A 57671-nucleotide genomic window follows, 5' to 3' on the forward strand; every position below is an offset into this window, starting at 1 on the left:
ATTCGCTGCCGCCCGACAATTGCGAGAGCGCATCACGCAGATACTGCGCCGCGTGCCCCGTCGAGTCGCGCACCTCGTGCGTGCCGCCTTGCTGCACCCACAAAAGTCCCGGCACGCCCGCGTTCTCGGCCTTCAGCGGCCCGCGTGCGGCGCGCGAAAAACCGAGCAGGGCCGCGAGCTTGTCCTCGGCTTCGTCTTCGCCGAAGACAGTCTGGCCGATTCGCAACTCGCAGCGCTGCCGTGTGACGAACTGCTTCGACAACCTGCATTGAACGCCGTCCAGCTCGAAGCTCACCTCGACCGACGGCTGCCCGCTCGCCTTGCCCCAGGGCAGCAGATCCCTCAGATGCGAGGCCTTATAGCGTTCGAGAAACACGGCGCGCACCGCTTCGGCGACGGTGCTCTTGCCCGCCTCGTTCGGCCCGATGAACAGATTGAGCCCAGGCTGCAGATCGTCGATGACGAGCCGTTCGCTGAACTGTTTGAACTCCTGAATCGCAATGCTTTGCAACTTCATGCGGACCTCGCTTCGCGCGGCAATTCACGTTGAAAACGCGCCAGAAGCAGGAGCGCCTCGGCCGCGCGCCTGACTTGCTGCGGGTCGGCTTGCGGGTCTTCCTGCAAGCCGCGCAGCCGCGCCACCACTTTCGCGAGGTAGCCGCTTTGCGCGCCGAGTTCGGCGAGGTCGTCGGCAGTGGGCAGCACCTGCAGGCCGCTCAGATCGATGCGCAGCGCCCGCACGCGCGCGCGGGTTTCCTCGACCGCGACGTGCAGCGCTTCGGCATCGGCCAACGCGGCCGTGCCGCTCGCGCTCACACGCAGCACGTCGCGATGGCTCAGTGCCGCGAGCCGCGCCTTGAGCGCGTCCACGTCGGTCGGCACCGAGATCGTTTCATCCCAGCGATGCCATTGATATTGACCGATCCGCACCGCTTCGACCTGCGGCAACGCGCCCGGCTCACCGAGCGTGACGTCGAGCATGAAACCCGGATCGTTCGCGCGGAAGCGGTCCTGCTCGTGCGTGCCGGCATACCATGTGCGTTCGTCGACACGCAGGTGGCCGTGCCAATCGCCCAGCGCAAGATAGTCGAGCCGCGCGCTGAGCGCACGCGTGGGCGCGATCGGATTCGACGAGTCGATGCCTTCCTGCAGAATTCCGCTGACGCTGCCGTGCGCGAGACCGATGCGGTGATAGCCCGGCGGCGTTTCGGCGCTATCGAAGAAGCCGGTCGTGTCGTCGTAGGTGATGCGTTGCGTGAGCGGCGCGCACAGCAGCGCCGTGCGGCACGCGTCGAGCAGCACGACGCCGGGTTCGAGCACGACCCGCACGTTCGGGCCGATGCAGTTCAGCCGCTGCGCGCGCGTCCACACGCTCTCGACCAGCGCGGCGTCGTGATTGCCCGGCAACATGATCCACGGCCCGGCGAACGCCTGCAACGCGGCGAACAAACGGCGGATTACCGTGTCGGAGACGGTTTGCAGATCGAACACGTCGCCCGCGACCAGCACGGCGTCGACCTTGCGCGCAGCCGCTTCGTCGGCGATGCGGCGCACGGTGTCGAAGCGCGCCTGCGCGAGATGCGCCGCCTCGTCCGGCTCGAACTGGCCGAATTGCGTGCCTATCTGCCAGTCCGCTGTGTGCAGAAACCTGATCACTGCGCCTCCATGGTGGTCATTGCGCTCATTACCATTGTGTTGCGGTTCATTGCCACTGCGCGCGCAAGGCGCGGCTTCGCAGTCTAACCGTAGATGTTACCGCGCGGGCGCGCTAAAGCGAGCCACATCTGCACGGCGCGCCGCCCGGTCAGCGGCGCTACACTCGCGGTTGCTGATCGCGCGCCCAAAGCGCCGTAAGCGCACCGCATCGTTTCAATCGAACCGAACCCATCGCCCGCCCCCGATGAACAAGACCGTCGAACTGAAGAAGGCCAAGCGCACGCCCTTGCTATTGCTGCTCGCGGCCGCCTGCGTTTTTGTGATCACCGCGTTCATGCCGCGCGGCCTCTGGGTCGATGGCATCAAGGCGGTCGCCGAGGCCGCGATGGTCGGCGCGCTCGCCGACTGGTTCGCGGTTGCCGCGCTGTTTCGCCGGGTGCCGATCCCGCTCGTTTCCGCGCACACCGCGATCATTCCGAAGAACAAGCACAAGATCGCCGACAACCTCGCCGTCTTCGTGCAGGACAAGTTCCTCGACGTGCCGTCGCTGGTCGGTCTGATCCAGAAGCACGACCCGGCGCGCAGCATCACCGGCTGGCTGAGCGAGCCGGCCAATACTGCGCGTCTGGGCGACTACGTCGTGAGGCTGACGAGCGGCATTCTCGAACTGACCGACGACGTGCGCGTCCAGGTCTTCATCAAGGACGCGCTGCGCGACGTGCTCGCGAAAGTGGACCTGTCGCAATCGCTCGGCGCCGTTCTCGACACGCTCACGCGTGACGGCCGTCATCAGGAGTTGCTCGACGCGGGCATCCATCAGGTGGTAACGCTGCTGCGCGAACCGCCCGCGCGCGAATTCATCGCCGAGCGCATCGTCGAGTGGGTGAAGGGCGAGTATCCGAAGATGGAGAAGATCCTGCCGTCCGCCTGGCTCGGCGAGAAAGGCGCCGACGCGATCGCCAACGCGGTAAACCGCGTGCTCGAACAGATCAGCGAAAACCCCACACATCAGCTGCGCAACAAGTTCGACGAAGCAGCACAGAAGCTGATCGTCAAACTCAAGAGCGACCCGGCGTTCCTGCAACAGGGCGAGGAGCTCAAACGCTATCTGGTGGAAGGCGACGCGTTCGGCAACTATGTAAAGGACATGTGGGGCGAATTGCGCGCGTGGCTCAAGCATGATCTGCAGAGCGCCGACTCCGCGTTGCATGCGCGCGTCGCCGCCATGGGTCAATGGGTGGGCCGCGAGCTCGCGAACGATCCGGCGCTGCGTCAATCGCTGAACGATCACCTCGAAGAAGCGGCGCGCAGCATGGCGCCGGACTTCGCCCGATTCCTCACACGTCATATCAGCGATACCGTCAAGAACTGGGACTCGCGCGAGATGTCGCGGCAGATCGAGCTGAACATCGGCAAGGACCTGCAGTACATCCGCATCAACGGCACGATCGTCGGCGGCTTCATCGGCCTGCTGCTCTATGCGAGTTCGCGACTGTTCGAGTTGCTGCGGTTGCACGTCGGCTAGAGAATCGGGTCGCAGGCCGCCAAAACGCCTACAATTCGGGCATGTGTCTTGCTGAAGCGCTGTGCGCCGTCGACGCGATCCCACGTCATCCAACACGATTGGCATCATCTCGCGGCCTGCAAAAAAAGACAGCGCTTCTCACCCGGAAAGTCTGTTCATGAAAATATCGTTACCGCCGCCTGCGCGGCCGAACCGCGTCTACCCGCCGGGCGCGCCGACTCTGCATGGTCTCGCCTCGGTGATTACCGGTGTCGTGGTGGTGTGCGCGTTGTACTTCGGCCGCGCGGTGCTGATCCCGATTACGCTCTCGGTGCTGCTGAGTTTCCTGCTCGCCCCGCTCGTCCAGATGCTGCGGCGGCTGCATATGGGGCAACTGCCGTCGATCTTCATCGCCGTGCTGTTCGCGCTCGCTTCGTTGCTGGCGATCGGCGCGCTGATCGGCGCACAACTGGTGCAGCTGGCCGGCGACCTGCCGCAGTATCAGGAGGCGATCGAGCAAAAGATCGAAACCGTCCAGCAAAAGACCATCGGCCGCGCGGACACGCTGATGAGCCGCGCCGCCGCGACGCTGCAGCGGGTTGCGCCGTCCAAGCCGAACCCGCCGCGCCCGACCGGTCGCGCCGCGCGCAACGCGCCCGCCGTGCCGCAACCGGTCGAGGTGCACGAGCCATCACCCACGCCGATGCAACTGGCGCAGCGCGCGCTGTCGCCGGCCATCGCGCCGATCGAGACCACCTTCATCGTGCTGGTGGTGACGATCTTCATTCTTCTGCAGCGCGAGGATTTGCGCGACCGTTTGATCAGCCTGTTCGGCTCGCGCGATCTGCACCGCACGACCACCGCGATCAACGACGCGGCCGTGCGGCTGAGCCGCTATTTCGTCGCGCAACTGGGCGTGAATCTCAGCGCGGGCGGCGTCATCGCGATCGGGCTCGCGATCATCGGCGTGCCGGGCGCACTGCTGTTCGGCGTGATCGCGGCGTTGCTGCGCTTCGTGCCGTACATCGGGATCTGGATCGCCGCGATCCTTGCGGTGTTCCTCGCCGCCGCGATCCAGCCGCAATGGACCATGGCGGTCTATACGCTGATCCTGTTCATCGTCGTCGACGTGGTGGCGGGGCAGATCGCCGAGCCGTTGCTGTACGGTCATCGCTCGGGTCTGTCGCCGCTCGCGGTGGTGGTCGCGGCGATCTTCTGGAGCTGGCTGTGGGGACCGGTCGGCCTCGTGCTGTCGACGCCGCTCACGTTGTGTGTCGTCACGCTCGGCCGCTACGCCGACCGGCTGAACTTCCTGACCGTGCTGCTCGGCGATCAGCCCGCGCTGACACCCGCGCAGACTTTCTATCAGCGCTTGCTCGCGGACGATCCGCATGAGGCCATCGTGCAGGCGGAGCGCCTGCTGCGCGAGATGTCGCTGATCGACTATTACGACAAGGTCGCGCTCGAGGGCCTCAAGCTCGCACGCAACGATGCGACGCGCGGCGTGCTGATGCCGGAGCAGTTGCAGCGGGTCAACGAGGCACTGGTCGATATCGTCGAGAACCTCGAAATCGCGGACGGCCTGCCGGACCGTCTGTCGCGCGCCGAAGCGGCCGACAGCGCCAGCGCGGTGCTCGCGTCGGCGTCGGCGGATCTTTCGGAGCGCCATGACAGCCACGTTTCGACTCGCCAGCGGGAGACGCAGGAGATCGACAGAACGTCTGTGCTGTGCGTGCCCGGGCGCGGCGCGTTCGACGAAGTGACGACCGCAATCGCCGTGCAATTGCTCGGCCGCCACGGCTTCGCCCCGATGATGGCGACGCATTCGGGCTACCGCAGCGCACGCGCCGACGAACCGAGCTTCAAGGACGCGCCGATCATTTGCATCGTCTCGCTCGACGCGCCCGAGTCACCGCCGTACTTGCGCAATATGTTGCGGCGCACGCGCGAATGGCGGCCGCGGGCGACGCTGGTGCTGGGCGTCGGCGGCCTGCCGGAGGGCGGCTCGGAACTCGGTGCGACCGGCGCGTCGCACACGTCGCCGACCTTCCGCGCGATGATCGAGGAATGCCAGGCCGCGTTGAGCACGCAGCATCTGCGTCAGCCGGCGCATGTGGCGCGGGCGGAGTAAGGGGCGAGACATACCACCGCGGGTGAAACAGGTGCGTGAGCGCGTGAGCCAATGAATGAATGAAGCCGTGGGGCGCGTGGGTGCCTCGCGGCTTTTTTTGTTGCGCCGTTTTTGGCGGCGCGGCCGAGGTGGCCAGCCCGCACGGGTTGTACCCAAAATGAGGACAGCCTCACGCGCGCCCTCCTGCATACTTCCCTATCGATTCGCACCGCCTTTGCAGAGCCAACCAGCCGCGGCGGGCAATCTGCCGGCATTGAAGCCCCAGCAGCCAGCTTGCATGGGACCCGAGCAAGGAGACACGCATGACCCGCCCTTTCACCCCCTATCCGTTCTCGCCTCGCCACTACCCAGGCGAAGTGCCTGCGCTCGTCGACGGACGCGACCCTGCAACGAAGGCCGTGGCCATCGTCGGCGGCGGCCCGGTCGGCATGACGCTGGCGCTGGCTCTCGCGCGACAGGGCGTACGCTCGGTGCTGATCGAAGCCGACGACAGCGTGTGCACCGGCAGCCGGGCGATCTGCATTTCGCGACGCAGCCTGGAGATCTTCAAGCGCCTCGGCGTCGTCGAGGGTTTCCTGCAAAAAGGCTTGCCGTGGACCGGCGGCCGCAGCTTCTACCGCGACACCGAAGTATTCCGCTTCACGATGCACCAGGACGACGAGCAGTCCCTGCCGCCGATGATCAACATCGCGCAATATCAGATCGAGCAATTGCTGCTCGACGAGATTGAACGGCACGCCGATCTGATCGAGGTTCGCTGGCAAACCCGCGTGACGGCTATCGAACAGCTGCCGGACGGGGGCGCCCTGCTCGCGCTGCGTACCGGCCAGACCGGCCACACCGGCACGGCCTGGCAAATGCGCACCGACTGGGTCGCCGCCTGCGACGGCGGGCGCAGCACGATTCGCGAGGCGCTCGGCCTTAAGCTCACCGGCACCACGTATGAAGGCCGCTACGTGATCGTCGATATCGAACTGGACAGCGCTCGCGCCACCGAGCGTCTCGCTTATTTCGACCCGCCGTCCAATCCGGGATCGACGGTGCTGGTCCACAAGCAGCCGGACAACGTCTGGCGCATCGACTATCAACTGCGCGACGACGAAGACCCCGACGCCGCCGTGCAGCCCGAGAACGTGTTGCCGCGCGTGCAGAGTGTGCTCGACGCGATGGGGGAAACGGGCGCGTGGTCGCCGATCTGGATCACCGTGTACAAGGCCAACGCACTGACGCTCGAACGCTATCGGCACGGCTCGGTGCTATTCGCGGGCGACGCCGCGCATCTCGTGCCGATCTTCGGCGTGCGCGGCGCCAATTCCGGCATCGACGACGCCGATAATCTGGGCTGGAAACTCGGCTGCGTGGTGAACGGTATGGCGTCACCGGATCTGCTCGACAGCTATAGCGATGAACGCGTATTCGCCGCGCGCGAGAATCTCAGCTATGGGATGAAAAGCACCGAATTCATGGCGCCGCCGTCGTTCGCATTCGATCTGATGCGTACTGCCGTGCTTGGTCTCGCAGATCAGCACGCGGCCGTGCGGCCATTGATCAATCCACGGCAGACGCACGCGATTGCGTATCTGCGCTCACCGCTCAATGACGCCGCAGGCAACGCCGCGTCCGACTCGTTCAGCCGCGGTCCCGCACCCGGTACGGTGTTACCCGAATGCCGCTTGCTCAAGCGCACCGGCGACGGCGCAAGCATGGCGATCCATCTGACCGATCTGCTTGAACCCGGCTTCACCGCGTTGCGCTTTGGCGCGGACCCGGCGCAAGACGACGCGTGGCAGCAGTTGCAACGCACGCTCGCTGAACGGCGTATTCCGTTCGGGACGATCACGCTGGGCAGGAGCGACGCGCCGTGTTCAGCCAAGCCGTGCACGATCGATCCAACCGGCCATCTGCACGACATGCTCGACGCGCGGCCCGGCACCGTCTATCTGATCCGTCCCGACGGCCACGTGCTGGCGCGCTGGCGCGACGGCAGCGCGGCTGACGCGCAGCGCGCGCTGGGTGCGGTGTTGACGATCTAACGAAGCAGGAACGACATCATCATGACCGATAGCGATCTCGACCTCGTCTACACGACGCTCTGCAAAACCCTCACGGCCGAAGGCGAAGCGCAGACGCCGCTTTATCTGGCGCGGCTCGTGCTGCTGTGCATGACCGAACTCGACGGCCCACGGCGCGCGCTGTCGCTGATCGAAGCGGCGCGCCTGCCGGTCTCTTCTACGGTCGCCGCATAACGCGCGGCAAGACGCAAAAAAGCCGCCGTGCGCCAGACGCACGGCGGCCTGATTTTCAAACGCGCCGCATCACTGCCGCGGATACAGCCCCAACGTGCTCGCATGCAGGCGCGCGAGACCGAGCAGTGCATCCGTGTAGGGCGTCGGCACCTGCGTCAGTTGCCCCAGTTCGCGCACGGCCCCCACCAGCGCGTCGAGCTCGACCGCCTTCCCCGCTTGCACGTCCTGCAACATCGACGTTTTCATCGCGCCCAGCTTCAGCGTGACTTCGTGGCGGTCCGCTGGCGCCTGATCGATCGGAATACCAAACCGCGCGCCGATCTCCTTCGCCTCCAGCATGATGCTCGTCACGAAACCGCGCACCAGTTCGTCACTGAGAATCCGGTCGGTCGTCGCGCCGGTGATCGCGCTGACCGGATTCATCGTCATGTTGCCCCACAGCTTGTACCAGACGTCGCGCTGAATCTGAGCCGACATCGACGCGTTGAAGCCCGCCGCGATCAGCGTTTCGGTCAGCGCCGCGACGCGCTCGCTCGCTTCGCCATTCGCCGCGCCGACGATCAAGCCCTTACCCTGGTGATGCCGGATCAAGCCCGGCGCTTCGACGAGGCAGCTCGCATGCACCACGCAACCCACGGTCTGCGCGGTCGGAATCGCGGCGGCGATCGCGCCGTCCGGATCGATCGATTCGAGCCGCCGCCCGGCGAAGTCGCCGCCGAGGCCTGCACAGAACCACCACGGCACGCCGTTCATCGCCGTCAGCACGGTCGTTTGCGGGCCCAGCAGCGGCGCGATCTGCGCGGCGACCGACGCCATCGCCGGTCCTTTCACGGCGACCACCACGAGATCCTGCGCGCCGAGGTCGGCCGGCGTGTCGCTCGCGGCGACCTTCACCGTATGCGTGACGCCCCCTTGGATCAGACGCAAGCCCTGTTCGCGCAATGCAGCGAGCGTCGCGCCTCGCGCCACCACGCCGACGTCGTGGCCGGCCTGCGCGAGCTTGACGCCCATCCACCCGCCGATCGCGCCTGCGCCGTAGATAACAACTTTCATCGCTTCGATTCCTGGTTAGTCGTGCATGAGTTCGTGGGCCGGTCCCGCATCAATCCTTGTAGCTCGCGTCGATGCGATCCACCCGCCGCACCAGCGCGTCGAACACATCCTGCCCCGCGCCGTGCTTCGGATCGAACTGCAACGCATCGCGCGAGCAGCGGATCGCCACCGCTTCCGGCACCGGCCGCGCTCGGCCCATCGCAAACGTCGCCATCTGGATTTCGCACGCGCGATTGAGCGTCCACAGAACCGCGAAAGTTTGCGGCAAGGTGTGGCCCCACGCAAGCAGGCCGTGATTGCGCAGAATCACCGCCTGTTTGTCGCCGATATGTTCGATGAGGCGCGGACCTTCTTGCGCATGCACCGTGATGCCTTCGAAGTCGTGATACGCGACGCGCTCATGCAACTGCGCGCTGTAGAAGTTGGTTTGCTGCAGGCCATCTTCCAGACATGCCACCGCGACGCCCGCCGTGGTGTGCGTGTGCATCACGCAGTGCGCGCCGGGCAAGCCCTCGTGAATCGCCGCATGCACGACGAACCCGGCGGGGTTCACCGGATACGGCGAGCGGTCGAGCACGCGCCCCTGCGCATCGATCTTCACGAGATTGCTGGCCGTCACTTCGCTGTAGTGCAGCCCGAACGGATTGATCAGGAACTGCCGCTCGCCGCCGCTCACGCTCTCGGGTACACGCAACGTGATGTGGTTGTAGATCATCTCGGTCCAGCCGAGCATGTCGAAGATCCGGTAGCACGCGGCGAGTTGCACGCGCGCGTGCCATTCGTCCGGATGCATGACGGGGGTCTTCGACGGACAGGCCGATTGCTGTTCAACGGTCGTCATCAGGGTCTCCATGGTTGTCGTTCTGCCGGTGCGTGCAGTCACACCGTGATGCAATTGGCGTGATGCCGTCGCCGTTATGCGACCGCCACCACCGCCGCGATCGACGACGCCACATAACCGGCGTTGCGTTCATTCAGGCCTGCCACGCACATGCGTCCCGAGCGCAGCACATAGACCGCGAATTCGGCGCGCAGACGTTCGACCTGGCTTTCGCTCAAACCCGTATACGTGAACATGCCGCGCTGCGCGACGTAACGCGCGCGCATCACTTCATCGACACGGCCTGCGAGTCCCGCGTGGATCGTGCCGCGCATCGCGAGAATCCGCTCGCGCATGGTGGCGAGTTCGGCTTCCCACGACGCGCGCAACGACGCATCGGCGAGCACATTGGCCACCAGGCGGGCGCCGTGCGTGGGCGGATTGCTGTAGTTCGCGCGCACCGCCGACATCAGTTGCCCGAGCACGCGCGTCGCCTCGTCCGCGCTTTGGCACACCACGCTCAACGCGCCGCAGCGCTCACCATACAGCGAGAAATTCTTCGAGAACGAATTCGCGGCGATCAACGGCACGCCCGCGTCGGCCAGCAAACGCACGCACGCGGCGTCTTCTTCGAGACCCGCGCCGAAACCCTGGTAGGCCATGTCGACGAACGCGATCAGCTTGCGGCGCTGCAATACCGGCACCAGTTCAGCCCATTGCCCAGGGTTCAGATCGACACCGGTCGGATTGTGGCAGCACGCATGCAGCAGCACGACGCTGCGCTCGGGCAGGCGCCCAAGCGTGTCGATCATGTCGGCGAAACGCAAGCCGCCCGTTTGCGCGTCGTAGTACGGGTAGGTGTTGACGGTCAGCCCCGCGCCCTCGAACACCACGCGATGGTTCTCCCAGCTGGGGTCGCTGATCCAGATCTGCGAGGCGGGGAAATAGCGCCTCAGAAAATCGGCGCCGACCTTCAGTGCGCCCGACCCGCCGATGGTCTGCAACGTCGCGATCCGGCCCGCCGCGCGCGCCTCGCTGCGGGCGCCGAACACCAGCGCCTGCGCCGCCTCGCGATACTGCGGCAGGCCCGCCATCGGCAGATACGAGCGCGGCCCGATCGAGTCGAGCAGCGCGGTTTCGGCGCGGCGCACGGCGTCCATCACCGGCAGCTTGCCGGCGTCGTCGAAATAGATGCCGATGCTCAGGTTGACCTTGTTGGGGCGGGGATCCAGTTGAAAATCTTCGTTCAGGCTGAGAATCGGGTCGCCTGGGTAGGCCGGAATGTGGTCGAACATGGCAAGTCCTTGAATGCGGCTTCGAATGGCGCTTTGAATGCGCTTCGAATGGCCTCGATGTGGCCTGATCCGATGCGGATGATGCGCCGCGTGGCGCACGACAGGGTCAAGCGGAAGTCTAAGCGGCTTTCGATTCGTGCGTCGATCCGGCAAGTGTCGGCCACGAGGCCGCCACGCACAATCAATCGATTTTTCACGATTCGTAAGTTTTTCTTTAGAATCGCCGGATGCCACTCACACGCGTCACTCTCCGGCAATTCGAAGCGTTTCTCGCCATCGTCGATCTGCATAGCATCGGCGCGGCGGCGCAACGGCTCGGGCTCACGTCGTCCGCCGTCAGCCAGTTGCTTGCCGAACTCGAAACGGAACTCGGCTTCCGGCTGTTCGACCGGACCACGCGGCGCGTCAATCTGTCGAGCGCGGGGCAGGATTTTCTGTCGTCGGCCGAATCGGTGCTGCGCCACGTGCGCGCGGCCGCGCAATCTGCCGACGACATCCGCAACCGCGCCGCCGGCATCGTCAGAGTGGGCGCGCCGCTGGTGCTCGCGGCCACCGCGTTGCCCGCGGCCATCGCCGACTATGCGCGCGACAAGCCGAAGGTAGTCGTGCGGATTTGCGACACCGTGGTCGAGCAACTGGTGGAGCGCGTCGAGAGCGGCGACGTGGACCTCGCCATCGGCCCGGACCGGCAAAGCGGCACGCGCGTGCGCTGCGAGCCCGCGTTCGCGAGCCCGTGGGTGATGTGGTGCGCGCCGAGCCATCCACTGAGCTCGCGGCGCCGTGTGCAGTGGCAGCATCTGCGCGACGTGCCGATCGTCGCCACGGGCCGCGACCACGAGCGCGCCGTCGGGCAGATGCTCGCCAAGCTGCCGGTCGAAGCCCGCATCATTCCGGTGGACGTGGTGGACAACGTCACCACCGCGTTCGGCCTCGCGTCGCAAGGGCTCGCCGTCACGCTCGCGCCGGCCTACGTCGCGCCGCTCGCGCGCACGTTCGGGCTGGTGATGAAGCGCATCGTCGATCCGGAAACGATTCGCGAGGTGTGCGTGTACCGTTCGACGGAACGCGCGCTGTCACCGCCCGCCGACGGTTTCGCGGACTTCCTCATGTCCTGGCTCAAACGCTGGGACCGTGAAACTCAGGCCGATGGGCGTGCAAAGCGCGCAGCGCGCTGAGCATGGCCGGGGCTGTGATCGTCGACGTGCGCCGACGCAAGACGAAGCGAGGGCGGCTCAGGCCCGTTCCTGCTGCATGCACAACGCGAACAACTGCCGCTGGCTGGAGATGCCGAGCCGTGCATAAGCGCGCTTCTGATATGTGACGACGCTCGCGGGCTTCACGCCCATCCGCGCCGCGATTTCCACGGCGCTCGCGCCTTCGAGCGTGCCGCGCAGCACGTCGAGTTCGCGCGGGGTGAGTTGCGGACATGCGCGCCGAACGCGCGCGAGCATCGCGGCAGCCGGGCCTTGCTGATGCTGCCCGTTAAGCGCGTAATGGCTTTTCGCCGCATGGGCGAACAGATGCGCGACGCTCTCGACGTACTCCAGCTCGCCCGCCGCAAAACTGCCGTACGCGCTGTCGCGATACAGATTAATCGACAGCCAGACGCTGTCCACCGGCCGCATCAGCAACGACAGGCGGTCGGACACGTTGGGCTGCGCATAGCAGGCCGCGCGGTAGGCTTCGTTTTCGATCTCTTCGCTGCGCTGCTGATGCAGCACCAACGCGTCGCGAGCCTGCGCACGCGGCGCGCGGCCGATAATCGCGCGATTGCCGTCGAGCGCGTAGAAATGCGTCGCGTAGCGCTCGGCCACGTCGCGCAGAAAACGGCCGCCGCGATGATCCGCGGCCGACACGGTGCGCGGACGCGCGTCGAATTCGTACGCAAAGATGGTGCACTGCGAAACCGGTAGCGCATCGCCGACGGTTTTCAGCATGCTCGCCGCGAGCGCATCCGCGTCGGGCTGCGAGATCGACATGACTAGCTCGGTCGCGCGCGCGGTGCTGATCTGTCCGCTTCGGTGAGGTGGAGCGATGCGCCAGGAACGCATGATGAGATTCGGGTCGCGCTGCGTGGATTCGGGTCCGGCAAGCGTAGCACAGCGCGACCGGGAGCCGGCCGTTCGCGCGGCACAGCGATTCACGCGCCGCAGCGCGCCTTTATTTGCGCGTGAACGAGCCGCGCTGCAACGTCACCATCCTCGGCAATTCGATCGTGAACAGGGTCCCGGTCGCTTCGTTCGAATCGACACTGACGTTGCCGCCATGCATCCGCGCGATCTCCTGCACGATATGCAGCCCGAGCCCCAGGCCTTCGCGCGAACGCCCGTTGCCGTTCGACCCGAACGCCTTGAACAGATGCGGAAACACCTCGGCCGGAATCGTGCCGCGATTGGAGACCTTCAGGCGGACCGACTCGACCGCGTCGCCGTCCACCTCGACGCCGATGTCGCCATCCGGCGCGCCGTGATGCAGCGCGTTGCTGACCAGATTCGACACGGCTTGCCAGACCAGGTCCGTATCCCACGCGCCGGCCGTGTTACCACGGCTTTCGAACACGATCCGCTTGCCGCTCTTTTGCGAGGCGAATTCATCGATCACCGAGCGGCACAGCGTCGCCAGTTCGATCGAGCGCGGCTGCAACGGCAGACGGCCACCCTGCAGTCGCGCAAGGTTGAGCAGCTGATCGACCATGCGCGCCATGCGCAGCGAGCTGTTTTTCACCCGAGCCGCCACCGTGACCGACTGTTCGTCGGCCGCCGTGCGCATCAGGTATTCGGCCGACGCCAGCACCGCGCCGAGCGGCGTGCGCAAGTCGTGGCTCAGCACCGCCATCAGCATTTCGTTGGCTTCCAGCATCTGCCGCGTGGTGGCGAGTTGTGCGGCAAGCTGGCGCTTCTGCTGTTCGAGCTGAACGAACACGTCGACCTTCGACTGCAGAATGCGCGGATCGAATGGCTTGTACAGGAAGTCGACCGCGCCGGCTTCGTAGCCGCGGAACGTGCGCGAGGCGTCCTGTGCGGTCGCCGTCAGGAAGATGATCGGCACGTGCGACGTGCGCGGGCTGCCACGCATCAGCGCGGCGAGTTCGAAGCCGTTCATGCCGGGCATGTTGACGTCGAGAATGGCGAGCGCGACTTCGTGCTTGAGCAGCAGGTCGAGCGCCGCGGTTCCCGAATCGGCCACCAGCACGGCAATGTCCGGCCGCGCGAGCAACGCTTTGAGCGCGGTGATGTTGTGGACGATGTCGTCGACGATCAGGATGTTCACAGGTGAGTTCGTCATGGCATCGAATCAGAGAGAGGCCGGCAATGCGGCAAGCCGCCGGGCCATAGTTGCAGGATTGTAGATGGAGTCGGCAGCGCCGCGTTCGATCGCGGCGCGCGGCATTTCGGGCGAGACAGCAGTGTCGGGCGCCTGCACCCAGGCAGTGCCGCCCTGCGCACGCACCTGCGCGAGTCCTTGCGCGCCGTCGTCGTTGGCGCCGGAGAGCAGGATCGCGAGCAAACGCTCGCCATACACCGTGGCCGCCGACTCGAACAGCACGTCGATCGACGGGCGCGAAAAGCGCACGGCGGCATCGGTCGACAAGGCAACGGTGCGGTCCACTTCCACCAGCATGTGATAACCCGGCGGCGCGACATGCACGCGCCCCGGCATGATCCGCTCGCCCGCATCGGGTTCCAGCACCGGCAACGCGCAGCGATGCGCAAACGCGTGCACCAGATAGCTCGGCGAACCGGGTGGCAGATGCGTGACGATCATTACGGCCGGCGCAAAGCCCGCAGGCAGTGCGCTGAGCAGGATGTTCAGCACTTCGATGCCGCCCGCCGAGCCGCCGATCACGACGAGATCGTAGCCGCGCGTGGTGGCGGCATCGGCTTGGGAATCGACGGCTGGCTTGACCGTTGAGCGTGGCATGATGAGCGTGCTAGCGCTTCTGATAAATGCGTTCGCCGGGACGGAATTCGTCGAACGCTTCGTAATGACTGGAAAAACGCAGGCTTTCCTTGCTGCCCAGACCGAGGAACCCGCGCCGCACCAGCGCGTTTTCGAACAGGCCCAGTGCGCGATCCTGCAGGCCGCGGTCGAAATAGATCAGCACGTTGCGGCACGAGACCAGGTGCGCTTCGAGAAAGACCTCGTCGGTGGACAGGCTGTGGTCGGCGAACACCACGCGCTCTTTGAGCGAACCGGCGAAGCGCGCGCCGTTGTACGCAGCATGATAGTAGTCTGACAGCGAACGCTTGCCGCCCGCTGCCAGGTAGTTCTGCGTGAAGCCCCGAATCCGGTCGAGCGCGTAGATGCCGGACTCGGCGCGCGCGAGCGCATCCGGGTTGATGTCGGTCGCGTAGAACAGCGTGCGCTCGGTCAGGCCTTCCTCGTCGAACAGGATTTTCAGCGACCAGAGTTCCTCGCCCGTGCTGCAACCCGCCACCCACACCTTGATCGACGGATATGTGCGCAGCCGCGGCAGCACGTGCTCGCGCAGCGCGAGAAAATAGGCAGGATCGCGAAACATGTCGCTGACCTGCACCGTCAGATACTGGAACAGCCGCGAGAATTCGTCGCCGTTACGCATGATGCGGTCCTGCAACTGCGAGAGCGTCTTCAGGCCGAACTCCTCCAGTGCCTGCGACAGACGGCGCCGCAGCGACGAGATCGCATAGTGCCGGAAGTCATGCTGATACTTCAGATAAATCGCCTCCAGCAGCAGTTTCAACTCGATGTCGAAGTCGCTCATGCGGTGCGGCGCGTCGAATTCCGGCTGGCTGTTCATCGTGATCCTGCTGTCCACTGGCTCTCCTTCGCTACCGTTGCCGCAACCAGACGCGGCATAGCGCGACCAGCTTGTCGACGTCGATGGGCTTGGACACGTAGTCGTCGGCGCCGGCTTCGAGGCAGCGCGTGCGGTCGTTGGCCATCGCCTTTGCGGTCAGCGCGATGATCGGCAGATGCGCGAAACGCGGATTGCGGCGAATCTCGCCCATCGCGGTCAGACCATCCATCTCGGGCATCATGACATCCATCAGGATCAGATGCACTTCGGGGCCGTTTTCAAGCGCGTCGAGCGCTTCGCGTCCGTTGCGCGCGATCTCCAGCTTCGCGCCGAGCGGCTCCAGCACGTGCGACAGCGCGAAGATATTGCGCACGTCGTCTTCGGCCAGCAGGATCGTGCGGCCTTCGAATGCGTTATCGCGCTGACGCACCGTACGCAGCATGCGCTGCTGCTCGGGCGCGAGCGAGGACTCCACGCTGTGCAGGAACAGCGTGACTTCATCGAGCAAACGTTCGGGCGATTTGGCACCCTTGATGATGATCGACTTCGAATAGCGGCGCAGACGGTGCTCTTCGTCGTCGGACAGCATGCGCCCCGTGTAGACGATGACCGGCAGCGCCGCATGCGCGGTGTTCGCGGCGAGCCGTTCGAGCAGGTCGTAGCCGGTGCCGTCGGGCAGCGCGAGATCGGTCACGACGCAATCGAACGTGAACTTCGCCAGATAGTCGAGCGCCTCCGCGAGCGTCGCAACCGCGACGATTTCGGTGTTCTCGCTTTGCAGCAGTGCGCGGATGCTCTCGCGCATCGGCGCGTCGTCTTCGATCACCAATACGCGTTTGAGGCGCTGCTGCAAACGCGCTTCGAGACGGCGGATCGCGGCTTCCATCGTGGTGCGCGCGGTCGGCTTGAGCGTATAGCCGATCGCGCCGAGGTGCAACGCCTTGTCGGCATGGTCGGTGGCCGAGACGATGTGAATTGGAATATGGCGCGTGAGCGGATCGTTCTTGAGCCACTCCAGCACGGTCAGCCCGGAACGGTCCGGCAGGCCGACGTCGAGCAGCACCGCCGCCGGGAGCATGTCGCGCACCACCGTGAGGCCGCTGGCCGCGTCACTTGCGTGGACGAAATCGAAGTCGAGTTCATGCGTGAGATCGCGCAGGATTTCGGCGAACGCAAGATCGTCCTCGACGCCGACGATCAGACGGCCGGGGCGCGTGCGATTGTCGCGATCGTCGGCGATCGTGCCGCCGGCGGCCTCCGGCGGATTGCCTGCGAGGAGGCCGTTGGCTGGCGAGATCACCGCGGTTTGAACGCTGCTCGACGGCGTGCGGACGAGTAGCGGCTCCGCTGCGGTGGCTGCCGTGGCTGCGGTGCTTACCGGTTCGGGCGCACGTGTGGATGCATGTCCATGGGTCTGAGCCGAAGCGAGCGCCGCTGTCCCGTGGCTTTCCGCCAACGCCGCCTGCGCATCGAGCGGCAGCCACAGCGTAAACACACTGCCCTTGCCCACTTCGCTCGCGACGGTGATCCGGCCACCGAGCAACTGCGCAAACTCGCGCGAGATCGACAAGCCCAGGCCGCTGCCGCCATATTGTCGGCTGGTCGATCCGTCGGCCTGCTGGAACGCTTCGAAGATCATCTCGAGCTTGTCGCCCGCAATGCCGATGCCGGAATCGCGCACGTCGATGCGCAACTGATCGCCTTCGGCCGGCGCCACCGACAGCGCCACCTCGCCGCGCTCGGTGAACTTCACCGCGTTCGACAGCAGGTTACGCAGAATCTGCGTGACGCGCTGGCCGTCGGTGATGAACGTGTCCGGCGTGCCCGGCAAGCGGTCGAACACGAGATGCAGATGCTTCGCGCCCGCCAGCGGCTTGAACATCTCTTCGAGCGCCTGCAGCGTCGCGTCGATCGAGACCGTTTCGAGTTCGACCGTCACCTGACCCGCTTCGACCTTGGACAGATCGAGGATGTCATTGATCAGCACCAGCAGATCACTGTTGGACGCATGAATCGTCTCTGCGTAACGCACCTGCTCCTCGGTCAGATTGCCGGTGCGGTTCTGCTGCAGCAGCTTGGCGAGGATCAGCGAACTGTTCAACGGCGTGCGCAGTTCGTGCGACATGTTGGCGAGAAACTCGGACTTGTAGCGGCTCGACTGTTCGAGGCGCTCAGCATTGGCCGCGAGATCGTCCTGCGCGCGCAGCAGGTCCGATTTCTGCCGCTCCAGACGCTGCGCATATTCCTCGAGCTGCACATTGGTCTGCTCGAGTTCGGCCTGCTGCGCTTCGAGGCGTGTTTGCGATTCCATCAACGCGCGGCCGCGCTCTTCGAGTCCTTCGTTGGAGACGCGCAATTCTTCCTGCTGCACCTGCAACTCTTCGTTCAACTGCTGCGTTTCGATGAGTGCATCCTGCAGCCGCTCGCGATACAACGCGGCTTCGATGAAGTCGCCGATGCTGTTGCCGACCAGTTCCATGAAGGTCTCGTCGCGCGGGGTCAGTTCGCGGATGAAGCCCAGTTCGATGACGCCGTTGACCTGGCCGTCGTTGACGACCGGCATGATCAGCAGGTTCTTCGGCGCGCTCTTGCCGGTGGCGGACACCACCTGCACATAATTCGCAGGCACGTCGCGCAGAATGAGCGTGCGGCGTGCGAGCGACGCCTGGCCGACCAGCGTTTCGCCTTCCTCGAAATGACGCGCGGCGCCCTGCTCGCTTTCGCGGCTGAAGCCGTATGCGGCGATGCGGCGCAGCGTGCCGTGCTGTTTGTCGCGCACGTAGAGCGCACCGACGACCGCGTCCAGATACTGCGCGAGGAAGTCGAGCACCGCGCGGCCCACCAGCGGCGGGCTCGCCTGGCCGACCACTTTTTCCGCCAGCAGACGCTGTCCGGAGCGCAGCCACACCTGTTCCTGCAACGCTTCGGTTTGCTCGGCCTGCTGACGCAACGCGCCGTCGTAAGTGGCGGACAGGCCCATCAGTTCGCGTCGGCCCATCCAGGCGAGCAGCGCGCTCACGCTCAGACTGAACAGAAGGAACACGCTCACCAGTGTGGTCGTGACGCGGCGCGTCGCGTCGGCGCGCTCCTGGCGCAGACGCAATTCGACATCGAGAAAATCGCTGAATTCACGGCGCGTTTCGTCGAACTCGATCTTGCCGCGCCCGCTCGCCACGGCGGTTTCATAATCCTGATTGCGCCGGCGCGCATCGATCATCTCTTCGGCGAAGCGCGCCCAGCGCTGCTGGATCGCCTGGATCTGCTTGAGTCTTTCGACTTGCGCAGGATTGTCGGCCACCATTTCCTGCAGCGCTTCGACCTGCGTCTTGAACTTGGGGCCGCCGGTTTCGTAGGGCGAGAGAAAGCTCTCGTCGCCCGTGATCAGGAAGCCGCGCATCGACGATTCGCGACCGACCGCGAGGCGCAACATGTCGTTGGCCTGGCCGATCACACGCTCGGAGTGCTCGGCCCAGTTCATCGTCGAGACCAGATAGGCGATCAGCCCGGCGAAGACCGCCATCGTGACGAGGCCGACACCCAAAGGCAATGCGATATTGCGGCGGATGATGCTACGAAAACGGTTCTGGTCGATGGCCTGCGATGCGGTCATTTTTTCTGTCTTCGGCATAACGAATCGACGTGATCCGGAATATTTTTCGGGTTTTTCGCGCAGTGATTTGGTCGCGCTACAACGGCCGTCATCATACAGGATGACGGCTGTTTTTGAGACGCACATAGTCTCGCTCAGGCCTGCTGGGCGGGGCTCCTGAGGACGAACGCAACTTTGCGTGACGCACGCGGGTCCATCGTGCGATGGATGCCGTTTCATCCGACCGTTCAAGGCCTGCCACTCTTCCATTCATTCGCCGATGCCCTCTTCCCCCTCGTTCTTCCCCCTCGCTGCGCTGCGTTACGCTCTCGCCGCGTCGCTCGTGTGGCATGCGTCGCTTGCCGCGTCGGCTCCAACCCCGACTTCCGCAGAAGCGGCACCCGTGAGCGTGACCACGGTCGCCGTGCATGTCGAGCCGCCTACCCAGGCGTCGCCAGTGGTTCCTGTGCCGCCCTCCGAGCAGTACGCCGCGTTGTATCGCGACGTGCAACTCGCGCATCTCTTTCCCGACAGCAAGACTTTCGCGGACATGGTGCCGCTCGTGGCGCCCGCGCAGATCGCCGCCGCTTACGACACCGCGAGGCAGCAGCCCAACTTCAGTCTCGCCGACTTCGTGAAGCGCAACTTCACGTTGCCCTCCCGCACCGAGAAGGTGTACGTCTCCGATCCGAATCAGGATGTGGTGGGCCATATCGATACGCTGTGGAACGTGCTGCGCCGCGAACCCGATGCGACCGCGAGTCCCTGGTCGTCGCTGCTGCCGCTGCCGCATGCGTACATCGTGCCGGGCGACCGCTTCGACGAGATCTATTACTGGGACTCGTACTTCATCATGCTCGGGCTCGAACAGAGCGGCCAGCATGAACTGGTTGTCGACGAACTGAAGAACTTCGCAACCCTGATCGACCGGTATGGGCATATCCCGAACGGTAACCGCACGTATTACCTGAGCCGCTCGCAACCGCCGTTCTTCGCGCAGATGGTGCGGCTCGTCGCGGACAAGGACGGCGACGGCGTCTATGCGCAATACCTGCCCGAGTTGCAGCGTGAATACGCGTACTGGATGAACGGCAGCGACGGCCTGCCCGCGGGTGAGGCTAACCGGCACGTGGTGCGGCTCGTGGATGGCACGCTGCTCAATCGCTATTGGGACGAACGCGCGGCGCCGCGCGACGAATCGTATCGTGAAGACATGCTTACCGCGCAGCAGACGCCGCAGCGCGACTCTGCGCAGTTGTGGCGCAATCTGCGCGCGGGCGGCGAAACCGGCTGGGATTTCAGCTCGCGCTGGTTCGCCGACGGCAAAACGCTCGCCACGGTGGACGTGACGTCGCTCGTGCCGGTCGATCTGAACTGTCTGCTGGTCGATCTCGAGCGCACGCTCGCGAAGGCATACCGGCTGCGCGGCGACATCACGCATGCGGAAAATATGGAGCGGCGCGCCGCGACACGCGCCGACACGATTCGCCGCGTGTTGTGGGACCCGCAGTTGCAGGCCTTCGGCGACTACGACTTCGAGCATCGCACGCTGACGCACAGGCTCACCGCCGCGACGGTGTATCCGTTGTATACGGGCGTAGCCAGCCGCCAGCAGGCGAAGACCGTCGCCGCGACCGTGCGGCGCGAACTGTTGCGGCCGGGCGGCCTCGCGACCACCCAGGTGAACAGCGGCCAGCAATGGGACGCGCCCAACGGCTGGGCGCCGTTGCAGTATCTGGCGGTAATCGGCTTGCGGCGCTATAGCGAACCGGCGCTCGCGCAGGCCATCGCGACGCGCTGGATCAGAACCAACGTTGCGTACTACCAGCATACCGGCAAGCTCGTCGAGAAATACGATGTCGATGCGGCCACGCCAAGCGTCGTCGCGGGTGGTGGCGAATATCCGCTGCAGGATGGTTTCGGCTGGACCAACGGTGTGTTGCGCGCGTTGCTCGTGCTCTATCCGCAGACCGTTCAGGCCTCCCGCCCGAGTGATATTCCGGAAGGACCGGCCGGTGTGTCCGCGGCGGCCGCATCCGCTGCGGCGGCGCCGAAGAATACGCATCGGTTGCATGGCACGCGAGCGAACCCGTAGACTTCGCGCCGCTGTACCGGCGCTGCACGCGCGTTGCTGCACACGCGAAAAAACTGGCCGGTGTTCACCGGCCAGTTCTGCTGATACCTCGATGAGCAGCCCGCTCACGCGGGCCTCGGATAATCGCTCGCCGCAACCCCTACGCAGGGACCGTCTCCGCCTGCGCCGCACGCGACCACACGCGATGCTGTTCGGCCGCCTTGATGAAAGCCGTCAGCACGTCGGTGAGCTGTTTGTCCTCGCCGGTCACGACGCCGTCCGCGTGGTCCGGCAAATGCGCCGCGCTCAGCACGTCACGCCCCGCGCCGAGCGCCGCGATCGCCTTCAGGTGTTTGAACGCTTCGAGGACGAAATGCCGCGCGTCACCCGATTGCGCCAGCGCCTTCGCGCCCGCGTCGCCACCCACGACGATCACCGCATCGAACGTGATCGACGGCAAACCGGCAATCGTCGCGTCTGGCGCGAGACCGTCGATCGCGGCCAGCGTCGGCGCGATCAACATCGGCGTCGCCCCCTCGCCCTGCAGCGCCTGCTGAAGCTTCCCGATCGCGCCGCCATCGGAACCCGGCGCGGCCAGCAACGCGATCTTGCGGGTCTTGATGCCCGGCTTCACGCGATTGAGCAGACTCAGCGCCGGCGACTCCTTAGGACCGGAAAGCTTCGCCGTGCCCTTCTTCGGCGCGGGCAGACCCAGACCTTCGGCGACGGTCGCCGCCAGTCCTGCATCGAAGTTGGCGAGGATCTCGTTGACCACGCGCGCGCGAATCTCCGGCTTCGTCACCTTGCCGAGTTCGAACTGATACGCGGCGGCGATATGGTCTTTCTCGGGCTGAGACATGCTGTTGTAAAACAGCGCGGCCTGCGAGAAATGATCGGCGAACGACTCGCTGCGCACGCGGATCTTGGTGCCTTCCACGCGCTCCTGATAGCTTTCGAAGCCGCCGTCCGACGGTGCCGGGTCGGTTTCCTTCGGCCAGCCCCCGTTCAACGAGTTCGGCTCGTACGAAGCCTGTCCCACGTGGATCGCCTGGCGGTGCATCGCATCGCGCTGGTTGTTGTTGAATGGGCACACCGGCCGGTTAATTGGAATCTCGTGAAAGTTCGGGCCGCCGAGACGGCTGATCTGCGTATCCGTGTACGAGAACAGGCGGCCTTGCAGCAGCGGATCGTTGGAGAAATCGATACCCGGCACGACGTGGCCCGGATGGAACGCGACCTGTTCGGTCTCGGCGAAGAAGTTGTCGGGATTGCGATTGAGCGTCAGCTTGCCGACGATCTTCACCGGCACCAGTTCTTCCGGAATCAGCTTGGTCGGATCGAGCAGGTCGAAGTCGAACTTGTGCTCGTCCTCTTCCTCGATGATCTGCACGCCTAGCTCGAACTCGGGGAAGTCGCCCCGTTCGATCGCCTGCCACAAATCACGCCGATGAAAATCCGGGTCTTTGCCCGCGAGTTTCTGCGCCTCGTCCCAGAGCAGCGAGTACGAGCCCAGCACCGGGCGCCAGTGGAATTTGACGAAGCGGCCCTTGCCTTGCGCGTTGACGAAGCGGAACGTGTGAATGCCGAAGCCCTCCATCGTGCGCAGGCTGCGCGGAATCGCGCGATCCGACATGGTCCACAGCACCATGTGCGCGGACTCGGGCACGAGCGACACGAAGTCCCAGAAGGTATCGTGCGCGGAACCGCCGGTCGGCATCTCGTTCGGTGCTTCCGGTTTCACCGCGTGCACGAAGTCCGGAAACTTTATCGCATCCTGGATGAAGAACACCGGCATGTTGTTGCCGACCAGATCGTAATTACCTTCCTGCGTGTAGAACTTCACCGCGAAGCCGCGCACGTCTCGCACGGTGTCGGCCGAGCCGCGCGGGCCCTGCACGGTCGAAAAACGCACATAGACCGGCGTTTGCACGGACGGGTCCTGAAGGAACGCGGCCTTGGTGTACTCGCTCAGCGACTCGTACACCTGAAATACACCGTGCGCGGCCGAGCCGCGCGCATGCACGATGCGCTCGGGAATGCGTTCGTGGTCGAAATGCGTGATCTTCTCGCGCATGATGAAATCTTCAAGCAGCGAGGGGCCGCGCGGGCCGGCTCGCAGCGTGTTCTGATTATCGGAGATCTTGACGCCCTGATTGGTTCGCAGGGCCTGGCCATCTGGACTCACTCGAAACTGTTCGAGGTCTTTCGATTTCGGATCGTTCGCCTCTGCGCTTGCCGCCGCTGGCGTCCGGGTGCTCGTATTACCTGCCATGGGGAGGGGCTCCTTGTATTCGGGCGCGCCGGTGGAAGGCCGGTCTCACGCGCAAACAAGCAAGCAGCAATCGATGTACCCGCGAGCGCCGGCTCGCTTTCGCGGCGAGGGAAAGAACCGGGGGACGGCGACTCCACGCCGCCGCCCCTTCCTGCGAATGTCGAAACGTTTCGTCAGAAGCGGTAGTTGATGGAAATGTCGGCCACACCATTGGCCCTGCTGCGCGTGATCGGGCTGTTGCCGGCGCTGCCGACCAGTTGCTGAAATGCGCCGTCGGCCGTCGCGAACCAGTGCTTGTTGAACAGCCACACCGCGCTCACGCCGAATCCCACCGACTTGACCCCCGCGCTCGCGTGGTACTGCGAAAACTGCGAGTTCGCGGCCTGCTGCTGGTTGACCCCGAACCAGCTGTTCATGTAGGTGGAGTCCGCGATCGACACGTTCGGACCGGCGAACCAGAAGAACGTCTTCGAACTGCCCGGCATCGGCATATAGGCACCCAAGTCGCCGATCCAGCCATTCGAGCCGCCGAAGTAACGCCGGATGTCCGCGCGCAACACCAGCGGGAAGTCCTTCGACACCACGTATTCGCCCGCCAGTTTGACGCCGGGCGCGAAGTTGATGTTGCCGAGTCCGTTCAGCTCCTGGGGATCGTCGCGCCCGCGACGCCCGAGGTCGTAGACGGCGGCCAGACTGACGCGCCAGTTCTCGCCCTGCGCGACGTTGGCCCCGAACCCTTCACCGCTCGACAGGAAGAACAGGTCCTTGTAGCGCACGTCGATGCTCGGTCCGGCCACGACGTGATAACGGGCCGAGCCCTCGAAGCGTGGCTGGAACGACGTCGCCACACCGACACGCACCTGCCAGTCGGGAATGTTCGGCTGGTACATCTTCTGCAATGGAATGCCGGCCGAGTATTGCCACTCGCCCAGCGGTGAGGGCGTCTGCGCCGACGCCGAGCCCGGCAGGAAGGCAATGCCGCCAAGTGTCACGGCGACCACAGACGTTGCCGCGATGCTTATGTGTTTATTGCGAAGCTCGCCGCTCCGCTTTCTACGGCTGTTCAACACCAGAAGCCTCCGATCTCGCGTATAGCGAAGGGGGTTATGTTCTCGCCCGAGGCCGCAACGGCTAAAAATCGGGCGACTGCCGCGCAGTTACTTTACGGCATGTAATTTTTTCAGAGATCGACATGCACTATCCGGCAAGGCTTCACTGCCCCTGCGGCCAAAAGGCCGCCCACGCGGGCTTGTGTATGAACCGGTTCATGAGAAAGATATGCCGACCGAGCCAGATGTGCAAAATATGCGCCACATCGGTAGGCAGCGCGCTCGAATCGGGTGTAAGCCGGGTCGGCGGCGAGGCGGGCGGCCGCCCCAACGCAAGCGTTCCACTGCGGCCGCCGCCTCGGTTGGAAGCCGGACGGCGTGGACGCAACGGCTCGCGTCACAGCGGAAAGCGTGTTGTCGAGAGGATTTCCTTGAGCACCATGAAAGAGCGGATTTGCCTCACGCCCGGCAGATAAAGCAATTGCTCCGCGTGCAGGCGATTGAAGCTGTCGCTGTCGCGCGTGCGGACCGTCATGAAATAGTCGAACTCGCCGGTCACGACGTGGCACTCCATGCAGCCGGGCACCTTCTGCGCGGCTTTCTCGAACTCGGCAAACGACTCCGGCGTGGAACGGTCCAGCACCACGCCGATGATCACCAGCATGCCCGCACCGGCGGCCTTCGGGTCGATCAACGCGACCACTCCCCGAATCAGCCCCGACTCCTTCAGCCGTTCGACGCGCCGCAAGCAGGCCGGCGCACTCAGCTTGACCTTGGCGGCCAGCGCGACGTTGGAAATGGATGCGTCGGTCTGCAACTGCCGCAGGATCGCCCGATCGATCCGGTCGAGCGCCTGAAGCGGGTCGGTGTTCACGGCGGAGGCAGGGGCCGGCTTTTCTGTCGTGCGAATTTTTGTTGCGCTCATGGTTTTCAGGACGAATTTTTATTAATGAATTTCTCGGTAGACATTTTCAAAAGTATGTCTAAATGAATTTTTTCGCAAGCTCATTTCAGCCGCTTTTCCCTACCATTGATTCAACGCGACGGCTTCCCAGTCGCGTCGACAACCCTATGACCACGGAGCTGCCATGAACCTGCAACGATTCCCCCGCTACCCGCTCACCTTTGGACCGACGCCGATCCAGCCGCTCAAGCGCTTGAGCGAGCACCTCGGCGGCAAGGTGCATCTGTATGCGAAGCGCGAGGACTGCAACAGCGGATTTGCATTCGGCGGCAACAAGACGCGCAAGCTCGAGTACCTGATTCCCGAAGCGCTGGCGCAAGGTTGCGACACGCTGGTGTCGATCGGCGGGATCCAGTCGAACCAGACCCGTCAGGTGGCCGCGGTCGCCGCGCATCTGGGCATGAAGTGCGTACTCGTGCAGGAGAACTGGGTCAACTACTCGGATGCTGTCTATGACCGCGTCGGCAACATCCAGATGTCGCGCATTCTGGGCGCCGACGTCCGACTGGTGAGCGACGGCTTCGACATCGGCTTTCGCAAAAGCTGGGAGGACGCGCTGGAAAGCGTACGCGCCGCCGGCGGCAAGCCGTACGCGATTCCGGCCGGCTGCTCCGATCATCCGCTGGGCGGCCTCGGGTTCGTCGGCTTCGCCGAAGAAGTGCGGCAGCAGGAAGCCGAACTGGGCTTCCGGTTCGACTACATCGTCGTGTGCTCGGTGACGGGCAGCACGCAGGCCGGCATGGTGGTGGGCTTTGCCGCCGACGGGCGCGCCGAGCGCGTGATCGGCATCGATGCGTCGGCGAAACCCGCGCAGACCCGCGAACAGATCATGCGGATTGCGAAACAGACAGCGGAACAGGTCGACCTCGGCCGGGACATCATCGCGAAAGACGTGGTGCTCGACGAGCGCTTCGGCGGTCCGGAATACGGTCTGCCGAACGAAGGCACGCTGGAGGCGATTCGCTTGTGCGCACGGCTCGAAGGCGTGCTGACCGACCCGGTATATGAGGGCAAGTCGATGCACGGCATGATCGACATGGTGCGCAATGGAGAATTTCCGGAAGGCTCGCGCGTGTTGTATGCGCATTTGGGCGGTGTACCTGCGTTGAATGGGTACAGCTTTATTTTCCGCAATGGGTGAGCGAGTTGGAGCGCGGGGCGGTAGGCGGTCACGCCCACCGTCTCGGTGCGCACGCGGGCTTGCAAGCCCTCGCCCCGTCACGCCGCCAGCGTCTTCTGCAAATGCTTGCGCAGGAAGTCCACAAAAGCCCGAATCGTGACTGAGCTTTGCCGATGTTGCGGATACACCGCATACACGCTGGTCGCGCCAGGCAAAAACGCTTCGAGGACCGGCACGAGCTGACCGCTCCTGAGCGCATCGGCGACGATAAAATCAGGAAGCCGAACAATCCCCAGGCCGGCCACGGCCGCGTCGCGAATCAGATCGCCATTGTTGGCCCGCAAGGGACCACGCACTTCGACGCCCTTCACCACGCCGTCGACTACGAAGTCCCAGCTGACCACGCCGCCATGACCGTATAACAGGCATGAATGACGTTGCAGATCGGCCGGCACGGCGGGCGCGCCGCGCCGGCGCACGTACCCCGGGCTGCAACACGCCACCAGCCTGACGTCGACGAGCTTTTGCGCGACCAGCGTGGAGTCGGCCAGCGTGCCAATGCGGATCGCCATGTCGAAGCCCTCGCCCACCACGTCGACGGTGCGGTCGCTCAGCTCCATGTCGAAGCGCACCTCGCCGTGCTCGCGCAGGAACATCGCCACCAGCGGCGACAAATGCATCATGCCGAACGACATCGGCGCGCTGACGCGCAGCAGCCCGCGCGGCCCGGCGCGCCGCAGCGACATCGCCTGCTCGGCGTCTTCGACCTCACCGAGGATGCGTCTCGCGCGCTCGTAAAACTCCTGACCTAGTTCGGTCACGGCCAGCTTGCGCGTATTGCGGATCAGCAACGGCACGCCGAGCGCCTCTTCCAGCGCCATGACCCGGCGGCTCACGAACTGCTTCGACAGCGACAGCCGGCTGGCAGCGGCGGTGAAGCTACGCGCGTCGACCGTGGCGACGAAGATTCGCATGTCGTCGAGCTGCATTCTATCGTCCACTCCAGGGTGACAGTGTTTCCAATTTTTCGTCGATTATAACCATCTAGATTGACCTACACTCTCATTCATGGATCACGGACGAATAACTGGCCCGGATCGCACAACCCAACGGAGAAAAAAATGCTCGACATCAGACAAGCCAATCAACGTGGCCGTGCAGAACATGGCTGGCTCAGCTCGCGTCACACGTTTTCCTTTGCGCACTATCACGACCCGAAGCAGAATGGCTTCTCCGACCTGCTCGTGATCAACGATGACCGTGTCGCCCCGGCGCAAGGTTTCGGCAAGCATCCGCACCGCGACATGGAGATCTTTTCGTACGTGCTGGAAGGAGCGCTCGAGCATAAGGACACGATGGGCACCGGCTCGGTGATCGTCCCTGGCGACGTCCAGTTGATGAGCGCGGGAACCGGCGTGGCGCACAGCGAATACAACCATTCGAAGAGCGAGCCGGTGCACTTCCTGCAGATCTGGATCGCCCCCGTCGAAAAGGGCACGGCGCCGCGTTATCAGCAGCGGCATTTCAGTGCGGACGAGAAGCGCGGCGTGTTGCGCCTCGTGATGTCGCCGGAGGGCACCGATGGTTCGCTGGCGCTGCAGCAGGATGCGCGGGTGTACGCCGGACTGTTCGACGGCGCGGAAACGGCGCGGCTCGAACTGGCCAGCGATCGTTATGCGTACATTCACGTGGCGCGCGGCAGTGTCACGGTGAACGGAGTCGAACTCGGCGAAGGCGATGGCGCGCGAGTACGCGGCGAAGAAGCGCTGAGCTTCGCGCAAGGTCGTGACGCGGAAGTGCTGGTGTTCGATCTGCGTAACATCGAAACATCGGCGTTGTGGGCCTGAAGCATCGGCTGCTTCCCGTTTAAACGTGGTTCGCCGCAAGCCGACAGGCGGCGAACCATACCGCTCTACCCTACCGGAAAAATCATGCGCTATACCCTATTTGAAAACCAGAAAGACGCGATCATTCTCGTCGCCCGCATCGTGTTGATGGTGCTGTTCGTGATGTTCGGCTGGTCGAAGCTCACGGGCTTCTCCGGCACCGTCGCCTATATGACGTCGAGCGGCGCGCCCGTGCCCGAGTTGTCGGCGATCATCGCGGTGGTCATGGAGCTTGGCGTTGGCATCGCCCTGCTGGTCGGATTTTTTACGCGGCCGCTCGCCCTGCTGCTCGCGGTTTATACCTTGGGCACCGCGATCATCGGCCACCACTACTGGAACATGACCGGCGCGGTGCAGTACGACAACATGATCCACTTCTATAAGAACATCAGCATCATCGGCGGACTGCTTTTGTTGTGCGTGACCGGCGCCGGCAAATATTCGGTCGACCGGCGATAGCAACGCGACACCTTCCTGTACGCCACAAAAAAGCCGCCCGACGAAACGTCGGGCGGCTTTTTTTTTGCAACTCTTTTGAAGCAAGCTGCGTGTTCGCGCGAGCCACGCCGCTTGCACAAACAAAACGGCGGCCCGCAGGCCGCCGCTCACTGCTCACACTGACTGCATCAAACCGCTGCTTCGGCTTCCGTCTCGCTGACCGCTTCGACTTCTTCGCTGTTGCGGATCAGGTGATCGAATGCGGACAGCGACGCCTTCGCGCCCTCGCCTACCGCGATCACGATCTGCTTGAACGGCACCGTGGTCACGTCGCCCGCGGCGAACACGCCCGGCACCGACGTCGCACCGCGTGCATCGACAACAATCTCACCGTGCTTGGACAACTCGACCGTGCCCTTGAGCCACTCCGTGTTCGGCACGAGGCCGATCTGCACGAACACGCCTTCCAGTTCGACCGTCTTCACTTCGCCCGATTTCAGGTCCTTGTAGACCAGACCGTCGACCTTCTTGCCGTCGCCGGTGATTTCAGTCGTCTGTGCCTGCGTGACGATGGTCACGTTGGCGAGGCTGCGCAGCTTGCGTTGCAGCACTTCATCGGCACGCAGCGTCGCGCCGAATTCGAACAGCGTCAGTTCGCGCACGATGCCCGCGAGGTCGATTGCCGCTTCGACGCCCGAATTGCCGCCGCCGATCACCGCAACGCGCTTGCCCTTGAACAGCGGGCCATCGCAGTGCGGGCAGTACGCCACGCCGTGATTGCGATATTCGCGCTCGCCCGGCACGTTGATTTCGCGCCAGCGCGCACCGGTCGCCAGAATGATGGTCCTGGCCTTCAGCACCGCGCCATTGGCCAGACGCACTTCGTTGATGCGCCCCGGAATCAGCGCTTCGGCGCGCTGCACATCCATGATGTCCACTTCATACGCTTTCACGTGCTGTTCGAGCGCCGTCGCGAACTTCGGTCCTTCGGTTTCCGTCACCGAGACGAAGTTTTCGATCGCGAGCGTGTCGAGCACCTGGCCGCCGAAGCGTTCCGCCACGACACCCGTCGCAATGCCCTTGCGCGCCGAGTAAATCGCCGCCGCCGCGCCCGCCGGGCCACCGCCGACGATCAGCGTGTCGAACACCGGCTTCTTTTCCAGTTCCTTCGCGGCGCGGGCACCGGCGTTGGTGTCGAGCTTCGCAAGGATTTCCTTCACGCCGCTACGGCCTTGGCCGAACACTTCACCGTTCATGAACATCGTCGGTACCGCCATGATCTGGCGCGCTTCGACTTCGTTCTGGAACAACGCGCCGTCGATCGCGACGTGGCGAATGCGCGGGTTGATCAGCGCCATCACGTTCAGCGCCTGGACGACTTCCGGGCAGTTCTGGCACGACAGCGAGAAATACGTTTCGAATTGATAGTCGCCGTCGAGGTTGCGGATCTGTTCGATCACCGCGTCGTCGAGTTTGACCGGATGGCCGCCGACCTGCAGCAGTGCAAGGACGAGCGACGTGAATTCATGCCCCATCGGAATACCGGCGAAACGGATACCCGTTTCCTTGCCCGGTTCGCCTATCGAAAACGACGGCTTGCGTTCGCTGTCGCCGCGGCGCTCGACCACGCTCACGCGCTCCGACAACGTCGCGATATCGTTCAGCAATGCCAGCAGCTCTTGCGATTTTGCGCTGTCGTCCAGAGAGGCGACGATCTCGATAGGCCTGCTAACCTTTTCGAGGTACGTTTTCAACTGAGTCTTGAGATTGGCATCAAGCATGGCGATTCGATTCCGTGACGAGGGGTGTTGGTGTCCCGGCGCCGCACGCCGTCCGGATAGGACCGGTGCGGACCGGGGACGCGCGAGCCGCTGTATGAAAACGGCCCGCACGGTACTGCTGAACTGCTGCCTGGGCGCCGCGAGGCGCCGACTGCGAAAGTCTTGCGACCTTCTTAGATCTTGCCGATCAGGTCGAGCGACGGGGTCAGCGTGTCTGCGCCCGGCGTCCACTTGGCGGGGCAAACTTCGCCCGGGTGAGCCGCGATGTATTGCGCAGCCTGCACCTTGCGCAGCAGTTCGCCTGCGTCACGGCCGATACCGTTGTCGTGGATTTCGCACAGCTTGATCTCGCCTTCCGGGTTGACCACGAACGTACCGCGCAGTGCCAGACCTTCTTCTTCGATCAGCACGTCGAAGTTGCGCGAGATAGCCAGGGTCGGGTCAGCGAGCATCGGGTACTTGATCTTCTGGATCGTGTCCGACGTGTCGTGCCATGCCTTGTGCGTGAAGTGCGTATCGGTCGACACGCTGTAGATTTCGACGCCGAGCTTCTGGAATTCGGCGTAGCGATCGGCCAGGTCGCCCAGTTCGGTGGGGCAAACAAACGTGAAGTCGGCCGGGTAGAAAACGAAAACCGACCACTTGCCCTTCAGGCTTTCTTCAGTGACGGTCTTGAACTCGCCGTTGTGATAAGCCTGAGCCTTGAACGGTTTGACTTGACTGTTGATGATCGGCATTTGCTGAGTCCTCTTTCTGAGTGGTTGGAAAGTGGAGTCAGTATGTCAGACGACGTTTAATAGGTAAAGCGGATTGTTTTAATGATGTTGATAGTCTGACGCTATTTATTTTTCTACCACCGACTATCGGGCTAATTTTTCAGTAGTCGCCAGAGGGTGGTGCGGCCGATTCCGAGCGCCCGGCTTGCCGCGGCGCGATTGCCGGCGGACCGTTCGAGGGCGTTCAAAGCGTCCTCGCGAGTGGGCGTGAGGCGGGGCGAATGGTTTCCGACAGTGACATTGGGCGCAGCCAGAGTCGCATCGACCGTCGCCACCTGCTTCATCCTACCAAACTCGGGGAACACCGCCTGCCAATCCTGCAACGCGCCCGCGGTTGCATCGCCGGAATAGATTGCCGCACGCGCCAGCAGGTTCTCCAGCTCCCGCACATTGCCCGGCCATGCGTAGTGCTCGAAAAGCGGAGCGAGAAACGCCAGCACCTGCTCCTGCGCCGCCTCCGGCAAACCATACTGGAGCGCGCTGCGCCTCAACAAGTGCCGCGCCAGTGGCGCGATGTCGGCGCGCCGTTCGCGCAGCGGCGGCAATTCTATCTGAAGCAGGTTGAGGCGAAAATACAAATCCGCCCGAAACAGGCCCTGCTCGACCAACGCGTGCAGGTTACGGTGGGTCGCGGCAATGACCCGCACGTCTACCGGCGTGGCGCGGCCTGAGCCGAGCTTCATCACCTCGCGCTCCTGCAGCACGCGCAGCAGCCTGCTCTGCAGCGCGGCCGGCATTTCGCCGATCTCGTCGAGGAAGATCGTGCCGGTATGGGCGATTTCGAACAGCCCCGGCTTGCCGCCGCGGCGCGCGCCGGTGAACGCGCCCTCCTCGTGGCCGAACAGTTCGCTCTCTATCAGCCCGTCGGGCAGCGCTGCGCAATTGAACGCGACGAACGGATTGCCGCGCCGCCGGCTGGCATTGTGGATGCCTTGGGCGACCAGTTCCTTGCCGGTGCCGCTTGCGCCCGTGAGCAGTACAGTCGCGTCGTGCGCCGCGCCGGCGCGGGCGAGCCGGCGCACCCGCTCGAGCGCCGGCGAGCCGCCGATCAGATCGTCCAGCTGATGCCGCGCCACCAGATGGCTCGGCCGCTGGCTGGTGCGCAGCGATCGATCGATCCGCTGTGCGACCAGCGCGTCCTGCACCGTCACCACGGAGCCGGAGCGCACGCCGTGCTCGACGATCGGCACGCAGTTGACGATCAGCGCGCGGCCGCCGATCTGCTCGATACGTTCTTCGATCGGCCGGTCGTGCACGAGCGTTTCGCGCAGCAGCGGCCCGACGGCGCGGGTTATCTGCGCGGGAAGGTCGTGGACATGGGCGCCTCGGAGGACGTCTTCGCCGCGGAAACCTCTTGCGTTAGTCGGCGCGCCTCCCCGCGAAACTTGCTTCAAGGCGTCCCCCAAGGAGACGTCCTTCGTCGCACCAAGGCCGAGCAGTTCGAGCATCGCCGGGTTGACGGCTTCGAGCTGGCCGGCTTCGTCGAAGGCGGCCACGCCGTCGCGCAGATGCGCGACGATCGTGTTCAGCCGCACGCGCTTCGACTCCTTCTGACGGCTCACGCGAGCCAGCTCGACGGAGCGCTCGAACGCCTCTTCGACCGCGCCGAGCGAGTACAGGAAAACGCTCTCCATCCCGGCCTGCTGCGCCAGATCGCATGCCATGCCGGGGCCGATGATCACGCTGCAACCTTCAGCGGCTAGAGTGTCGACGGCGAACCGCACTTCATCGACCGAGCGGTACGCTCGCTGTTTCAGGCCGACGTTCAGCCACGGGCTCAGGTCGGCGAGTTCGTGTGAGATCGTTTCATGCAGCACGAGCCCGATCCGCGCGCCAGGCCACGTGGTGGCGGCGCGGGTGATCGCGCTGAGCACGTCGAAACCATTCACCTTGACCATCACGACCGGCACGCTCAGGTGTTCGCGCAGATACGCGCCGTTCGATCCGGCGGCCAGCACGACGTCGACCGAGCCGGCTTCCACGTACGCCTGCAACGCGGTGACCGCCTCTTCGTAGCCTTCGCGAACCGGGAAGAATCGCGCGCGTTCGGCGTAGCGCGGCACGACTGCCTCGCAAAGCGACTGCAGCCGGCTGATACTGACGAGAGCGACGCCCGGGCGGGCGGGATTCGCATTCGCGAGGGATGAGGTGAAAGTGGACACGGCGGCGCTCCTGCTCGGCAGACGGATACTGGCCTCCTGAAACGTTCCATGAAACGTTTCAGGAAACCGCCACCGTATTCTGCCACGAACAACCGAAACCACCGCCCCTGCGCAACTCGTTGATTAGTCAGGACAACCCGTATGCAGCCGCCGATGGCACGCTTCCTGCAGAATAGCGCCCACATCCCATCCCACCACCGCATTACTCCCGGAGACACTCACATGACCACTTCCGCCACCCGCCGCGCCGCCTTCCGTGCCAAAGTCAACCAGCGTCAGGGCCTGCTCGTGCCCGGCGCCTTCAACGCGATGAGCGCCCGCGTGATCGAGGACGCCGGCTTCGAAGCGCTCTACATCACGGGCGCGGGCGTCACCAATATGTCGCTCGGGCTGCCCGATCTGGGCTTCATCGGCCTTGCCGAGGTCGCCGAACACACGGCGCGGATTCGCGACGCGGTCGCGCTGCCACTGATCGTCGACGCTGACACGGGCTTCGGCAACGCGCTGAACGTACGCCAGACCGTGCGCGTACTGGAGCGCAGCGGCGCCGACGTGATCCAGTTCGAAGACCAGGTGATGCCAAAGAAATGCGGCCACTTTTCGGGCAAGGAAGTGGTCGCGACGAGCGAGATGGTCGGCAAGATCCGCGCGGCCGTCGATGCTCGCGAAGACGGCAATCTGCAGATCATGGCGCGCACCGACTCGGCGGCGGTCCATGGCATCGAGGATGCGATCGAGCGCGGCCATCGCTTCATCGAAGCCGGCGCTGACATCCTCTTTATCGAAGCGACCGAATCGCTCGCCGACATCGAACGTCTGCCGGGGCTGTTCGACAAGCCGCAACTGATCAACATCGTGATCGGCGGCAAGACGCCGGTGCAATCGCGCGAGGCGCTCGCGACGCTCGGGTATGGCATCGTGCTGTATGCGAACGCGGCGCTGCAGGGGGCGGTGCTCGGCATGCAGCGCGCGCTCGGCAGCCTGAAGAGCAACGGCCGTCTCGATGAGGACGCGACGCTCGTCGCGCCGTTCAGCGAGCGCCAGCGGCTCGTCAACAAGCCGCTGTACGACAAGCTCGATCGCGAGTACGCCGCGAAAGGCTGAACGGCCAGCGCCCGGGCGCTGCCCGGCGCCGCTGATCGGCAGACTGGTGGCGCCCGCACCGGTCTTGCGTGACACCGGCGCATGCACCCAGCGCCCGCTGATCGGCAGATCTGCAGACCGGCAACACCGCGCGCCGCACGCGCCGGTCGCTGCGCTCCGCAACGGTATGGCGCCATTTATTGCGTTAGGATTCAGGGCTGGCGACGCGCGCGCGATCCATCAAGGCTTCACGCGCGCGCCCCGACCCTCGCTATCCGGCCGCTAGTCCGCCTCTTGCAGACGGATGGCCCGCGACGCCCGGACATCCCCCGCCGTCGGAAACACGCAATCGAAAGGTAGTCGCAACAACCATGAAGGCCATACCCTCGCGCGCCATGCGCCAGCCCGCCCGCGGCATCGACGCCCGCCCACGCCTTGCCGCGAGGGCCGCGCAATGAGCGGCGCCAGCACTCGCAATGCGCACGTCGGCTGGCTGCCCTACCTCGTTGCGGCCACCTTCTTCATGGAGTATCTCGACACCACGGTGATCGCCACCGCGCTGCCGCAGATGGCGCACTCGTTCGGCGTCGGTCCGAACAGCCTCAGTCTCGGCATGACGGCGTACATGCTCGCGCTGGCGATCTTCATTCCGGCGAGCGGCTGGGTCGCCGATCGCTGCGGCGCGCGCACGGTGTTCTTCAGCGCGATCGCCGTGTTCACGGGGGCCTCGGTGTTGTGCGGGCTGTCGCAGAACGTCGCTGAGTTCACCGCGGCGCGCGTATTGCAAGGCATGGGCGGCGCGATGATGGTGCCGGTGGGCCGCCTCATCGTGGTCCGCAGCACCGAGAAGAGCCGCATGATGCAGGCCATCTCCACCATCACATGGCCGGCGATCGCCGCGCCGGTGGTCGGGCCGCCGGTGGGCGGCTTCATCACGACCTACGCGTCGTGGCGCTGGATCTTCCTGCTGAACGTGCCGTTCGGTCTGGCGGCGATGGCCGTCGCGCTCGCGCTGGTGCCCAACCTGCGCGGCGCCGAGCGCAAACCGCTCGACGTGGTCGGCCTGCTGCTGAGCGGCCTCACGCTGACGGCGGTTCTGTACGGCGCGGAGCTGGCGAGCCAGCCCGGCACCAATCCGTGGCTCGCCGGGGCGGTGGTACTCGGCGGCTTGCTGATGGGCGTGGTCGCGTTCCAGCATGCAAAGCGCCACCCCCACCCGCTGATCGACGTATCGACGCTGAAAATCCCGACCTTCTCCGTGACGGTGGTGACGGGCTCGTTCACGCGTATCGGCATCGGCGCGGTGCCGTATCTGATGCCGCTGCTGTTCCAGGTGGGCTTCGGCTTGTCCGCGTTCAGATCCGGGCTCCTGCTGCTCGCGAGCGCGCTCGGCAACCTCGGCATGAAAGCGCTCACCACGCGGATCTTGCGGCGTTACGGTTTCCGCATGGTGTCGATCATCGACGTCACCGTGGCCGGCGTGTTCATCATCGCGTGCGGACTGTTGACGCCGGACGTGCCGCTCGCGCTGGTGCTGTTCGTCGTGTTCGTGTACGGCGTCGCGCGCTCGATGCAATTCTCGACGCTCGCCACGCTGGCCTACGCCGACGTCGCGCAGCCGCAGATGAGCGCGGCGAGCACGCTATGGAGCGCGGCGGCGCAGATGACGATTGGTCTGGGCATCGCGTTCGGCGCGGTCTCGCTTCGGGTGGCGGCGCACTTGAGCGGCGAGACGAGCGGACACGTCTTCACGCTCGACGACTTCCGTCTAGCGTTTCTGTTTGCGGGTGTGCTGACGCTGGTGTCCGTGGTCGGTTATATGGGTTTGGCACGCAACGCCGGGCAGAGCATCGGCGGCGGCTCGCGCGGCAGCGAGGGGACGGCGAAAGGCTAACGGCTTGGCTAACGGCGGGTTCGGGCCACTTTGTTTGACCTCTCGCGCAATCCCACAAGGAGACATCCGGTGCAAGCAGACGAACTGACGGTATCCAGCAACAAGGCCGAGCTCGACATCGAAATGGTCTATGCGTTCCTCTCGCAGGAAACAGCGTGGGCCGAGGGGATGCCGCGCGAGACGTTCGAGCGGGCCGTCGCGGGCTCGCTATGTTTCGGCGGCTATATCGACGGCAAGCAGGTCGCGTTCGCGCGCCTGATCACCGACGAAGCGACGTTCGCGTACCTGTGCGATGTGTTCGTCTTGCCCGCGTATCGCGGTAACGGCTATGCGTGCGCGTTGATGGCACACGTATTCGCGAGTCCGTCGCTGAAGGGTCTGCGAAGAATCGTGCTGGTAACGTCCGACGCGCATCATGTCTACGAGCCCCACGGCTTTACGCCGCTTGCGAATCCGGAGCGCTACATGGAGTTGCATAACCCGGATGTCTACAAGACAAGCGCTTGAGACAAGCCGAGCGGGTCTGTAGGCGGCTTGAGCGGGCGCAGACAAGCACGCCTCGCCACCCCATCGCATTGCCGATGCGCAAACGCAACGCCATTACACGCTCGCCTCACCTCGCGTATTCATCCCAGGATTACGCACACTGTCATGGGCGTGCCACGCCCGACGGTTACCTTGCTGCGACGAACAGAAACCGTCACAGCCCATGCACCCCATCGAGCGCAACAGCCACGATTGCGATTCCATCCTGAACGGCGGTCGTCTTGTTTAAGGCCGCCTCCGCGAGCGCGCTGCTCAATGCGTTCCTCTCGACGATGCAGATCACCCTCGGCATCACCGCGCATTCGGACGGTCTCTTCGCCGACGGCATCCACACACTGAGCGACCTGGCCGCCGACGCCGTCGTGCTGCTGGTGCTGTATCTCAGCGCGAAACACCTCGGCGCCCGGGCGCGCCGCGCAGGTCACCCAGACCCTCACCACGCCGACAGCAGCACCGAGCAGGCGCTGGCCTCGCTTTTCATCGCCGTGATCCTGATCTTCACCGCGGCGCAAATGCTCTGGGGCAGCGTCGCGCAGACCTCGACACTGAGCGGCAATGATGCAATGAATGTCGGCGCGCTCGCCGTCAGCTGTTTCGTGATGGTCGCCAAGGAAACGCTGTTCCGCTACCTGCGCGCGCAAGGCCGGCGCACCGGCTCGGCGCTTCTGCAGGCAAGCGCATGGCATGCTCGCGTCGACGCGGTGTCGGCGCTCGTCGCGACGCTGGGTCTTGCAGGCAGCCTGGCCGGTCTGCCGATGCTGGATCACATCGCCGGCGCGGCAATCGGCCTGATGATCCTGCGCATGGGTTACGCATCCGGCCGCGACGCGTTCAGGCAACTGCTCGCCGGCTCGAGCGGCAATGCGCCCACCCGTGAGGCGGCCGACTGAATTGATCGACCGAATTGGCCTGCTGATGCGGCGTCAGCCGTAAGCCCGCTCGCGCATCCATTTCGTCATGATCCATTTGTCGCCATCGAGCACTGGCGCACCGGCGTGCAGCGTCAGCGGATCGAGTTGCCGCTGGGCGTTCATATAGCGGAAATACACCGCACCACCTTGCCTTGCCGCGACCGACAGGCCCGCTTCGGGAAACGTCGTCTCGCCGCCGTCGGGGACGTCATTCAGATAGACCACCAGCGTCGCCACGCGCTGGCCGCCCTGTGCGGTATGCACCGCGCTGCCCGCTTGATCGGGCGGGAAGTAGTCGAAATGCGCGCGGTATTCGCCGGTCGCGCCGTAGTGCAGGATCTGCAGACCCTCGCCGTTTTCGACCGGCCAGTTCATCAGGCTCGCGATGCGCCGGTCGAGCTTTTCGATGAACGGATCTTCGGCCCGCTGATACCAGATGCCTTCGCTCGTGCGGTTGCGAATCACGTCTTCCTTGCCGGTGTCGGGATTGACCGTGGTGGAGCGCTTCAACCGATGACGCGAGCGCTCGATCATCTCGGCGCACTCATCGGGCGAGAGCACGTCGGCGAACACGATCACCTGCGGCCGCTCACAGCGCATCAGCACGCGAACGTCGCGATCGTACGCGCGAATCACATTGCCGCGCGCGACCGGCGACGCGTCGTACAGGTACGTGCGCGGTTCGGTTTTGGCGAGCGCGGCCTCGGTTGCGGCTGCGGCTGCGGAATTGAAATCCGTCTGCTTCCGCCCGAACGCGTGATGCACGGCGACGTGCGCCGCTTCGCTGGCGAACCCGGCCTGCACCATCGCGTCGATCATCGCATCCAGACTGCAACCGCGCGCCACATTGCTGCTCAGCCACTCTTCCCATGCGGCATCCACTACGGGCATAGCATTCCCTCTCACTGTTCTTCGGCCTGACGAAATACGGACTCAACCGGCCAAATCATAGCAAGGGCGCCGTGCGGCGCATTGCACCCGAGCGGGCTTCAGGAGCGGCTATGGTGGTTCCGATAGGCGGTGAGGCCACGGCGCGCCTGTGCCCTGAGCATGCGCCGCACGAGCGGCGACCAGCCGAGCAGCGTGCCCCGCACGCCCATCGCCTGACGCATCCATAGCCACAGATCGAAACTGTCGCGGTGTTCGGTAATGAGCCCGTCGCGGAACACGAAGCGCGCGTCGATCCGGTTGACCACCGGGCGGCCCGTCTGAGTGAACAGATAGCCGGCCTCCCAATGCGCGCTGCCCTTATGATCGTCCGCCTCGATGCTGCCGAACGTCAGCGAGAATTCCTGCGCGCCCGCCACCAACATGCGCCACATGTCGCGCACTTCCTCGCCATACAGCTCGCCGAAGGCGGGATCGCTGAAGACGACGTCATCGGCATAGCAGGCGATCATCGTTTCGGCGTCGCGTCGCTGAAACGCGGTGTAGAAACGTTCGATCAGTTCGGTGTTCGGATGGCTCATTGTTTTACGTGTCGTGCGTTCGAAGAAGCGCCCGCGAGGATGCCTCGGCGAGCGTGCCGCACACGATAGCGGAAAACAGCGCGAATGGGGCGACGGTATTTCCCTAGCCGTTCGACGCCACCTCGCCGGCCCGCACCGCTTGCGCCCCGCCCGCCAGCAGCCGGACGCAGGTGGCGACCGCCGCGGCAAGCAGACTCGTCATGCACAGCGGGGCCGCGAAACCGTGGGCGCTCCGGCGGCTCGCACGCCATGACGGCCTTCTGCGTGTCGCCGTTCAGCATGCCGGCGCCGAGCCCTGAGACGATCATCCCGAGCGCGACCCATGCATAACGTTCGCTGCTCGCCACCGATGCGTGCGGATATGGTCGTATTCACCGTGGACTGCACCGACCACGATTCGATGAATACGCTCAAATGGATCTGCGAGCGCCATCGGATCGACTATCACCCGCTGCGTACCGCGAGCGTGGCGAGCTTCGTCGAATTGACGGCGCGACTGCATCCGACCATCGCGCTCAACTCGGCAACCCGCCACCGTCGGCGTTTTGCCTGCGGCACGGCTGAGCGCGAGGCTCGCTGAGCCAGGGATCGCGAGGGCCGCCGGGGACCCCGTTCAGGAACGGATCAGCCGCGTCAGCTCGGCGATCTGCTTCGCGCAACTTCGCTGCGCCTCTTCTTCGACGTCGCGATACAGGCGAATGATGGTTTCGCCAACCGGGGTGAGCGTGCAGCCGCCGCCGCTTTGACCGCCTTGCTCCGAATGCGTGGCCGGCGACTTCAGCGACCGGTTCAATTCGTCGATCAGCAGCCAGGCGCGCCGGTACGACATGTCGAGGCTGCGCGCCGCCGCCGAGATCGAACCGTACTCGCGCACCGCTTCGAGCAGAGCGACTTTGCCCGGTCCGAGCGCGACGGCATCCGCACTGCGAATGCGCATCCGGAAGCGCACTTCGGGGCGCGGCTTCGCGGATTTCTGCGCGGATTTCTTCGTCGCTGCGGGTTTGCTTTTTGCGGTGTCAGCCATGCGCGAAAGCATACACGAACCACTTCGCGCTGCCATCCTGGCCAAACGGCTTTCAACGTTGTGGCGGGAAGCAATATCCGTAGTCTTCGCAGCCGGGGCAACCCGGCGCGGGGCCGGGCAGCAAGCCCAAGGAAAGCGCGCGCTGTGCGGCGAGGAATTTTTTCCAGCGCAGGTTGGCGACATTCAGCGTGACGAGCGTGGGGAAATAGCGCGTCAGCATCCACGTGACTTCGGTGCGGCCGGCGAGGCCGAGGTCGCGCCACAGGTGGTCGGGGCGCAGGCATGCGTGGGCGATGATCGTGGCGACGCAGTGCGCATCGTCGGGGTGGACGGTGAGGCTTGCGTGGGTGAGCAGGAGTGCGTGGAGCGAGTGGACGAAGGAGACGTGCTCGTCGGTGTTCGCATTCATGCCGACGTTGCGCGGCAATGTCACTTCGGCCGCATGCGTGAAATGCCGCGCCAACAGCGCATGCCACTCGCGCGGCCGCAGGCCGAGCAATGCAAGTTCGTCATGCACGTCGCGCGCGGCGATCAGCTTGGCGAAAAGCCGCGTGTCGGCGCTGGCCGCATTCGTCGTTGCATGCAGCCATTGATTCATGCACGCAGCGACTTGCGGATCGAGCGGCAACGACAGCGGTTCGACGTCGCACGCGCCAACCCCGGCAACCGATACGGCAGGAGCAGCGCGTGCAAGCGGATCATCAGACATGGCGGCAAAGCGATGATGAAGAGCCAACCATATTACGCCAGCCCTCCGGACCCACGCATCAGTGCCAACGTATCAACTCAGAACCGCGCTTCGATCCGCGCGAGCCGTTTGACGTGACGCAGCGCGGGCAGGATGTCCCAGCCAGGGAACAGAATCGGCGCGCCGTCTTCGGCATCGAAGTATGCGCCCACCGCATTCGTAAGCGATCAGCACGTTCTCGCCGATCGGCGTATTGAACAGCTCGTGCCACGAGAACGTCACGACATACCCGTCCTGCCCGCATGCGACGAACACCGTACGCTTGGATTCGCCCGGCATCTCGTTCGGCTAACCAGCCTCCGCGATCAAGGTCCCCGGGCGCACGCCACGGTACGCATCGACGCTGCGAATGAAGCGGTTCGTCGTATAGCAACGCAGATCGAAAGGCCTGGCCGTCACGCTGTCGTAACGCTGAAGCCCTTCGAGGTTGAGCGACTGCGGACGCTGAAACGGTCCGCTCAGCACGAGCGCACCGTCGACGGCGGGCGCGGCAATCGTATTCACACTATCCATACGCGGTTATCTCCAGCGTCGACGCCCTGGCGGCCTGTTCATTCGCTATGTCCGTGTGTATATTACGCTGCGATGGCGGCAGCGTTGTGCATCAACGCGTCAATACGCGGTATACCGCCGCGCATCTCGGCTGTTTGGCCGCCGTCGGCGTGATGCCGGCGTTCGTGGCAAACGACGGCGCACGGTCCGCTAAACCGGCCATGTCACCGCACAACGCGAGGCAACGCAAAGCAACGTAATGGCGTCGTAATGTGACGCTCTCAAATAACGCATCGGGGTTATCGCATGATTCGCAAGCTGCTCGCTTCTCTCGTGGTCGTCACCGGCATCGTGACGGCCGCGCCCACCTTCGCGCAGGACTCAGGCAACAACACGGTCAACGTCCTGTACGCCGGTTCGCTCGTCAACCTGATGGAGCGCAGCATCGGCCCCGCGTTCGAGAAAGCCACCGGCCAGCAGTTCCGCGGCTACGCGGCGGGTTCCAACAAGATCGCCAACGAAATCAAAGGCAAGCTGCGGCGTGGCGACGTGTTCATCAGCGCGAGCCCGAAGGTGAACAGCAGCCTGATGGGCGACGCGAACGGCGATCACGTCACGTGGTATGTGAATTTCGCCGAGTCGCCGTTGATGATCGGCTATAACCCGCAGAGCAAATTCGCGTCGCAGTTCAGAAGCAAGCGCTGGGACCAGGTGCTGCAGCAGCCGGGTATTCGCATCGGCCGCACCGATCCGAAGCTCGATCCGAAAGGCGCATTCAGCGTCGAAATGGTGACGAAAGCGGCCGAGCTCTACCATCAGCCGGACCTGGTCGAGAAGACGCTCGGCACGCCGGAAAATCCCGCGCAGGTGCTGCCCGAGGAAACGCTGGTGGGCCGCCTGCAATCAGGCCAGCTCGATGCGGGCTTTTTCTATTCGACCGAGACGTCCGACCTGAAGATTCCGGCGATCCACCCGGCGCCTGAATTGCAGGCCAAGGCCAGTTACACACTGACGATCCTCAACGACGCGCCGAACCGCCCCGGCGCGGTCAGCTTCGTCGACTTCCTGCTGAGCGAGCAAGGCCGCGCCCTGCTCAAGCAGCATGGCGTGGACGTTGTCAAACCCGTCGTGAGCGGCAGCGTGCAGTCGATACCGCCTTCGGTGCAGGCGGTCATCGACGCCGCCACGCACTGACGCGGTGAAGCGCGCCGCTGCGCGACCGCTGCTGTGGCTGGCGGCGCTGCTGGCTGTCTATCTGTGCGCTCCGTTCGTCGCGAGCGTGCCGCAACTCGGCGCCGCGGATTGGGCGAACGTCGACTGGCGCGCGACCTGGTCGGCGGTCGGCGTATCGGCGGCGAGCGCCACGGTGGCCTCGTTCATGATCCTGTTGGGCGGCGTGCCGCTCGGCTATTTCCTCGCGCGGTCGAATACGCGCAAGATGGCGCTGCTCGGCTTCGTCGTGCAGTTGCCGCTGGCGCTGCCGCCGCTTACGAGCGGCGTGCTGCTGCTGTTTCTGCTTGGGCCCTATAGCGGAATCGGCCGCCTCACCGGCGGCGGGCTGACGGATTCGTTCGCCGGCATCGTGCTGGCGGAAATCTTCGTGGCGGCGCCGTTTCTTATCATCGCCGCGAAGTCCGCGTTCGCCGCGGTCGATCCGGTGCTCGACGACGTCGCCGCCACGCTCGGCCATCATGCCAGCAGCCGCTTTTTCCGCGTGATGCTGCCGGTGGCGTGGCCGGCAATTCGCGCAGGACTCGCGCTCGCCTGGCTGCGTGCATTCGGCGAATTCGGCGCGACCGTGATGGTCGCCTATCACCCGTATTCGTTGCCGGTCTACACGTACGTGGTATTCGGCGGCCAAGGCCTGCCGGCGATGATGCCGTTGCTGCTGCCGACGCTTGCGATCGCGATACTCTGCGCCGCGCTGTCCATCTACAGTCTTCGGCAAAAACCCGCACCCGAGCAGACCGAAAACGGCGACGACACGCTCGAACCCGGCACGGATCTCACCGCGAGCCGCGGCGACGCCGACAATCGCCGCCTCACGTTCCATCTGCAACGTCAGTTGGGCGACTTCGGACTCGACATCGCGTGGACGCCGGCTAGCCGGCGTCTCGCGATCATCGGGCCGTCGGGTTCGGGCAAATCTCTAGCACTGCGTCTGATCGCGGGGCTCGAATCGAACGCGTCGAGCACCGTGCGGCTCGGCGCGACCGCGTTGCACACGCTGCCGCCCGAGCGCCGCCAGATCGGCTACATGCCGCAGGATTACGGCCTGTTTCCGCACATGAGCGTGGTGCGCCAGCTCAGCTTTCCCGTCGATGCCGACGCCGCCAGCGCACGTTACTGGCTCGATCATCTGGGCCTCGTGCCGCTGGTCGGACGGCTGCCGCATCAGCTGTCGTTCGGTCAGCGGCAACGGGTGGCGCTCGCGCGCGCGCTCACGCGACATAGCGAACTGCTGCTGTTCGACGAGCCGTTCGCCGCGCTGGATACGCCGCGGCGGCGCCGCTTGCAGCAATCGCTGCGGGCATTGCAGCGCGAGATCGCCGCGGTGACGATCATCGTCACGCACGATCCGGATGAGGCCGCGCTGCTCGCCGACGAGGTGCTGGTGGTCGAACAGGGGCGCGTGTTGCAGGCGGGCGCGATCGCCGACGTGTTCGAGCGGCCCGCTTCGATGCGGGTGGCCGCCCTGCTCGGCTTGCACAACGTCGGCGAAGGTTCGATGAGCGCGGCGGGCCAGGTGCAGATCGCTCCGGGCTTGATGGTGACAACGGCTAACCGTGCATCCCTTCCCGCCGCGGGCCAGCGCGTCATGTGGCGCGTGTCGTCGCATGCGTTGGCCGTGACGCCACAAGGCGCGCATGCCGGGGTCGTCGAGTCGGTCGAATTGCGGCGCGGGGAGCGCTATGTTCGCGTGAATATCGCCGGAGTGCGCTTCGACCTTGCCAGCGAAGACGCCGGTTTGCGCGAGGGTGCGCCGTGCCGGCTCGACATCCGCGCGGCGGGCGTGAACATCTGGGCCGCGGCGTGCGGCGCACGTCAGGCTTCGTCCGCGTGAGCCCGGTTCCTGATTTCGGCGAGCGACGCATCGACCAGTAGCTTGCCGGACTCGAACACCGTCACGAGTGCTTCGTCCCACTCGCCCGCGACGGTGTGTTCATCCCAGGTGACGGGCAGCGTGACCGTCCGGTACTCACCGGTGCGGCGATGCTTCAGCAACGTCAGACGCCCTTTCATCGAACGCTTCGCGGCATCCGTGACCGGGTCTTTGCGCACGTCGTGCCACTCGTCGCCAAGGCGGATCGCGGAACACTTCATCGCGAAGCGCTGCGTGTCGCGGTTGATCTGCTGCAACAGCGCGCCGCCCATGCCGAATACGATGTTATCGGCCGCGAAGCCGGCCTCGTCCATCGCGGCGAGGATCGTCGCGATGGAATCGGGGTTCACGCCGTCGCCCTGAATTACGCGCACGTTGTTGAGCACGCGCCGGCCCTTGCCATTCACCACCGAGCCGAACGACGCGTCGAGCGCGCGCAGCGTCTGCAATACGATCGTGCGCGGATCGCCGGAGTCCGGCCGGATCACGAGGGTGGCGCCTGAATCGAGCACGGCCTGTTTCAGCTGCGTGCCCCATACGTCGAGCGCGGCAAACAGATCATAGGAATCGGACACCACCGAGACGATCGCGCCCGGCTTGCCGAAGCGCGCGATCATGTTGCGGAACGCGTCGGTCTCGCGCTCGCGGCCCCATGACGTGATGGTACTGTGTTCGGCGGCCGGCACGGAAAACGCCGCCATCGTCTCGTTGTAGTAGTGGTTCGCCGCCGCGACGCCGAACACCGTGTCCGAACCCATGAAACTGACCAGATGTGCGGCGCCGCCGATCGCCGCCGACTCCGCGCTCGACACCCCGCGCGCGCCGAAATCGTGCAGCTTGAAGGGCAATTGCGCGAGATCGTCGCTGCTCTTTTGCAGGTAGGCGCGAATCGTTTTGCGCAGATGCCAGCTTTGCGTCGCCACCGTGATCGGATACCACACGCGCAACAGCATCGTTTCCAGATACGAAGCGAGCCAGAACACCTGCGGGTCGTCGCATTCGACCGTCACCAGAACGTTGTGCGTCGGCACCACCGAGCCTTCCGGCACCGCGCGAATCCGCACCGGCAGATAGCCGCCGCACTGCTCGACCACGTAGCGCCAACCCGCTTCGTTGAAGGGCTCGCCATGCGAACTGAAAAACGCTTTGGCCTGCTCGATCATGGCCGGCGTGACCCGCCGGCACAGGTATTCCTTCAGCAGCATTTGCAGACCGAAGAACAGCGTGCGCTCGTAGCGCCCGCCACGCGACTCGATGTACGAGAACATCGCCGACGCCTCGGGCGGATATTGCAGATAGTGCGAGGCCTTGTACGAATCCGTGTTGAGAATCGGATTGGACAGGATCGACGCGATGTCGCCAGCGCTCACGTGAGTTCCCCCGGGTAATCGAACGGATGCGGTTCTTTTACGATACACCGTCAAAATAGCCGTGCAACGCGCCGCTCGACGGACCGCTTCAAAGCCCCGGTTTCAGTTGCGGCGGTAGATTCGGCCACGTGGCCAGCAGCCGGCCGATCATGCTCTTCCGGCGTTCGGCGACAACCGGCAACAGCATGCCGGCGAGCAGGCCAATGCCGTGGGCGAGCGCGCTGTCGCGCGCCAGCGTGACGAGCGGCACGCCGCGGCACAGCGCCTCGTTGACGCGGCGGTCGTCGCGCGGAAGCTGATGCGCGACTGTCGCGCCGAGGGTCTTTTCGAGCGTCGGCAGATTGATCTGCGCGTTCTTGTCGTATTGATTGACCACCACTCGCACCTTTGCGGCCGGATAGCCGAGTTCCCGGAAGATGTCGAGCATGCGGCGCCCGCCATGCAGGTACAGCGGCGTCTGCCGCACCACCATGCAGATCGCGTCGCTATGATCGAGCGCATGGATCGTCAACGGGTTCAGGCTCGGTCCGATGTCGATCAGCACGTCATCGTAGCGCTCGCGCACCAGCGCAAGAATCCGCTGCAGCTGCGCGGGCCGCAACTCGGCGGCCTTGAGCGGGTCGCCCGCGCCGGCCAGCACGTCGAGGTTCGCATGCACGTGCATCACGCACGAGTCGAACAGCGCGGCGTCGAGGTGATCGATCTGCGAACATAGGTCGGCGAGCGTGGTCGGCGGGGGCCTGTCGGCCATCAGCAGGCTGGCATCGGCGAATTGCTGGCTGAGGTCGATCAGCAGCACGCGCCGCTCGCGCTGCGCGGCGAGCGAACAGGCGAGATTGACCGCGATCAGCGTCGTGCCGCTGCCGCCCTTGCTCGATGCCAGCGATACCACGCGGCCCGCGCGCCGCCCGGCCGCGGTTTTCCTCGCGTCGATCTGGGTGAGCGCGGCGGCGATCGCGAGCGGATCGAGCGGCCATGACAGCACGTGCTGCACGCCGACGCTCATCGCCGCGCCGAGCAACGCGGTGGCCGGCGAGCGCACCACCAGCATGCAGTCGAGCGCCGGCCAGCAGGCGAGCGCCTCCTCGATACCGTCCATTTCACGCGCGTTCAGACTGGCGTCGTCGACGATCAGCAGATCGGCATTGCGGATCAGGCGCGCGTGCGCGCGCAGTTGCCGGGCGGAGCCGTAGGCGGTGCGCAATCGGTAACGCACGCCGCTTCCCTCGAGCCGCGCGACGATCTGCTGCGCGTGATCGATGCTGGCGGCAATCAGGAAGATGTCGATCATGTCAGGTCTCCATCGGTCTGAGGCCGCCGGTTGGCGAGGCCACGCCGACCTCTCCGTCGGCGTGCGGACTCATACGTCGTTATTCGTTGTTATGCGTCGTTATTCGTCGTTATTCGTCGAACTCTGTTGGCCGGATCTGCGCGTCACACTCGTGATCGGCATGCCGTTCGGGCCGCACCGGCATTTCATACAGCGCGTCGCGCAACGCGTCGCGCCGGATCTCGGCCTCGGCCTTGCGCCTGAGCGCCTCGGCAACCACCAGCGTCATGACATCGACCGGTGACTCGGCGAACAGCGCGCGCCGTCGCGCCGCGACACGCCGGCGATAGGAAAGCCCGGTTGGGTCCGCGCTGGGGAAAGGGTCCGTCCGCACGATAGCGTCCGGCTCGCGAATCAGTTTTTTCATGACAGCCCCCGAAAGATGAGCCTCTTTGCCCACGTTTTTTTGGTCCAGATGTCCGTGTCCGTGCGACAGCACGGACACGGCACCCAGTCCACCTCGTAACATGTGTCTCTCTCTGGAGACTGTGGCCTCTCCTCGCTTCTTCGCACCGGTTGGTCCTGGCCGGCGCTGCCCCTGCCCTTGTTCGGTGGTGCGTCACTCGCCAAACTGGTCGAATGCGGCACTCGTCGCTATTTACATCCCACTTCAGGTCCATCGATGAAAATTGACCTACCTGATCGCGAGTCAATTTCACGTCATCCGGTTCGGAATGCCGATAATCCGTGTATCGGTCATTCAGCCGTTTTTTGATCGATGTCCGTTCCGTTGGCCCCGCCGCCACCTCGCAAACCCGGCTTCCCCGGCCGTGCTTGTGAAATCCGCGCTGCCGCCGGCTTTTTTCCAAATCTCAGCTTTCCCCGTGCTGCGGACCGGTCGGCAACGCATTCAGATTTATCGTGCAGTGCTTATTGCAATGGCCATGCCATGCGGACCAGAAGCCTTATGCCACCGTGAATCATGCGGCGCGGCAGCCGTGTTCGGAATCGTCCGTGCCGGAGGTTGATTCGTTCTTGATACGCCCATGCGCCAAAATGCGCCGCGCCGCGGAGAAACCCGGCGCTCGCCGGCGACCCGCGAATCCCGCGCGGGCCATGACTGGCCATGGTTTGCGCAACGCGCCCAGTTAGCGATGCTGACCGTCCGAAGCATCACGTCACGCTGGCACGGGCCTGCCCGATATGTAGCAGGCATGAGACAAACCGCATTGCCAACGCGCCATTCGCATCGCGATTTAGCGCGGCGCGATTGCATGGTTATGTGGGAAGCCTCTCATAACCCAGCTTGACCGGTTTTTTTTAATCGTCCTCAGCGCGCCATTTGCGCAAAAATCATTTCTTAATCCCGATTTGTTTGTATGGCGCTATCAGGCGCTTTCGCTTATCTTTAAGCCACGCGCCAATTAGAGCGCCGTTTTCAGGTCATCGAGGCAAGAAACGGTTTTGTGATTCGGGGATGAAGGCGTGCGGCGGTTTCAGCAATGAACGCCTACGCTATCGGTCCACCATGCAGCATTTCGCGGTTTATGCCGCCCGCTCCATGCCCCATCATTGCAACCGCCGTATGCGTCGTCGCCGGACTGCTGCAGCCGGTCCTGAACGTTGAACGCAAACCAGCCCGATCCGCGCGAGCGGACCGGGCCGGTTCAGTTGACTGAAGGCCGGCGCCGCCCACCGGCGTATCCAATGTGTCGAACAGCAGTCCTGAGAGCAGCATCGAACCGGGGGTAACATGACTACGACTTGCACGCCCGTCGACGCGGAACGCACCGTTCTGTACGTGTCGAACTCGCCCGATCAGAAGCTCGTCGATTTTCTGGCGACGTCTGGCTGGCAAGCCGTACACGCCAAAAGCACGGCCATCGCCGAACGCATGATCGAGCGCGGCAATATCAAGGTCGGCCTCGTGCAACTGCCCGACGAGTGCACGTCGCAGCATCTGTCCGCGCTCGCGTCGTGCATGCGGCGCGTCGAGACCAACTGGGTCGCGCAAATCGTCCCCGGCCAGGCGGAAGACGAGCTGGTCAGCCGCTTCATCCTCGATTACTGCTTCGACTTCGTCACGCGGCCGTGGCTGAACGACCGGCTCGTGTTCGCGCTCGGCCATGCGCACGGGCTGTCGAGTCTGCGTCACGCGCCCGACGCGCCGGAGCCTTCGCTCGGGCGGCACGGCATGGTCGGACAATGCGAGCCCATGCAGCAGCTTTATCGACGCATCGACAAATGCGGCGTGACCGACGCGCCGGTGTTCGTCGCCGGCGAATCGGGCACCGGCAAGGAATTGACCGCTCGTGCGATTCACGAGCGCTCGCCGCGCGCCGGCCGCGCGTTCGTCGCAATCAATTGCGCCGCGATCGCGCCGAGCCTGCTGCAAGCCGAACTGTTCGGCCACGAGCGTGGAGCGTTCACCGGCGCGCTGCAACGCAAGATCGGCCGGATCGAAAGCGCGCACGAGGGCACGCTTTTTCTCGACGAAATCGGCGACATGCCGCACGAATGCCAGGCAGTCCTGTTGCGCTTTCTGCAGGAAGGCACGATCGAGCGGCTCGGCGGCAATGGCCCGATCAAGGTCGACGCGCGGGTCATTTCGGCGACCCACGTCGATCTGGACAAGGCGGTCGAAGACGGGCGCTTCCGCTCCGACCTGTATCACCGGCTGTGCGTGCTGTGCCTTGTCGAGCCGCCGTTGCGCGAGCGCGGCGGCGACATCAAGCTGCTCGCCAACTACGCGCTCAGCATGTACCGGCAGGACGGCGCGCGCAAACTGCGCGGGCTGTCGAGCGACGCGATCGTCGCGATGTCGAACTATCCGTGGCCGGGCAATGTGCGCGAGCTGATCAACTGCGTGCGGCGCGCGGTGGTGATGAGCGAGGGCCGCTTCATCACCGCGAGCGACCTCGGTCTGCCGGAAGCGGACAACGGCCCGGCGGTGACGCTTGCGGAAATCCGCAGCAAGGCGGAAAAGGACGCGGTCGAGCACGCGTTGCAGCGGCATGGCTACAAGCTGTCCGAAGCGGCGGCCGAGCTGGGCATTTCGCGCGCGACACTGTACCGGCTGATGCATGCGAACCGGTTGCATCAGGAACCCGCCGCGGCCCGCGCGTCGAACGCGACGGGCGGCCCGGACGCCGACGATGAGGCGCAGCGGCAAACGTCCTCGGTGGCTTGAGCCGGGGCGATAGCGGCGCTGGACCTTCCCCGCTCGACACTTCATCCGGCCGTGAAACATCGCGGGCCGGCGCCCGTCATACTGATCTCCATGCGGTTTCGTCCCGCCGCCCACCACCCGGAGCTTCACTATGGCGATCACCTGCTTCATCCGCTATCAGATCGACCCTTTCCAGCGCGCCGCTTTCGACGAATACGCCCGCAACTGGGGGCGTATTATTCCGCGCTGCGGCGGTCATCTGACTGGCTACTTTCTGCCGCACGAAGGCACCAACGACATCGCGTGGGGTCTTGTCACGTTCGACAGCCTCGCGGCCTACGAAACCTATCGCGCGCGACTGCGCAGCGACGCCGAAGCGCTCGAGAACTTCCGCTTCGCGCAGACGAGGCGCTTCATTCTGCGTGAGGAGCGTAGTTTTACCGAAGTGGTCGACGGGACGTTCGGCATCGCGCCGGTTTAAGCGAGCAGCGCCCGTATAGTAGCGATCACGCGGCTGCCTCGGGTTCAGGCACTAGCTCACTACTCGGTGCTTGCCGCCGCGTTGGTCCCATTTGTCCCATCTGCCCCGCCTCCGCTCGCCGCAAACGCGGAAACCCCGCCACATCGCGACGCAAGCCCCCCTCTGAAGACGCCGGACCGATTCAGCGGGCAAGCTTCGTGCTACGCGTATTGGCCTAGACTTGGCCGGGCCGTTCGCCCCTGTCCGCCTGGCATGGACGCCGTCATCGGCTATCGTTACGCCTGGCATGCGGCTTACGCAGGGCGCGCGTTGCGTCCCCGGCCCAGCCGACAGCCTTCATCCAACGACGATTCACCTGCGGAACTTGTACGCCCCGACCAGTGTCGGTTCATGGTCACGCCGCCGAACCCATCCCGTGTTTCGGCACAATGTCCGCACCCGGTATCCCGCCTTACACCCTATGCGCAAACTATTTCACGTCTGGCTTCTCCTTTTCTTCGTCATCAGCGCGGCGCCGGCCGTTGCCGCCGCCGCGCCAGCCGCACCCGCGACGCTGGTCTCCGGCAGCACGGTGAACCTGACGCCCCAACAGGCACGCGACGCCCTCGCGGTGCTCAATGACCCGAAACGCCGCGCGCAAGTCGCCGATACGCTGCAAGCGATCGCCGCCGCCGGCGCGCTAAGCGCTCCGCCCGTGGCCGCCTCCGCGGCGGCTGCCGCGTCGGCGCCCGCAGCGGCCAGCGGCGCCGCCGCGCTTGTGCCCGACGCGTTCAAATCCAACGGACTCGCGTCGCAAATGGCCCGTGAGGGCGCCCATTGGGCGATGCACCTCGGCAAGTCCTTGCGCGGCTCGCTCGCCGCGCTGCTCGACGTCACGTCGGTACGCGCGTGGTGGAACTGGCAGTTGACGAGCCCGCATGCGCGCGCCTTGCTGGTCAACGTCCTGTGGACGCTGCTGGCCGCGCTCGTTCCCGCACTTGTGGTCGAATGGCTCGCGCGGCGTTTGCTGCGCCGCGCGTACCTGGCAATCGCCGCGCGCCGCGAACGCAACGAGCAGGACGAACTCAACGGCGACGACGCCCAAGCCACGCGAGCCACGACGCCCGTCGACACCGCGCCGCCCGCAGCCCAAACGCCCGGTGCCGCGCCGACCCTGCCATTGCCGCTGCCCACGGGACCGGTACCGCCGGTGCTCGAAGCCGAAGTGCAAGCGGTCAGTACTGCTGCGGTGGCCGATCCGGCTTCCGCCGAAGACCGCGTCATCGAAGCTCAGGGCAAGCGCAAAGCCACTCACCACTGGACGCTGCTGCAGCGTCTGCCACGCGCGCTGTTGATCACCGCGCTGCGCCTGTTGCCGCTCGCGGTATTCGTCGGCGCGGCGGGCGCGTTGATCTCGGTATTCACCACCAATGGCACCCCGCAGGACCGCGCGCTCGATTCGCTGATCGACGTCTACGTGCTGTGCCGCGTAATCGTGATCATCGGCGACTTCTTTCTGCAACCCACTGCGCCGCGTCTGCGACTGCTGCGCATGGGCGACGCCTGGGCCGTCTTCGTGCAACGCTGGATCGTGCGGATTGTCGGCGTGGTTGGCGCGGGCGTCGCCCTCGCCGAGATCGCGCAGTCGCTCGGCCTGAACGACGCCGCGCATCTCGCGCTGTTGAAAGTGGTGGCGCTCGCCGGCCACGTGATGATCTCGATCCTGATCCTGCAATGCGCAAGACCGGTCGGCGATCTGATCCGCCAGCGCTTCGCGAAGCACGACTCGCTGGAAATGTTGACCAACGCGCTCGCGGACGCCTGGGCGTGGTTCACGGCCGCCGTCGTGATGGCGCTGTGGTTCGTGTGGGCGTTCGACGTGCAGAACGGCTATCACGCGCTGCTCCACGTCGGCGGCTGGACCGTGGCGATTCTGGTCGGCGCGCGGCTCGGGTCGATCGTGATCTTCGGGGCACTGGCACGGCTCTTCCAGGCGCAGGACGAGTCAGAGAAATCGCTCGTGCACCAGCATGCTTACCGCTATTACCCGCTGCTGCGGCGGATAATCGGCTGGGTCATCGGCGTCGTCACGGCGCTGGGACTGTTGCAGGCGTGGGGCGCCGACGTCGTCGATCTGTTCGGCGCCGGCACGATCGGCCATCGGTTCGCGTCGGCGCTCGCCACCATCGGCGTGGCCGCGATCATTGCACTGATCGTGTGGGAAATCGTCAACGTCTCGGTCGAACGGCGGCTGGACCGCTGGACCACCAGCGGCGACCTGGTGCGCGCCGCGCGCTTGCGCACGCTGCTGCCGATGCTGCGCAGCGCGCTCTTCTGCGTGATCGCGCTGGTGGTGGTGCTGACCGGCCTGAGCGAACTCGGCGTGAACATCGGGCCGCTGCTCGCGGGCGCGAGCATCTTCGGCGTCGCGCTCGGCTTCGGTTCGCAAAAGCTGGTGCAGGATTTCATCACCGGCATTTTCCTGTTGATGGAAAACGCGATGCAGGTCGGCGACTGGGTCACGCTCGCGGGCGTGTCTGGCACGGTCGAATATCTGTCGATCCGCACCGTGCGGCTGCGCGGCAGCGACGGATCGCTGTTCACCGTGCCGTTCAGTTCGGTCTCGACGGTGAACAACACCAATCGGGGACTCGGCAATGCGGCGGTGCGCGTGAACATCGTGTTCGGCCAGGACGTCGATCTGGCGATCAACACGCTCAAGGAAATCGGCGCCGCGCTGCGCGAGGACGAGAAATTCCAGGCCGGTATCCTGTCGGACTTCGCGTTTTGGGGCGTCGATGCGGTGGACGGTTCCGCGGTCACGCTGGCCGGTCAGATGCAGTGCCGCGACACCGCGCGCTGGGGGGTGCAGCGCGAATTCAACCGGCGCATCGTCGACCGTTTCCGCGAGCGTGGCATCGAGATCGCGAATCCGCAGCGCAATCTGCTGACGTGGGATGCCGGGAGCGTGGCGGCCAAAGTTGACAGTGGTGGCTCGTCCGGGCCGGCGTCGAGGGATGCGCCGGTTGACGATGCTGCGTCGAGCGCGGCGAGCCGACAAGGCGATGCGCCGGTCGAAGACCAGATTCCCGTCGATCCGAAGCCGGCAGGTGGTCCGGGAACGCCCGGCAATCCGGGGACGCCGTCACCGCATGCATGATGCGGCGCGTGCGAACGGCGCCTGGTGTTTGGGGCCAACGCGGATTCGCCCCGGCGCGAGGCCGCCGTGATGTGTCGCGCGCGGCCTGCTGCGCGACGCCGCCCGGCCACGCGGCTCACACAACAACGCGAACCGTGACGCCCGATCGCCCCTACTGCACCTGCCACCAACGCGGCAACAGGCGGCGCACTTCGGGCCGCCGATAGCGGTCATCGATCAGGTGCACCACGCCCTCGTCCTGTTCCGTGCGGATCACGCGACCGGCCGCCTGCACCACCTTGCGCAAACCCGGATACAGATACATGTAGTCGTAGCCGTTGCCGAACCTCGCGTCCATGGTGCGGCGCATCTGCTCGTTGACCTCGTTCATCTGCGGCAAGCCGAGCGTCGCGATGAATGCGCCGATCAACTGCTGACCGGTCAGATCGACGCCTTCTGAAAACGCCCCGCCGAGCACCGCGAAACCCACCCCCTGATTCATGGTGCGAAAACGCGCGAGAAACGCGTCGCGGGCGGCTTCGTCCATGCCCGGTTCCTGCGCCCAGACCGGCAAGGCCGGATGCCGTTCGCGCATCAATTCGACCACCCGCTGCAGGTACTCGAAACTGCTCAGGAAGCCCAGGTAATTGCCCGGCTGCGCCGCGTACTGCCGCGCGATCAGATCGACGATCGGCACGAGCGAGCGCTCGCGGTCGCGCCAGCGCGTCGACACATTACCCGCCACATGCACCTGCAATTGCTCCGCGCGAAACGGCCCTTCGACGTCGAGCCATTGCGTCTGCTGCGGCAATCCCAGCGTGTCGCGATAGAAATGCTGCGGGTTGAGCGTGCCGGAGAACATCACGGTCGTGCGCGCGGCCGCGTAGCGCGGCGCGAGAAACGGCGCGGGAATCACGTTGCGCACGCAGAGCGTGGCGCCGGTTTTGTCGCGCGGGGCGTAACGGTCCGTGCTAACCGTGACGTCGAAAATCGAGTGCTCGCCGAATTGCTCGGCCAGCGCGACGAAATGCATCGCATCGAAGAAAAAAAGCAGCGCGGTGTCGTCGATTGAAAGCGGCGCTTCGGCGAGCTGATCCGTGACCGCGCCGATCAGATTCTGCGCGGCCGACAGCAGTTTGCCCGGGACCCCGGCATAGACCTGATACGTGCCGGTCTGCGCCCGTTTGACGGCGTTCCACTCGCGCTGCAAGCGTTCGAGCGGCTTGCGCAAGCTGGCCGGCGCGGTCTTGTGCGCGATCCGGAACGCCGCCTGGTCGAGCGATGCCGTGTACATGCGCCGCGCGCGGTCGAGCAGATTGTGCGCCTCGTCCACCAGCACGCCGACGCGCCACTGATTGATCTGCGTGAGCGCATACAGCATCGCGTTGCTGTCGTAGTAGTAGTTGTAATCGCCGACCACGACGTCGGCCCAGCGCGCCAGTTCCTGCGCCAGATAGTATGGGCAAACCTCGTGCGCGAGCGCGGCTGCGCGCACCGCCGCGCGGTCGAGGCGCGGGCCTGCGAGTGCCGGGTCGAGTGCGGTGTTGAGTGCGGTATGGCGGGCCGCGTCGAGCCGGTCGTAGAAGCCGCGTGCGAGCGGACACGATTCGCCATTGCACGCTTTGTCGGGATGCTCGCAGGCTTTGTCGCGCGCGACCAGTTCGAGCGTTCTCAACGGCAATCGCGCACCGCGCGACGCGGCGCTCTGCTGCAACGTGTCGATCGCATCGAGCGCGAGCGCGCGGCCCGGCGTCTTCGCGGTCAGAAAGAAAACGCGATCGATCTGCTCCGAGGCACACGCCTTGAGCAACGGGAAAATCGTCGCCAGCGTCTTGCCGATGCCGGTAGGCGCCTGCGCCATCAAGGGCTTGCCCTCTCGCGCCGCGCGATATACCGACACCGCCAGTTCGCGCTGCCCGCTGCGAAACTGCCCATGAGGAAACTGCAAGGCGCCGAGCGCGGCGTTGCGCGCCGCGCGATGCGCCTCTTCCTGCACGGCCCAATCGAGAAAACACTCGCACTGCTCGACGAAGAAAATCTCCAGCTCACGCGCCGTATGCGTTTGCGTCAGCAGCGTCTCCTTCTGACTGCCGATGTCGAAGTAGACCAGCGCGACCGTCAACTCGGCCAGCCCGCGTACACGGCACAGCAGATGACCGTACACGAGCGCCTGCGCCCAATGCAGGGTGCGGTGATTAGCGGGCATCCGCGCCAGATCGCCGCGATGCGTCTTGACCTCCTCGAGACGATTCGCCGCCGGATCGTAACCGTCGGCGCGGCCGCGCACGGTGAGACTGCGATGCGTACCAGTCAGCGTGATCTCGGTTTCATAGCCGCTTGCGCGCCGCCCTGCCACCGTCGCGTGACCGGCCATGCCTTCCAGCGAGGTGGGCGCAGGTGTGAAGCGCAGATCCAGATCGCCGCGCCGCGCGGTGAATTCGCACATTGCGCGCACCGCGACTACGTAGCTCATGTAGCGGCTCCGTTGTCGAACTTCGCGACGGCCTCAGACGCGGCTGCGCTCTGCGTCAGCGCATCATCGTGCGAATCCTCGGCCCAACGCACATCGAGCACGCGCACTGGCATGCCGTGCTGCGTGCAATACGTGAGCCAGCGAATCTGGTTGTCCTGCAAGCGATCGCCGGGCCCTTTCACCTCGATCAGTTCATAGCGGCGCTCGGCCGGCCAGAAGCGGATCAGGTCCGGCAGGCCCGAACGGTTGCCGCGAATATCGCGCAGCAGGCGCTCGAACCACAACTTCAGATGCGCGGCGGGCAGACAGTCTAGCGCGAGCGCGACAAGCTCCTGCGACAGCAGCCCCCAGAACACGAACGGCGACTGCAGCCCCGCCTTGCTGTGCAGATGCCGCAGAATCGTCTCGCGATAGGCATCGCTATCGAGTTGCGCGAGGCACGCGGCAAACTGGTCCGCGCGGCGCGCATGGAAATCCGGCGCATACAGATCGGCCGGGCCGCGCTGAAAGGGATGAAAAAACGCGCCGGGCAGCGCCGCGAACACCGGCTCCCAGCACAGCAAACCGAATAGCGAATTGATCAGTGCGTTCTCGACATAGTGCACCGGCGCGGTATCGCACGTCAGATGATCGCGCGCGACGTATTCGACTGCTTGCGGCGTCTCGGGCTTCGGCAACACCAGCGTCCTGCGCTCGATCGGGCGCGCTGCCGGCGTGCGCAGCGCCGGCTCGCCACGCTTGCGCCGCAAACGCGGCAACATGCGCGCGATGCGCTGCGTCTCCTCTTCGCTTTCAGACGCGGCCGCCGCATGCGAGGCCAACGCGAACGCTTCGTCGAAACGCTCGCTGCGTTCGAGCACGCGCATACGCCGATGACGCGCGCCAGGCCACGCGCAACGCTCATACACCGCAAGCGCCGCAGTC

45 protein-coding genes and 2 pseudogenes (2 of these 47 cut by a window edge) are annotated in these 57671 nt (G+C 64.9%); 19 read left to right on the top strand and 28 right to left on the bottom strand.

Features of this window, described 5'->3' with window-relative positions; all coding sequences use genetic code 11:
- Positions 1-517, bottom strand: partial view of an AAA family ATPase gene (locus HV770_RS17275; protein WP_175161476.1) — the start only. Its footprint begins 2108 nt before the window's first position; the window shows 517 of its 2625 coding nt (coding positions 1-517); the start codon lies at positions 515-517; its stop codon lies off the left edge, out of view.
- Positions 514-1656 carry a metallophosphoesterase family protein gene (locus HV770_RS17280; protein WP_175161478.1) on the bottom strand — a complete coding sequence of 381 codons (1143 nt, stop codon included), beginning with the start codon at positions 1654-1656 and terminating at the stop codon, positions 514-516. Before HV770_RS17280 ends, HV770_RS17275 begins: the two co-directional genes overlap by 4 nt.
- Before the next feature lie 244 nt (positions 1657-1900).
- Here HV770_RS17280 and HV770_RS17285 point away from each other — a divergent pair, with 244 nt between their 5' ends.
- The 4 genes from HV770_RS17285 to HV770_RS17300 all read left to right on the top strand — a co-directional run bounded on the left by HV770_RS17285 (position 1901) and on the right by HV770_RS17300 (position 7537).
- Entirely contained in the window at positions 1901-3181 is a 1281-nt protein-coding gene (locus HV770_RS17285; protein ID WP_175161480.1) for a DUF445 domain-containing protein, read from the top strand.
- A 157-nt stretch (positions 3182-3338) separates the two neighbouring features.
- The gene (locus HV770_RS17290) at positions 3339-5291 is read left to right on the top strand and encodes an AI-2E family transporter (protein WP_175161483.1); all 1953 of its coding nucleotides are present in this window, start codon (positions 3339-3341) and stop codon (positions 5289-5291) included.
- Positions 5292-5593: 302 nt separating this feature from the next.
- Positions 5594-7324, top strand: a complete 1731-nt coding sequence (locus HV770_RS17295; protein ID WP_175161484.1) for an FAD-dependent oxidoreductase — start codon at positions 5594-5596, stop codon at positions 7322-7324.
- Positions 7325-7345: 21 nt separating this feature from the next.
- Positions 7346-7537: a hypothetical protein gene (locus HV770_RS17300; RefSeq protein WP_175161486.1), complete on the top strand. Its 192-nt coding sequence runs from the start codon at positions 7346-7348 to the stop codon at positions 7535-7537.
- A 69-nt stretch (positions 7538-7606) separates the two neighbouring features.
- Here the strand turns inward: HV770_RS17300 and HV770_RS17305 are convergent, their stop codons facing one another.
- The 3 genes from HV770_RS17305 to HV770_RS17315 form a co-directional block, all read right to left on the bottom strand.
- Positions 7607-8590: a 2-dehydropantoate 2-reductase gene (locus HV770_RS17305; protein WP_175161488.1), complete on the bottom strand. Its 984-nt coding sequence runs from the start codon at positions 8588-8590 to the stop codon at positions 7607-7609.
- Positions 8591-8639: 49 nt separating this feature from the next.
- Positions 8640-9431 carry a class II aldolase/adducin family protein gene (locus HV770_RS17310; protein ID WP_175161490.1) on the bottom strand — a complete coding sequence of 264 codons (792 nt, stop codon included), beginning with the start codon at positions 9429-9431 and terminating at the stop codon, positions 8640-8642.
- A 74-nt stretch (positions 9432-9505) separates the two neighbouring features.
- A complete protein-coding gene (locus HV770_RS17315) occupies positions 9506-10705 on the bottom strand; it encodes an amino acid aminotransferase (RefSeq protein WP_175161492.1) in 1200 nt (399 codons plus the stop codon).
- A 227-nt stretch (positions 10706-10932) separates the two neighbouring features.
- Here HV770_RS17315 and HV770_RS17320 point away from each other — a divergent pair, with 227 nt between their 5' ends.
- On the top strand, positions 10933-11880 hold the full coding sequence (locus HV770_RS17320; protein ID WP_175161494.1) for a LysR family transcriptional regulator: 948 nt from the start codon (positions 10933-10935) through the stop codon (positions 11878-11880).
- Positions 11881-11937: 57 nt separating this feature from the next.
- Here the strand turns inward: HV770_RS17320 and HV770_RS17325 are convergent, their stop codons facing one another.
- From HV770_RS17325 to HV770_RS17345, 5 genes are all read right to left on the bottom strand, one after another.
- A complete protein-coding gene (locus HV770_RS17325; RefSeq protein WP_175161496.1) occupies positions 11938-12756 on the bottom strand; it encodes a helix-turn-helix transcriptional regulator in 819 nt (272 codons plus the stop codon).
- A 109-nt stretch (positions 12757-12865) separates the two neighbouring features.
- On the bottom strand, positions 12866-13990 hold the full coding sequence (locus HV770_RS17330) for a hybrid sensor histidine kinase/response regulator (RefSeq protein WP_175161498.1): 1125 nt from the start codon (positions 13988-13990) through the stop codon (positions 12866-12868).
- 9 nt (positions 13991-13999) lie between these two features.
- Positions 14000-14626: a chemotaxis protein CheB gene (locus HV770_RS17335; protein ID WP_175161500.1), complete on the bottom strand. Its 627-nt coding sequence runs from the start codon at positions 14624-14626 to the stop codon at positions 14000-14002.
- A 10-nt stretch (positions 14627-14636) separates the two neighbouring features.
- Positions 14637-15485, bottom strand: a complete 849-nt coding sequence (locus HV770_RS17340) for a CheR family methyltransferase (RefSeq protein ID WP_175161612.1) — start codon at positions 15483-15485, stop codon at positions 14637-14639.
- A gap of 31 nt (positions 15486-15516) precedes the next feature.
- The gene (locus HV770_RS17345) at positions 15517-19095 is read right to left on the bottom strand and encodes a response regulator (protein ID WP_175161501.1); all 3579 of its coding nucleotides are present in this window, start codon (positions 19093-19095) and stop codon (positions 15517-15519) included.
- A 259-nt stretch (positions 19096-19354) separates the two neighbouring features.
- Here HV770_RS17345 and treF point away from each other — a divergent pair, with 259 nt between their 5' ends.
- Complete coding sequence (gene treF / locus HV770_RS17350; RefSeq protein ID WP_175161503.1) at positions 19355-21169, top strand: alpha,alpha-trehalase TreF; 1815 nt, start codon at positions 19355-19357, stop codon at positions 21167-21169.
- A 139-nt stretch (positions 21170-21308) separates the two neighbouring features.
- Here the strand turns inward: treF and katE are convergent, their stop codons facing one another.
- The 3 genes from katE to HV770_RS17365 form a co-directional block, all read right to left on the bottom strand.
- On the bottom strand, positions 21309-23420 hold the full coding sequence (katE, locus tag HV770_RS17355; RefSeq protein ID WP_175161505.1) for a catalase HPII: 2112 nt from the start codon (positions 23418-23420) through the stop codon (positions 21309-21311).
- A gap of 173 nt (positions 23421-23593) precedes the next feature.
- Entirely contained in the window at positions 23594-24490 is an 897-nt protein-coding gene (locus HV770_RS17360; RefSeq protein ID WP_175161507.1) for a MipA/OmpV family protein, read from the bottom strand.
- Positions 24491-24866: 376 nt separating this feature from the next.
- Positions 24867-25394 (bottom strand): Lrp/AsnC family transcriptional regulator, encoded by a 528-nt coding sequence (locus HV770_RS17365; protein WP_175161509.1) that lies wholly within the window; start codon positions 25392-25394, stop codon positions 24867-24869.
- A 163-nt stretch (positions 25395-25557) separates the two neighbouring features.
- On the opposite strand from HV770_RS17365, the gene HV770_RS17370 reads away from it, so the two are divergent.
- Complete coding sequence (locus tag HV770_RS17370) at positions 25558-26574, top strand: 1-aminocyclopropane-1-carboxylate deaminase (protein ID WP_121322549.1); 1017 nt, start codon at positions 25558-25560, stop codon at positions 26572-26574.
- 77 nt (positions 26575-26651) lie between these two features.
- Here the strand turns inward: HV770_RS17370 and HV770_RS17375 are convergent, their stop codons facing one another.
- Positions 26652-27542, bottom strand: coding sequence for a LysR family transcriptional regulator (locus HV770_RS17375; RefSeq protein ID WP_175161510.1), 891 nt, complete (start codon positions 27540-27542; stop codon positions 26652-26654).
- Between the two features lie 132 nt (positions 27543-27674).
- Here HV770_RS17375 and HV770_RS17380 point away from each other — a divergent pair, with 132 nt between their 5' ends.
- Both HV770_RS17380 and HV770_RS17385 read left to right on the top strand, forming a co-directional pair.
- A complete protein-coding gene (locus HV770_RS17380; RefSeq protein ID WP_175161512.1) occupies positions 27675-28400 on the top strand; it encodes a pirin family protein in 726 nt (241 codons plus the stop codon).
- A gap of 84 nt (positions 28401-28484) precedes the next feature.
- The gene (locus HV770_RS17385) at positions 28485-28898 is read left to right on the top strand and encodes a DoxX family protein (protein ID WP_168668055.1); all 414 of its coding nucleotides are present in this window, start codon (positions 28485-28487) and stop codon (positions 28896-28898) included.
- A 167-nt stretch (positions 28899-29065) separates the two neighbouring features.
- Here the strand turns inward: HV770_RS17385 and ahpF are convergent, their stop codons facing one another.
- The 3 genes from ahpF to prpR form a co-directional block, all read right to left on the bottom strand.
- Positions 29066-30658, bottom strand: coding sequence for an alkyl hydroperoxide reductase subunit F (gene ahpF, locus HV770_RS17390; RefSeq protein WP_175161514.1), 1593 nt, complete (start codon positions 30656-30658; stop codon positions 29066-29068).
- Positions 30659-30831: 173 nt separating this feature from the next.
- Positions 30832-31395, bottom strand: a complete 564-nt coding sequence (ahpC, locus tag HV770_RS17395) for an alkyl hydroperoxide reductase subunit C (protein WP_175161516.1) — start codon at positions 31393-31395, stop codon at positions 30832-30834.
- A 131-nt stretch (positions 31396-31526) separates the two neighbouring features.
- Positions 31527-33596, bottom strand: a complete 2070-nt coding sequence (gene prpR, locus HV770_RS17400; RefSeq protein ID WP_175161518.1) for a propionate catabolism operon regulatory protein PrpR — start codon at positions 33594-33596, stop codon at positions 31527-31529.
- 222 nt (positions 33597-33818) lie between these two features.
- Between prpR and HV770_RS17405 the strand changes: the two genes are divergently transcribed.
- The 4 genes from HV770_RS17405 to HV770_RS17420 all read left to right on the top strand — a co-directional run bounded on the left by HV770_RS17405 (position 33819) and on the right by HV770_RS17420 (position 38009).
- Positions 33819-34700, top strand: coding sequence for an isocitrate lyase/PEP mutase family protein (locus HV770_RS17405; protein ID WP_175161520.1), 882 nt, complete (start codon positions 33819-33821; stop codon positions 34698-34700).
- Between the two features lie 433 nt (positions 34701-35133).
- Entirely contained in the window at positions 35134-36573 is a 1440-nt protein-coding gene (locus tag HV770_RS17410; protein ID WP_175161522.1) for an MFS transporter, read from the top strand.
- A 69-nt stretch (positions 36574-36642) separates the two neighbouring features.
- Positions 36643-37080 (top strand): GNAT family N-acetyltransferase, encoded by a 438-nt coding sequence (locus HV770_RS17415; RefSeq protein ID WP_175161524.1) that lies wholly within the window; start codon positions 36643-36645, stop codon positions 37078-37080.
- 260 nt (positions 37081-37340) lie between these two features.
- Positions 37341-38009: a cation diffusion facilitator family transporter gene (locus HV770_RS17420; protein ID WP_175161526.1), complete on the top strand. Its 669-nt coding sequence runs from the start codon at positions 37341-37343 to the stop codon at positions 38007-38009.
- A 33-nt stretch (positions 38010-38042) separates the two neighbouring features.
- Here HV770_RS17420 and HV770_RS17425 read toward each other — a convergent pair whose 3' ends face one another.
- The 3 genes and pseudogenes from HV770_RS17425 to HV770_RS39740 all read right to left on the bottom strand — a co-directional run.
- A complete protein-coding gene (locus HV770_RS17425; RefSeq protein WP_175161528.1) occupies positions 38043-38921 on the bottom strand; it encodes a 2OG-Fe(II) oxygenase in 879 nt (292 codons plus the stop codon).
- Between the two features lie 98 nt (positions 38922-39019).
- The gene (locus tag HV770_RS17430) at positions 39020-39499 is read right to left on the bottom strand and encodes a nuclear transport factor 2 family protein (protein WP_175161530.1); all 480 of its coding nucleotides are present in this window, start codon (positions 39497-39499) and stop codon (positions 39020-39022) included.
- A 227-nt stretch (positions 39500-39726) separates the two neighbouring features.
- Positions 39727-39828: pseudogene (locus HV770_RS39740) on the bottom strand (MFS transporter); the annotation flags it as partial.
- A gap of 26 nt (positions 39829-39854) precedes the next feature.
- Between HV770_RS39740 and HV770_RS17435 the strand changes: the two are divergent.
- Positions 39855-40063: pseudogene (locus HV770_RS17435) on the top strand (DUF2325 domain-containing protein); the annotation flags it as partial.
- Between the two features lie 49 nt (positions 40064-40112).
- Here HV770_RS17435 and HV770_RS17440 read toward each other — a convergent pair.
- The 3 genes from HV770_RS17440 to HV770_RS39745 form a co-directional block, all read right to left on the bottom strand.
- A complete protein-coding gene (locus HV770_RS17440) occupies positions 40113-40523 on the bottom strand; it encodes a winged helix-turn-helix domain-containing protein (RefSeq protein WP_246290962.1) in 411 nt (136 codons plus the stop codon).
- A gap of 52 nt (positions 40524-40575) precedes the next feature.
- The gene (locus tag HV770_RS17445) at positions 40576-41121 is read right to left on the bottom strand and encodes a nitrogen fixation protein NifQ (RefSeq protein ID WP_175161613.1); all 546 of its coding nucleotides are present in this window, start codon (positions 41119-41121) and stop codon (positions 40576-40578) included.
- Between the two features lie 438 nt (positions 41122-41559).
- Positions 41560-41784, bottom strand: a complete 225-nt coding sequence (locus HV770_RS39745; protein WP_425497438.1) for a hypothetical protein — start codon at positions 41782-41784, stop codon at positions 41560-41562.
- Between the two features lie 285 nt (positions 41785-42069).
- On the opposite strand from HV770_RS39745, the gene HV770_RS17455 reads away from it, so the two are divergent.
- Positions 42070-42957 carry an extracellular solute-binding protein gene (locus HV770_RS17455; protein WP_175161533.1) on the top strand — a complete coding sequence of 296 codons (888 nt, stop codon included), beginning with the start codon at positions 42070-42072 and terminating at the stop codon, positions 42955-42957.
- Positions 42958-42961: 4 nt separating this feature from the next.
- Positions 42962-44827, top strand: coding sequence for an ABC transporter ATP-binding protein/permease (locus HV770_RS17460; protein WP_175161535.1), 1866 nt, complete (start codon positions 42962-42964; stop codon positions 44825-44827).
- Here the strand turns inward: HV770_RS17460 and HV770_RS17465 are convergent.
- The 3 genes from HV770_RS17465 to HV770_RS17475 all read right to left on the bottom strand — a co-directional run bounded on the left by HV770_RS17465 (position 44809) and on the right by HV770_RS17475 (position 47933).
- Complete coding sequence (locus HV770_RS17465) at positions 44809-46236, bottom strand: nicotinate phosphoribosyltransferase (protein ID WP_175161537.1); 1428 nt, start codon at positions 46234-46236, stop codon at positions 44809-44811. The genes HV770_RS17460 and HV770_RS17465 overlap by 19 nt on opposite strands.
- Before the next feature lie 88 nt (positions 46237-46324).
- Positions 46325-47527 carry a CpaE/TadZ family protein gene (locus HV770_RS17470; RefSeq protein ID WP_175161539.1) on the bottom strand — a complete coding sequence of 401 codons (1203 nt, stop codon included), beginning with the start codon at positions 47525-47527 and terminating at the stop codon, positions 46325-46327.
- A 109-nt stretch (positions 47528-47636) separates the two neighbouring features.
- Positions 47637-47933: a hypothetical protein gene (locus HV770_RS17475; RefSeq protein WP_246290964.1), complete on the bottom strand. Its 297-nt coding sequence runs from the start codon at positions 47931-47933 to the stop codon at positions 47637-47639.
- Positions 47934-49259: 1326 nt separating this feature from the next.
- Between HV770_RS17475 and HV770_RS17480 the strand changes: the two genes are divergently transcribed.
- The 3 genes from HV770_RS17480 (at position 49260) to HV770_RS17490 (ending at position 54295) form a co-directional block, all read left to right on the top strand.
- A complete protein-coding gene (locus tag HV770_RS17480; RefSeq protein ID WP_175161541.1) occupies positions 49260-50696 on the top strand; it encodes a sigma-54-dependent transcriptional regulator in 1437 nt (478 codons plus the stop codon).
- A 130-nt stretch (positions 50697-50826) separates the two neighbouring features.
- Positions 50827-51156, top strand: a complete 330-nt coding sequence (locus HV770_RS17485; RefSeq protein WP_121322585.1) for an NIPSNAP family protein — start codon at positions 50827-50829, stop codon at positions 51154-51156.
- 460 nt (positions 51157-51616) lie between these two features.
- Positions 51617-54295 (top strand): mechanosensitive ion channel family protein, encoded by a 2679-nt coding sequence (locus tag HV770_RS17490; RefSeq protein WP_175161544.1) that lies wholly within the window; start codon positions 51617-51619, stop codon positions 54293-54295.
- 151 nt (positions 54296-54446) lie between these two features.
- Here HV770_RS17490 and HV770_RS17495 read toward each other — a convergent pair whose 3' ends face one another.
- Together HV770_RS17495 and HV770_RS17500 are read right to left on the bottom strand one after the other, a co-directional pair.
- A complete protein-coding gene (locus tag HV770_RS17495; protein WP_175161546.1) occupies positions 54447-56747 on the bottom strand; it encodes an ATP-dependent DNA helicase in 2301 nt (766 codons plus the stop codon).
- Positions 56744-57671, bottom strand: the 3' portion of a protein-coding gene (locus HV770_RS17500; protein WP_175161548.1) for a VRR-NUC domain-containing protein. It continues 860 nt past the right edge of the window; the window shows 928 of its 1788 coding nt (coding positions 861-1788); the start codon falls outside the window, past its right edge; the stop codon is at positions 56744-56746. The genes HV770_RS17495 and HV770_RS17500 overlap by 4 nt, the downstream gene beginning before the upstream one ends.

Source organism: Paraburkholderia fynbosensis (genome assembly GCF_902859935.1).
GTDB lineage: Bacteria > Pseudomonadota > Gammaproteobacteria > Burkholderiales > Burkholderiaceae > Paraburkholderia > Paraburkholderia fynbosensis.

What these genes read in the sequence shown, in the direction of transcription:
- HV770_RS17285 (WP_175161480.1), top strand. Translation starts at nt 1,901, where the DNA reads ATGAACAAGACCGTCGAACTGAAGAAGGCCAAGCGCACGCCCTTGCTA.
- HV770_RS17290 (WP_175161483.1), top strand. Translation starts at nt 3,339, where the DNA reads ATGAAAATATCGTTACCGCCGCCTGCGCGGCCGAACCGCGTCTACCCG.
- HV770_RS17295 (WP_175161484.1), top strand. Translation starts at nt 5,594, where the DNA reads ATGACCCGCCCTTTCACCCCCTATCCGTTCTCGCCTCGCCACTACCCA.
- HV770_RS17300 (WP_175161486.1), top strand. Translation starts at nt 7,346, where the DNA reads ATGACCGATAGCGATCTCGACCTCGTCTACACGACGCTCTGCAAAACC.
- HV770_RS17305 (WP_175161488.1), bottom strand. Translation starts at nt 8,590, where the DNA reads ATGAAAGTTGTTATCTACGGCGCAGGCGCGATCGGCGGGTGGATGGGC.
- HV770_RS17310 (WP_175161490.1), bottom strand. Translation starts at nt 9,431, where the DNA reads ATGACGACCGTTGAACAGCAATCGGCCTGTCCGTCGAAGACCCCCGTC.
- HV770_RS17315 (WP_175161492.1), bottom strand. Translation starts at nt 10,705, where the DNA reads ATGTTCGACCACATTCCGGCCTACCCAGGCGACCCGATTCTCAGCCTG.
- HV770_RS17320 (WP_175161494.1), top strand. Translation starts at nt 10,933, where the DNA reads ATGCCACTCACACGCGTCACTCTCCGGCAATTCGAAGCGTTTCTCGCC.
- HV770_RS17325 (WP_175161496.1), bottom strand. Translation starts at nt 12,756, where the DNA reads ATGCGTTCCTGGCGCATCGCTCCACCTCACCGAAGCGGACAGATCAGC.
- HV770_RS17330 (WP_175161498.1), bottom strand. Translation starts at nt 13,990, where the DNA reads ATGACGAACTCACCTGTGAACATCCTGATCGTCGACGACATCGTCCAC.
- HV770_RS17335 (WP_175161500.1), bottom strand. Translation starts at nt 14,626, where the DNA reads ATGCCACGCTCAACGGTCAAGCCAGCCGTCGATTCCCAAGCCGATGCC.
- HV770_RS17340 (WP_175161612.1), bottom strand. Translation starts at nt 15,485, where the DNA reads ATGAACAGCCAGCCGGAATTCGACGCGCCGCACCGCATGAGCGACTTC.
- HV770_RS17345 (WP_175161501.1), bottom strand. Translation starts at nt 19,095, where the DNA reads ATGACCGCATCGCAGGCCATCGACCAGAACCGTTTTCGTAGCATCATC.
- treF (WP_175161503.1), top strand. Translation starts at nt 19,355, where the DNA reads ATGCCCTCTTCCCCCTCGTTCTTCCCCCTCGCTGCGCTGCGTTACGCT.
- katE (WP_175161505.1), bottom strand. Translation starts at nt 23,420, where the DNA reads ATGGCAGGTAATACGAGCACCCGGACGCCAGCGGCGGCAAGCGCAGAG.
- HV770_RS17365 (WP_175161509.1), bottom strand. Translation starts at nt 25,394, where the DNA reads ATGAGCGCAACAAAAATTCGCACGACAGAAAAGCCGGCCCCTGCCTCC.
- HV770_RS17370 (WP_121322549.1), top strand. Translation starts at nt 25,558, where the DNA reads ATGAACCTGCAACGATTCCCCCGCTACCCGCTCACCTTTGGACCGACG.
- HV770_RS17375 (WP_175161510.1), bottom strand. Translation starts at nt 27,542, where the DNA reads ATGCAGCTCGACGACATGCGAATCTTCGTCGCCACGGTCGACGCGCGT.
- HV770_RS17380 (WP_175161512.1), top strand. Translation starts at nt 27,675, where the DNA reads ATGCTCGACATCAGACAAGCCAATCAACGTGGCCGTGCAGAACATGGC.
- HV770_RS17385 (WP_168668055.1), top strand. Translation starts at nt 28,485, where the DNA reads ATGCGCTATACCCTATTTGAAAACCAGAAAGACGCGATCATTCTCGTC.
- ahpF (WP_175161514.1), bottom strand. Translation starts at nt 30,658, where the DNA reads ATGCTTGATGCCAATCTCAAGACTCAGTTGAAAACGTACCTCGAAAAG.
- ahpC (WP_175161516.1), bottom strand. Translation starts at nt 31,395, where the DNA reads ATGCCGATCATCAACAGTCAAGTCAAACCGTTCAAGGCTCAGGCTTAT.
- HV770_RS17405 (WP_175161520.1), top strand. Translation starts at nt 33,819, where the DNA reads ATGACCACTTCCGCCACCCGCCGCGCCGCCTTCCGTGCCAAAGTCAAC.
- HV770_RS17410 (WP_175161522.1), top strand. Translation starts at nt 35,134, where the DNA reads ATGAGCGGCGCCAGCACTCGCAATGCGCACGTCGGCTGGCTGCCCTAC.
- HV770_RS17425 (WP_175161528.1), bottom strand. Translation starts at nt 38,921, where the DNA reads ATGCCCGTAGTGGATGCCGCATGGGAAGAGTGGCTGAGCAGCAATGTG.
- HV770_RS17430 (WP_175161530.1), bottom strand. Translation starts at nt 39,499, where the DNA reads ATGAGCCATCCGAACACCGAACTGATCGAACGTTTCTACACCGCGTTT.
- HV770_RS17440 (WP_246290962.1), bottom strand. Translation starts at nt 40,523, where the DNA reads ATGGCTGACACCGCAAAAAGCAAACCCGCAGCGACGAAGAAATCCGCG.
- HV770_RS17445 (WP_175161613.1), bottom strand. Translation starts at nt 41,121, where the DNA reads ATGAATCAATGGCTGCATGCAACGACGAATGCGGCCAGCGCCGACACG.
- HV770_RS39745 (WP_425497438.1), bottom strand. Translation starts at nt 41,784, where the DNA reads ATGGATAGTGTGAATACGATTGCCGCGCCCGCCGTCGACGGTGCGCTC.
- HV770_RS17455 (WP_175161533.1), top strand. Translation starts at nt 42,070, where the DNA reads ATGATTCGCAAGCTGCTCGCTTCTCTCGTGGTCGTCACCGGCATCGTG.
- HV770_RS17470 (WP_175161539.1), bottom strand. Translation starts at nt 47,527, where the DNA reads ATGATCGACATCTTCCTGATTGCCGCCAGCATCGATCACGCGCAGCAG.
- HV770_RS17475 (WP_246290964.1), bottom strand. Translation starts at nt 47,933, where the DNA reads ATGAAAAAACTGATTCGCGAGCCGGACGCTATCGTGCGGACGGACCCT.
- HV770_RS17480 (WP_175161541.1), top strand. Translation starts at nt 49,260, where the DNA reads ATGACTACGACTTGCACGCCCGTCGACGCGGAACGCACCGTTCTGTAC.
- HV770_RS17485 (WP_121322585.1), top strand. Translation starts at nt 50,827, where the DNA reads ATGGCGATCACCTGCTTCATCCGCTATCAGATCGACCCTTTCCAGCGC.
- HV770_RS17490 (WP_175161544.1), top strand. Translation starts at nt 51,617, where the DNA reads ATGCGCAAACTATTTCACGTCTGGCTTCTCCTTTTCTTCGTCATCAGC.
- HV770_RS17495 (WP_175161546.1), bottom strand. Translation starts at nt 56,747, where the DNA reads ATGAGCTACGTAGTCGCGGTGCGCGCAATGTGCGAATTCACCGCGCGG.